57 protein-coding genes, 1 tRNA gene and 1 pseudogene (1 of these 59 cut by a window edge) are annotated in these 56,401 nt (G+C 62.3%); 28 read left to right on the top strand and 31 right to left on the bottom strand.

The features are described 5' to 3' along the window. Positions 1-223: 223 nt before the first annotated feature. Positions 224-1,684, bottom strand: coding sequence for a cysteine--tRNA ligase (gene cysS, locus LB543_RS08015; protein ID WP_224613692.1), 1,461 nt, complete (start codon positions 1,682-1,684; stop codon positions 224-226). Positions 1,685-2,099: 415 nt separating this feature from the next. Between cysS and LB543_RS08020 the strand changes: the two genes are divergently transcribed. Beyond that, positions 2,100-2,255, top strand: coding sequence for a hypothetical protein (locus LB543_RS08020; protein ID WP_224613693.1), 156 nt, complete (start codon positions 2,100-2,102; stop codon positions 2,253-2,255). Positions 2,256-2,332: 77 nt separating this feature from the next. Here the strand turns inward: LB543_RS08020 and LB543_RS08025 are convergent, their stop codons facing one another. Next, positions 2,333-3,094, bottom strand: coding sequence for an SOS response-associated peptidase (locus tag LB543_RS08025; protein ID WP_224613694.1), 762 nt, complete (start codon positions 3,092-3,094; stop codon positions 2,333-2,335). Between the two features lie 119 nt (positions 3,095-3,213). Between LB543_RS08025 and LB543_RS08030 the strand changes: the two genes are divergently transcribed. From LB543_RS08030 to LB543_RS08045, 4 genes are all read left to right on the top strand, one after another. Further along, positions 3,214-3,636, top strand: a complete 423-nt coding sequence (locus LB543_RS08030; protein ID WP_224613695.1) for an NUDIX hydrolase — start codon at positions 3,214-3,216, stop codon at positions 3,634-3,636. A 111-nt stretch (positions 3,637-3,747) separates the two neighbouring features. Next, complete coding sequence (locus tag LB543_RS08035; RefSeq protein ID WP_140759298.1) at positions 3,748-4,125, top strand: TIGR02301 family protein; 378 nt, start codon at positions 3,748-3,750, stop codon at positions 4,123-4,125. A 352-nt stretch (positions 4,126-4,477) separates the two neighbouring features. Beyond that, on the top strand, positions 4,478-4,735 hold the full coding sequence (locus LB543_RS08040) for a hypothetical protein (protein WP_140759296.1): 258 nt from the start codon (positions 4,478-4,480) through the stop codon (positions 4,733-4,735). Positions 4,736-4,804: 69 nt separating this feature from the next. Then, positions 4,805-5,593, top strand: a complete 789-nt coding sequence (locus LB543_RS08045) for an alanine and proline-rich secreted protein Apa (protein ID WP_224613696.1) — start codon at positions 4,805-4,807, stop codon at positions 5,591-5,593. 54 nt (positions 5,594-5,647) lie between these two features. Here the strand turns inward: LB543_RS08045 and LB543_RS08050 are convergent, their stop codons facing one another. From LB543_RS08050 to LB543_RS08060, 3 genes are all read right to left on the bottom strand, one after another. Further along, positions 5,648-6,385, bottom strand: coding sequence for a nucleotidyl transferase AbiEii/AbiGii toxin family protein (locus tag LB543_RS08050; protein ID WP_224613697.1), 738 nt, complete (start codon positions 6,383-6,385; stop codon positions 5,648-5,650). 61 nt (positions 6,386-6,446) lie between these two features. Beyond that, complete coding sequence (locus LB543_RS08055) at positions 6,447-6,674, bottom strand: hypothetical protein (protein WP_140759292.1); 228 nt, start codon at positions 6,672-6,674, stop codon at positions 6,447-6,449. 63 nt (positions 6,675-6,737) lie between these two features. Next, the gene (locus LB543_RS08060; protein ID WP_224613698.1) at positions 6,738-8,063 is read right to left on the bottom strand and encodes a dihydroorotase; all 1,326 of its coding nucleotides are present in this window, start codon (positions 8,061-8,063) and stop codon (positions 6,738-6,740) included. 81 nt (positions 8,064-8,144) lie between these two features. On the opposite strand from LB543_RS08060, the gene LB543_RS08065 reads away from it, so the two are divergent. Genes LB543_RS08065 through LB543_RS08075 form a run of 3 tightly spaced genes read left to right on the top strand, consistent with a single transcriptional unit; the run spans position 8,145 to position 11,841 of the window. Beyond that, positions 8,145-9,005: a YgfZ/GcvT domain-containing protein gene (locus LB543_RS08065; RefSeq protein WP_224613699.1), complete on the top strand. Its 861-nt coding sequence runs from the start codon at positions 8,145-8,147 to the stop codon at positions 9,003-9,005. Next, complete coding sequence (locus LB543_RS08070) at positions 9,005-9,655, top strand: HD family hydrolase (protein WP_224590536.1); 651 nt, start codon at positions 9,005-9,007, stop codon at positions 9,653-9,655. Before LB543_RS08065 ends, LB543_RS08070 begins: the two co-directional genes overlap by 1 nt. A gap of 50 nt (positions 9,656-9,705) precedes the next feature. Next, positions 9,706-11,841, top strand: coding sequence for a putative bifunctional diguanylate cyclase/phosphodiesterase (locus LB543_RS08075; RefSeq protein ID WP_224613700.1), 2,136 nt, complete (start codon positions 9,706-9,708; stop codon positions 11,839-11,841). Between the two features lie 16 nt (positions 11,842-11,857). On the opposite strand, the gene LB543_RS08080 is transcribed toward LB543_RS08075, so the two are convergent. Next, positions 11,858-12,748 (bottom strand): fatty acid desaturase family protein, encoded by an 891-nt coding sequence (locus LB543_RS08080; protein WP_224613701.1) that lies wholly within the window; start codon positions 12,746-12,748, stop codon positions 11,858-11,860. A 113-nt stretch (positions 12,749-12,861) separates the two neighbouring features. Here LB543_RS08080 and LB543_RS08085 point away from each other — a divergent pair, with 113 nt between their 5' ends. Next, positions 12,862-13,779: a LysR substrate-binding domain-containing protein gene (locus LB543_RS08085; protein ID WP_224613702.1), complete on the top strand. Its 918-nt coding sequence runs from the start codon at positions 12,862-12,864 to the stop codon at positions 13,777-13,779. A gap of 16 nt (positions 13,780-13,795) precedes the next feature. On the opposite strand, the gene LB543_RS08090 is transcribed toward LB543_RS08085, so the two are convergent. From LB543_RS08090 to LB543_RS08130, 9 genes and pseudogenes are all read right to left on the bottom strand, one after another. Then, positions 13,796-14,068 (bottom strand): DUF3303 domain-containing protein, encoded by a 273-nt coding sequence (locus LB543_RS08090; protein ID WP_224613703.1) that lies wholly within the window; start codon positions 14,066-14,068, stop codon positions 13,796-13,798. A 17-nt stretch (positions 14,069-14,085) separates the two neighbouring features. Next, a complete protein-coding gene (locus LB543_RS08095) occupies positions 14,086-15,549 on the bottom strand; it encodes a RimK family protein (RefSeq protein ID WP_140810212.1) in 1,464 nt (487 codons plus the stop codon). Beyond that, the gene (locus tag LB543_RS08100) at positions 15,549-16,646 is read right to left on the bottom strand and encodes a peptidase C39 family protein (RefSeq protein ID WP_140810241.1); all 1,098 of its coding nucleotides are present in this window, start codon (positions 16,644-16,646) and stop codon (positions 15,549-15,551) included. The genes LB543_RS08095 and LB543_RS08100 overlap by 1 nt, the downstream gene beginning before the upstream one ends. Positions 16,647-16,853: 207 nt before the next feature. After that, on the bottom strand, positions 16,854-17,645 hold the full coding sequence (locus LB543_RS08105; protein ID WP_224613704.1) for an anti-sigma factor family protein: 792 nt from the start codon (positions 17,643-17,645) through the stop codon (positions 16,854-16,856). After that, on the bottom strand, positions 17,642-18,160 hold the full coding sequence (locus tag LB543_RS08110; protein WP_224613705.1) for an RNA polymerase sigma factor: 519 nt from the start codon (positions 18,158-18,160) through the stop codon (positions 17,642-17,644). The genes LB543_RS08105 and LB543_RS08110 overlap by 4 nt, the downstream gene beginning before the upstream one ends. A gap of 174 nt (positions 18,161-18,334) precedes the next feature. Continuing rightward, positions 18,335-21,068 (bottom strand): annotated as a pseudogene (locus tag LB543_RS08115) (DUF2339 domain-containing protein). Positions 21,069-21,150: 82 nt separating this feature from the next. Then, entirely contained in the window at positions 21,151-21,669 is a 519-nt protein-coding gene (locus LB543_RS08120) for a PaaI family thioesterase (RefSeq protein WP_224613707.1), read from the bottom strand. Continuing rightward, positions 21,666-22,442, bottom strand: a complete 777-nt coding sequence (recO, locus tag LB543_RS08125; protein ID WP_224590545.1) for a DNA repair protein RecO — start codon at positions 22,440-22,442, stop codon at positions 21,666-21,668. The genes LB543_RS08120 and recO overlap by 4 nt, the downstream gene beginning before the upstream one ends. A 134-nt stretch (positions 22,443-22,576) precedes the next feature. Next, positions 22,577-23,746 carry a porin gene (locus LB543_RS08130; protein WP_224613708.1) on the bottom strand — a complete coding sequence of 390 codons (1,170 nt, stop codon included), beginning with the start codon at positions 23,744-23,746 and terminating at the stop codon, positions 22,577-22,579. Positions 23,747-24,687: 941 nt separating this feature from the next. Here LB543_RS08130 and LB543_RS08135 point away from each other — a divergent pair. Continuing rightward, complete coding sequence (locus LB543_RS08135) at positions 24,688-25,482, top strand: hypothetical protein (protein WP_224613709.1); 795 nt, start codon at positions 24,688-24,690, stop codon at positions 25,480-25,482. A gap of 42 nt (positions 25,483-25,524) precedes the next feature. On the opposite strand, the gene era is transcribed toward LB543_RS08135, so the two are convergent. The 9 genes from era to rpoZ form a co-directional block, all read right to left on the bottom strand. After that, positions 25,525-26,445 (bottom strand): GTPase Era, encoded by a 921-nt coding sequence (gene era / locus LB543_RS08140; protein WP_224613710.1) that lies wholly within the window; start codon positions 26,443-26,445, stop codon positions 25,525-25,527. Continuing rightward, a complete protein-coding gene (gene rnc, locus LB543_RS08145) occupies positions 26,442-27,167 on the bottom strand; it encodes a ribonuclease III (protein WP_224613711.1) in 726 nt (241 codons plus the stop codon). Before rnc ends, era begins: the two co-directional genes overlap by 4 nt. Before the next feature lie 4 nt (positions 27,168-27,171). Then, a complete protein-coding gene (lepB, locus tag LB543_RS08150) occupies positions 27,172-27,921 on the bottom strand; it encodes a signal peptidase I (protein ID WP_027144187.1) in 750 nt (249 codons plus the stop codon). 78 nt (positions 27,922-27,999) lie between these two features. Continuing rightward, positions 28,000-28,413, bottom strand: a complete 414-nt coding sequence (gene acpS, locus LB543_RS08155) for a holo-ACP synthase (RefSeq protein ID WP_224613712.1) — start codon at positions 28,411-28,413, stop codon at positions 28,000-28,002. Beyond that, positions 28,410-29,009: a DUF2062 domain-containing protein gene (locus LB543_RS08160; protein ID WP_224613713.1), complete on the bottom strand. Its 600-nt coding sequence runs from the start codon at positions 29,007-29,009 to the stop codon at positions 28,410-28,412. Before LB543_RS08160 ends, acpS begins: the two co-directional genes overlap by 4 nt. Positions 29,010-29,263: 254 nt before the next feature. Then, positions 29,264-29,644 (bottom strand): VOC family protein, encoded by a 381-nt coding sequence (locus LB543_RS08165; protein WP_224590550.1) that lies wholly within the window; start codon positions 29,642-29,644, stop codon positions 29,264-29,266. A gap of 13 nt (positions 29,645-29,657) precedes the next feature. Next, entirely contained in the window at positions 29,658-30,236 is a 579-nt protein-coding gene (pyrE, locus tag LB543_RS08170) for an orotate phosphoribosyltransferase (RefSeq protein WP_140759252.1), read from the bottom strand. Between the two features lie 24 nt (positions 30,237-30,260). Next, positions 30,261-32,489 (bottom strand): RelA/SpoT family protein, encoded by a 2,229-nt coding sequence (locus LB543_RS08175; RefSeq protein WP_140759250.1) that lies wholly within the window; start codon positions 32,487-32,489, stop codon positions 30,261-30,263. Between the two features lie 229 nt (positions 32,490-32,718). Further along, positions 32,719-33,120: a DNA-directed RNA polymerase subunit omega gene (gene rpoZ, locus LB543_RS08180; protein ID WP_224613714.1), complete on the bottom strand. Its 402-nt coding sequence runs from the start codon at positions 33,118-33,120 to the stop codon at positions 32,719-32,721. A 283-nt stretch (positions 33,121-33,403) separates the two neighbouring features. On the opposite strand from rpoZ, the gene LB543_RS08185 reads away from it, so the two are divergent. Then, positions 33,404-33,985: an NYN domain-containing protein gene (locus LB543_RS08185; protein ID WP_027144193.1), complete on the top strand. Its 582-nt coding sequence runs from the start codon at positions 33,404-33,406 to the stop codon at positions 33,983-33,985. Between the two features lie 11 nt (positions 33,986-33,996). Further along, positions 33,997-34,653, top strand: coding sequence for a uracil-DNA glycosylase (locus LB543_RS08190; protein ID WP_224613715.1), 657 nt, complete (start codon positions 33,997-33,999; stop codon positions 34,651-34,653). Between the two features lie 33 nt (positions 34,654-34,686). Here LB543_RS08190 and LB543_RS08195 read toward each other — a convergent pair whose 3' ends face one another. Further along, entirely contained in the window at positions 34,687-35,160 is a 474-nt protein-coding gene (locus LB543_RS08195; protein WP_140759246.1) for an Lrp/AsnC family transcriptional regulator, read from the bottom strand. Between the two features lie 146 nt (positions 35,161-35,306). Here LB543_RS08195 and LB543_RS08200 point away from each other — a divergent pair, with 146 nt between their 5' ends. Further along, positions 35,307-36,230, top strand: a complete 924-nt coding sequence (locus tag LB543_RS08200) for a DMT family transporter (protein WP_224613716.1) — start codon at positions 35,307-35,309, stop codon at positions 36,228-36,230. Between the two features lie 63 nt (positions 36,231-36,293). Here LB543_RS08200 and LB543_RS08205 read toward each other — a convergent pair whose 3' ends face one another. From LB543_RS08205 to dapA, 3 genes are all read right to left on the bottom strand, one after another. Further along, positions 36,294-37,004 (bottom strand): GH25 family lysozyme, encoded by a 711-nt coding sequence (locus LB543_RS08205; RefSeq protein WP_224613717.1) that lies wholly within the window; start codon positions 37,002-37,004, stop codon positions 36,294-36,296. Positions 37,005-37,079: 75 nt separating this feature from the next. Continuing rightward, positions 37,080-37,559: an SsrA-binding protein SmpB gene (gene smpB / locus LB543_RS08210; RefSeq protein WP_027144197.1), complete on the bottom strand. Its 480-nt coding sequence runs from the start codon at positions 37,557-37,559 to the stop codon at positions 37,080-37,082. A 247-nt stretch (positions 37,560-37,806) separates the two neighbouring features. Next, a complete protein-coding gene (gene dapA / locus LB543_RS08215; RefSeq protein ID WP_140759348.1) occupies positions 37,807-38,688 on the bottom strand; it encodes a 4-hydroxy-tetrahydrodipicolinate synthase in 882 nt (293 codons plus the stop codon). Positions 38,689-38,978: 290 nt separating this feature from the next. Between dapA and LB543_RS08220 the strand changes: the two genes are divergently transcribed. Together LB543_RS08220 and LB543_RS08225 are read left to right on the top strand one after the other, a co-directional pair. Beyond that, on the top strand, positions 38,979-41,009 hold the full coding sequence (locus LB543_RS08220) for a lytic transglycosylase domain-containing protein (protein WP_224613718.1): 2,031 nt from the start codon (positions 38,979-38,981) through the stop codon (positions 41,007-41,009). Positions 41,010-41,109: 100 nt separating this feature from the next. Next, positions 41,110-42,009, top strand: coding sequence for an alpha/beta fold hydrolase (locus LB543_RS08225; protein WP_224613719.1), 900 nt, complete (start codon positions 41,110-41,112; stop codon positions 42,007-42,009). A 116-nt stretch (positions 42,010-42,125) separates the two neighbouring features. Here LB543_RS08225 and LB543_RS08230 read toward each other — a convergent pair. Continuing rightward, a tRNA-Ser gene (locus tag LB543_RS08230) sits at positions 42,126-42,216 on the bottom strand. A gap of 445 nt (positions 42,217-42,661) precedes the next feature. On the opposite strand from LB543_RS08230, the gene LB543_RS08235 reads away from it, so the two are divergent. The 8 genes from LB543_RS08235 (at position 42,662) to LB543_RS08270 (ending at position 50,875) form a co-directional block, all read left to right on the top strand. Continuing rightward, positions 42,662-43,774 (top strand): pyridoxal phosphate-dependent aminotransferase, encoded by a 1,113-nt coding sequence (locus LB543_RS08235; protein ID WP_224613720.1) that lies wholly within the window; start codon positions 42,662-42,664, stop codon positions 43,772-43,774. Between the two features lie 295 nt (positions 43,775-44,069). Next, the gene (locus tag LB543_RS08240; RefSeq protein WP_224590557.1) at positions 44,070-44,354 is read left to right on the top strand and encodes an acylphosphatase; all 285 of its coding nucleotides are present in this window, start codon (positions 44,070-44,072) and stop codon (positions 44,352-44,354) included. 66 nt (positions 44,355-44,420) lie between these two features. Then, the gene (locus tag LB543_RS08245) at positions 44,421-45,071 is read left to right on the top strand and encodes a TetR/AcrR family transcriptional regulator (RefSeq protein WP_224613721.1); all 651 of its coding nucleotides are present in this window, start codon (positions 44,421-44,423) and stop codon (positions 45,069-45,071) included. Continuing rightward, complete coding sequence (locus LB543_RS08250) at positions 45,040-46,203, top strand: isovaleryl-CoA dehydrogenase (protein ID WP_224613722.1); 1,164 nt, start codon at positions 45,040-45,042, stop codon at positions 46,201-46,203. The genes LB543_RS08245 and LB543_RS08250 overlap by 32 nt, the downstream gene beginning before the upstream one ends. A gap of 2 nt (positions 46,204-46,205) precedes the next feature. Then, positions 46,206-47,813, top strand: coding sequence for a carboxyl transferase domain-containing protein (locus tag LB543_RS08255; protein WP_224613723.1), 1,608 nt, complete (start codon positions 46,206-46,208; stop codon positions 47,811-47,813). A 1-nt stretch (position 47,814) separates the two neighbouring features. Further along, the gene (locus LB543_RS08260; protein ID WP_224613724.1) at positions 47,815-48,345 is read left to right on the top strand and encodes an O-acetyl-ADP-ribose deacetylase; all 531 of its coding nucleotides are present in this window, start codon (positions 47,815-47,817) and stop codon (positions 48,343-48,345) included. 120 nt (positions 48,346-48,465) lie between these two features. Next, on the top strand, positions 48,466-48,840 hold the full coding sequence (locus LB543_RS08265) for a hypothetical protein (RefSeq protein WP_224590562.1): 375 nt from the start codon (positions 48,466-48,468) through the stop codon (positions 48,838-48,840). Positions 48,841-48,889: 49 nt separating this feature from the next. Next, positions 48,890-50,875, top strand: coding sequence for an acetyl/propionyl/methylcrotonyl-CoA carboxylase subunit alpha (locus LB543_RS08270; protein WP_224613725.1), 1,986 nt, complete (start codon positions 48,890-48,892; stop codon positions 50,873-50,875). 85 nt (positions 50,876-50,960) lie between these two features. Here LB543_RS08270 and LB543_RS08275 read toward each other — a convergent pair whose 3' ends face one another. Both LB543_RS08275 and LB543_RS08280 read right to left on the bottom strand, forming a co-directional pair. Beyond that, positions 50,961-52,082: a branched-chain amino acid ABC transporter substrate-binding protein gene (locus LB543_RS08275; protein WP_140810184.1), complete on the bottom strand. Its 1,122-nt coding sequence runs from the start codon at positions 52,080-52,082 to the stop codon at positions 50,961-50,963. Positions 52,083-52,512: 430 nt separating this feature from the next. Beyond that, positions 52,513-52,779 (bottom strand): sel1 repeat family protein, encoded by a 267-nt coding sequence (locus tag LB543_RS08280; RefSeq protein WP_010915070.1) that lies wholly within the window; start codon positions 52,777-52,779, stop codon positions 52,513-52,515. Positions 52,780-53,218: 439 nt separating this feature from the next. Between LB543_RS08280 and LB543_RS08285 the strand changes: the two genes are divergently transcribed. The 5 genes from LB543_RS08285 to LB543_RS08305 all read left to right on the top strand — a co-directional run. Next, a complete protein-coding gene (locus LB543_RS08285; RefSeq protein WP_224613726.1) occupies positions 53,219-53,560 on the top strand; it encodes a DUF2147 domain-containing protein in 342 nt (113 codons plus the stop codon). A gap of 212 nt (positions 53,561-53,772) precedes the next feature. Then, positions 53,773-53,928, top strand: a complete 156-nt coding sequence (locus LB543_RS08290; protein WP_181178630.1) for a hypothetical protein — start codon at positions 53,773-53,775, stop codon at positions 53,926-53,928. Between the two features lie 34 nt (positions 53,929-53,962). After that, positions 53,963-54,157 carry a hypothetical protein gene (locus LB543_RS08295; protein ID WP_140759215.1) on the top strand — a complete coding sequence of 65 codons (195 nt, stop codon included), beginning with the start codon at positions 53,963-53,965 and terminating at the stop codon, positions 54,155-54,157. Between the two features lie 117 nt (positions 54,158-54,274). After that, a complete protein-coding gene (locus LB543_RS08300; RefSeq protein WP_224590567.1) occupies positions 54,275-55,735 on the top strand; it encodes an AMP nucleosidase in 1,461 nt (486 codons plus the stop codon). Between the two features lie 147 nt (positions 55,736-55,882). Then, positions 55,883-56,401: the 5' portion of an endonuclease/exonuclease/phosphatase family protein gene (locus tag LB543_RS08305; RefSeq protein ID WP_224613786.1), read on the top strand. The gene runs 492 nt beyond the window's last position; only the first 519 of its 1,011 coding nucleotides appear in the window; its start codon is at positions 55,883-55,885; the stop codon falls past the right edge of the window.

The raw sequence follows: 56,401 nt of genomic DNA on the forward strand, positions 1-56,401 counted from the left end.
GGCGGACACTGGATAATGCGTCACGGCAGTTCGCCCCCCTCTGCCCTGCCGGGCATCTCCCCCTCAAGGGGGGAGATCGGCAGCTTCATCGATAGCGCCGAACCTTCAACCTCGACGATTGGCGGAAGCTGCAGTGGCATCCAATCTCCCCCCTTGAGGGGGAGATGTCCGGCAGGACAGAGGGGGGCGCCTCGCGAAGACCTCTCCATTCCCGCCATCATCCTCACCGCTTGATCTCCCACGTCGTCACACGCTCGCCGGTGACCGGGTCCTTGCCGTCCTTCAACTGTACACCTTGCGCCAGAAGTTCATCGCGGATGCGGTCGGCCTCGGCCCAGTTCTTGGCGGCGATGAACTGTAAGCGCCTGGCGATGGCTGCAGCAATCGCGGCCTCGTCGACCTTGGCCGCGCCCACGTCGAAACCGAGGAATGCGAGCGAGGTTTTCAAGGAAGCCGCAGCGCCATTCTCGCCAGCGCCGCCGCTGCCATCAAAGTCGGTCGCCTCGCCGGCAAGCTGGGTGATCTGCTGGAAGGCCGCGTAGGTCGCGAGATCATCCGACAGCGCCTCCACGACCTCCGCCGGCAACTGACTTCCCGCCGCCGGCGCCAGGTCCGCCGCGCGTTTCCATTTGCGCAGCGTGTTCTCCGCCTCCTCCAGCTTGCGCACGGAAAAGTCGATCGGCTCGCGGTAATGCGTCATCAGCATCGCCAGCCGCAGCACATCGCCGGGCCATTTGCGACCGCCAAAAGTGTCGGTCGCCAGCAATTCGTGGATCGAATAGAAATTGCCGAGGCTCTTCGACATCTTCTGGCCCTCGACCTGCAGGAAGCCGTTGTGCATCCAGACATTGGCCATGACCGACGTGCCGTGGGCGCAGCGCGACTGGGCGATCTCGTTCTCATGGTGCGGGAAGATCAGGTCGAGGCCGCCGCCATGGATGTCGAAGACCTCGCCGAGATAGGCAGCCGACATGGCCGAGCATTCGATATGCCAGCCGGGCCGGCCCCTGCCCCATGGACTTTGCCAGCCGGGCTCCTCGGGCGATGACAGTTTCCACAGCACGAAATCGCCTGGATTCTTCTTGTGCGCGTCGACGGCGATGCGGGCACCGGCCTGCTGCTCGTCGAGATTGCGTTTCGACAATTGCCCATAGTCCGGCATCGACGCGGTGTCGAACAGAACTTCGCCTGCCGCGACATAGGCATGGCCGCGTCCGATCAGGCTTTGAATCAAGGTGATCATGTCGGCCTTGCCGTCGGCGCGGGGTTCGACGAATTCGGTCGCGCGCGGCTCGACCGTCGGCTCCAGGCAGCCAAGCGTGGCGACATCCGTATGGAACTGGTCGGCCGTTTTTTCGGTCACCCGCCGGATCGCTTCGTTGAGCGACAGTGTGCCGGCTGATATCTCGCCGCCGAAATCACGCAGCGCGCGCGCGTTGATCTTGTCGTCGACATCGGTGATGTTGCGCACATAGGTGACGTGCGTCTCGCCATAGAGATGGCGCAGCAGACGGAACAGCACGTCGAAGACGATCACCGGCCTGGCGTTGCCGATATGGGCGAAGTCGTAGACGGTGGGGCCGCAGACATACATGCGCACATTTCGCGAATCGATCGGCACGAAGTCCTCTTTCGTGCGCGTCAGCGTGTTGTAGAGGCGCAGGCCCTGTGATGCGTCAGACATTCCATGCTTCCCGTTCAGAACTTCTTGTCTGGATGGAGCCGGTCCAGCGCCGAGGCGCAAATCAGGCTCCAGCCTGCTGGCCGGGGCGTTTGTCCAATCTGGGGAAGATGAGGCGAAAACGTCCGGACCAGCGCGAGGCTAGCCAATAATGCAAATGCCACAAATGGCGAAAGACGTTTTCATGCGCGGCTTTATCGCCTTGACCAGTGTTGCCGTCAAGTCGCTGATCCCGGGAAAAACATCGCGAGTGCCGGCAAACGTATCGCCCGATCACACGGAATCAGCCAATGAAACATTTTATTAAACATGTCGGCACAGTCATGAAACATTCGCCGGCTAGATCACCAAGCGTCACGATTTGGTCTGATTCAGCAACCAGATCGCATACACGAAAACGTTACCTGGGAAGAGAAACATGCCTCGAAGCAAGCAGGAAGCCAACCGCGCCAAGCATCCGGCGCTGGCCAACCACTATCGTGCCATCGGACCGGCAGCCATTGTCGCCGCCCTTCTTCACACAGCGAAGAAGAAGAAGCCGGCGCAGAAGATCGTATCGCCCCGCGCCGCCTGAAGCGGCGCTCCAGCCGACGCAATCGCCGGCACTGAGGGCGCGAACAGGCGCCCTGGACATGAAGACCACGGGCTTCGCTAGAACAGCGTCAGTTGACTATTGTCCGCGCTGGGCTTCTGGCGCCTGACTTTCTCGGGTTCCGGCCCGATCTCGCCCCTCTCCTGAATTTCGGGTCCGGTGTTGGCGACCTTGTTGACGAGGTCGGAGACAGGAATCGCCTCGAAGAAATCGCGCTGTGCCGGCCGCAGTAGGTCGGCGACATCGCGCGGTTCGCGCGTGCGGCAATCCAGCCAGCGGGCAAAGTCGGAGATATCGATCACCACCGGCATCCGGTCATGGATATGGGCGATATCGGCGTTGGCGTTGACGGTCAGGATGGCGCCGGTATCCATCTCCGATCCGCCCGGCTCGGCATAGGTTTCGATCAGGCCGGCAAAGGCGACCAGCCCGCCATGCCTGGGGCGGATCCAATAGGGCTGCCCCTTCTTGCCTCCGGTCTGCCGCCACTCGTAAAAGCCGGATGCCGGCACCAGCGCGCGGCGGTGGCGCATGGCGGCCTTGAACGAGGCCTTTTCGATCGCACCTTCGGAGCGCGCGTTGAACAGCAGTGGAAACTCCCTGGTGTCCTTGACCCAGGCGGGAAGTAGGCCCCAGCGCACCAGCATCGGCTGCCGGTCCGGCAGGTTGGAGCGGGGCGCGCGGGGGGCGCCGGCGATCGCCATCAACACAGGCTGCGTCGGCGCGATATTGTAACGCGCCGGAAATTCCTCCAACTCGGCAAGGCCCAGAAAGGCAGCGGTCTGGCCCGGCGTGGCGGTCAAGGCAAAGCGTCCGCACATGATGGAGCCTTTCGAATGGTTCGGCTTCGAAAGTGGCTATGGAATGGGGGGCGCGCAACCGGTAATGCTTCCTTCTACCGGGCGATCCACAACAGACCGGTCCTCGAATGAGCCTGATCATGAACGAAGCGCGCAAGACACTCCCCGCCGTCTCGGTCGCCGTCGTGCGGGGGGACAGCGTGCTCCTCGTGAAACGGGCAAAGCCGCCTTCGCAAGGGCTCTACGCCTTTCCCGGCGGCAAGGTCGAAGGCGACGAGACACTGGAGGACGCGGCACAGCGTGAACTGATGGAAGAGACCGGCTTGCGCGCCACCGGCTTTCGCCCGCTCCGGGAAATCCACATCGACGGCAGGGACGACAGCCACCCGGTCGATTATCTCCTCACGGTCTTCGGCGCCGCCTATGCCGGTGGCGAGGCCGTGGCCAGCGACGACGCCGAGACAGCGGCCTTCTATACACTCAAAGAGATGACCCTGTTGCCGCTTGCCGGCTCGGTGTTGGCGGTCGCCGAGGAACTCCTCGGTCACATTCAAACACGCTGACGCCGCACTCAAAAATCGCCTTGCAGGCGACAAATTGTTTCGCCACAAGGCTCATGTTGTCTCGCCAGCCACGACTTGGGCCGTTCGGCAGGCCAAAACGGCTTTGGGCTTATGAACCGTCCGTCGATACTCCTCGCCATTTGCCTTGCCGTCAGCGCGGCCGTCCCGGTACGGCCCGCGTTCAGTGCCGAGTCGCCGTTCGAGCCGGGGCTGATGCGGTTGGCGGAGGTTCTGGGATCGCTGCATTTCCTGCGCAATTTGTGCGGGGAGAAGGGCGACCGGTGGCGGGGCGAGATGGAAAAACTGCTCGATTCGGAAAATCCCGATCCAGAACGCCGCGCCCGCTTCATCGCCAGCTTCAATCGCGGCTACCGCTCCTTCGGCGGCACCTACAGCCGGTGTACCGCTTCGGCCACCGAAGCCATCAGCCGTTATATGAAGGAAGGTGAGACGCTGTCGCGCGACATCGCTTCGCGCTATGGCAACTGAGCATCCATCAAGAGATATAGGCCAGTAGCCAGGGGATCATCCATATATCCGGCTTGTGCCTGTCTATATCTTGGTGCAATCCTGATGTTGCACTTCTGCAACAGCATTAATCAAACGTTACCACGCGAATGCAGAATTAACTCAAACTGAAGGTTTTCGCCCCGCAGGCCGGCCTAATCGGCTAAGTTTGATCCGGGTTGAAAAGCAGCTTCGCCGAACACAGTTGGCCCCTGTAAAAGACGATCAAAAAAATGTCGTATTTACAGATACTTACTTGAAGTTGCCTATGAATGGAACAGATCAAGCCTGATCCACACTGATGGGTTGCCGCTTGAAAGGGTGGACATCGCTTATGGAACATGCTGCCAACGATATCGACGCGCTGGTCAGGGAAGAGAAGCGCCTGACGGCGGTTGAGAGCCACAGCGAAGCCTGGGCGGAAGGCCTTTCGGCCGGCATCGAGCCCGAGATCATTGCCGAGGCGGCGCTCGAAACGGCATTCGGCGAAATGCTGCGCGCCAATGGCGAGACCTCGGCCCTTGCCCTGCTGGACCGTATGCGTGAAAAGGTGATTGGTGGCGCCTTCGAACCCGATCGGCTGCGGCACTGAACCAATATCAGGTTCTTTGACGATTGGATGCCGACCGGGCACCATGCCCGGAGCAGGGAGATACGGGCAGTGAATTTTCCGATGTCGGGCAGGTCGAAGGGCCTCGTCCTCTACATCCGCCTCGCCGCTTGCTGTGGTGCGATTGCCTTGGTGACGTGCCTGGCCAGCAGCCCTGCCCATGCGCTGAGCGAGATCAAAAACGAAGAACTCCCCTCCCCGGTTACACCGGCAACGGATGGCGACAGTTCGACGCCCGGAAGCACGGTTCCCATGCCTGCCCCGGTGGGAACGGCGCCTTCGAGCAGCCAGCCGGCCGCCCCGGACGCCGCGGAGCCGGACAGCCCATCGGATGGCGGCAGCAACAGGCCGCGCGTCGATCCCGAGGCGCCCCTGCCGGAAGTCGTCTACGACCTCGGCAAGCTGCCCGAGCCCGTGCGGCGCATGCACGACCTGATCATCGAAGGCTGCAAGAGCGGCGACATCGAGAAGCTCAGGCCCTTGATCGGCAAGGGCGACAGTATGACCCAGTTGTCGTTGGCCGACATCGATGGCGACGCCATCGCCTTCCTCAAGGGGCTTTCGGGCGACCCTGACGGCCAGGAGATCCTGGCCATTCTGGAAGAGGTGCTCAGCGCCGGCTACGTCCATGTCGATGCGGGCACGCCGCAGGAACTCTATGTCTGGCCGTATTTCTTCGCGCTGCCGCTCGACAAGCTCGACGCCAAGCAGCGGGTCGAGCTGTTCAAGATCGTCACCGCCGGCGATCTCGACGACATGAAGCAGTTCGGGGCCTACATCTTCTACCGCGTCGGCATCACGCCTGCCGGGCAATGGACCTTCTTCGTCGCCGGCGATTGAAGCTGCCGCCTGCTTGCTTGCGGCAGGATGCGAGCAGCATCGTGGACAATGTTGCTATTTGAGCGCGCTGGCGGGTTCTGCAATGATGTCTGCATCCGGCCAAATGCGAATGCTTTCGTTCCGAAGAACCGAAATGGCCCCGCTAGCCTTATCAGCCTCCATCTGCAGAATCTCGGCTGCGTAACTCAGCTCTACCGTATCCCGAAGCTTGTTGACCACCCACACAACCTTGTGCCGGACATCCTGTCCATATGCAGCCTGGGCCTTCGCTACGGCGTCGCTCGGGATCTCCCGATAGGCGCTGACCAACATTCCAAGGTCAATAGCATCGCGATAGCCGACAGCGCGGTCTTGGCATCGGTCGGCATTCGCCAATAACTTCTCGGCGAACATGTCCGAGGGGATCAAAGAAGGTACGTTTAGATCGTCATCGAAACGACCTTGCAATGGGATGCGGGCTTCACGAACGATCTCAAACTTGATCAATTGCCCCCTCAACCGCACCACGGTCCTCAGGCCATACTGATCAATCCGAAAATCTCGAACAGCTTCGACTGGTTCAGGAAAGAATGCCCTTACCCCACGTTCGACCGCCGACGTTCGCAATTGGCGATAGCCGTCGGCATCCGCGCACAGAAAATCGACATCCAACGACCGCCGATACTCGCCCAATTTCAACACAATCGCCGTCCCGCCACCGAACCAGCATTGGGTTGCCGTCAGGAAGTCACGGTCCATAAGCGCGAGGGCTTCCGAGATAATCATGTGCTCGGGCTTCCTGAATTTCTTCATGACTTTCGCTCGCACTGTGTCCGGTTGATGTTGCAGATGCGACACGAAGATAGGAAGAGATTTAGCCGGTGGTCAGAAGGATGCCGTGACCGAATTCGCTGGCAAGATTCTGGATAAGCAGCTTTTCGCGCGCCGTAAGCCGTGTTTGATCGACAAAGCGCCAATTGCGCTCGTACAACGCAAATGCTTCGTTGGCCGGGATCAGTCGTGCGACATCGCGATTCCACAAGAGCGCTTGCAGCTCTGGAAACTCGGCGGGGTCAATCATAGGCTCGAGTTGTGCCTTCATGGTGCTCTGAACATAGTGCAGAGCGCTTAAAAATCAAAGACGTGACGCGTCGGCAATGGCCGTCTAACCGGGTAACGCCTCGGAAAACTCCACCGCCCTGCCCTGGCCGGGTGTGGCGATCTCGCCCTCCCACATGACGCGCGTGCCGCGAATGACGGCGCCGATCGGCCACCCGGTCACCTGCTTGCCGTCATAAGGGGTCCAGCCGGCTTTCGAGCCGGCCTGCGCGTTGGTGATGGTTTCGCGCCGCTTCATGTCGACAATGGTGAAGTCGGCATCATACCCGGCGGCGATGCGGCCTTTCCTCGCCATGCCGAAGATGCGCTGCGGGCCATGGCTGGAGAGATCGACGAAACGCTGCAGGGTCAGCCGGCCGGCATTGACGTGGTCGAGCATGATCGGCACCAGCGTCTGCACGCCGGTCATGCCCGAGGGCGAAGCCGGATAGGACTTTGCCTTCTCGGCCAATGTGTGCGGTGCGTGGTCGGAGCCGAGCACGTCGACAACGCCCTGCGCAATGCCGTGCCAGACGCCGTCGCGATGGCGCTTGTCCCGCACCGGCGGGTTCATCTGGATCAGCGTACCGAGCCGCGCATAGTCGTCGGCGCTCAGCGTCAGATGGTGCGGCGTAGCCTCGCAAGTCGCGACGTCCTTATGATGCTCGAGGAACAGGATCTCCTCGGCGGTCGAGATGTGCAGGACATGGATGCGGGCGCGAACGTCGCGCGCGATGCGGACCAGCCGTTCGGTGCAGCGCAAGGCGGCGATCTCGTCACGCCAGATCGGATGCGATGACGGGTCGCCCTCGATGCGCTCGCCCAGGCGCTCGCGCAGCCGGAACTCGTCCTCCGAATGAAAAGCGGCGCGGCGGCGCGTGTTTCGCAGGATCGAGGCGACACCTTCATCGTCCTCGACCAGCAGGTCGCCGGTGGACGATCCCATGAAGACCTTTATTCCCGCAGCCCCCGGTAAGCGCTCGAGGTCGCCGACGTCCCTGGCGTTGTCGCGGGTGCCGCCAACCCAGAAAGCGAAATCGCAATGCATGCGGCCGCTGCCGCGCCGGACCTTGTCGGCAAGCGCTGCCTCGCTGGTGGTTAGCGGGTTGGTGTTGGGCATCTCGAAGACGGCGGTGACACCGCCGAGCACGGCAGCCCGCGATCCCGTTTCCAGATCTTCCTTGTGCTCCAGTCCCGGCTCGCGGAAATGCACCTGGCTGTCGACGACACCGGGCAGGATATGCAGGCCCCGGCAGTCGATCGTCTCGCCAGCCGAGGCCTGGCGTAGATCGCCGATCAAGGCGATGCGCCCGCCCTTCACGCCGATATCGCGCAGCCCCTCGCCGTCATGATTGACCACTGTGCCGCCTGTCAGGATGAGGTCGTAGGTCATGGTGATGCTCTCTTGCGGGGGGAGTGTCAGCGGCTTACGTAATGGCCAACCGTATTGCAAGATCAGGCTTTTATCCGCCCCATGTCCTTTGCCCCACTGAAAGACCGCGCGCTCATCTCCGTCTCCGGCCCGGATGCCGAACACTTTCTGCAAAACATCCTCACCACCGATCTCGATACGCTTGGCAATGGTGAGGCAAAGCCGGGCGCGCTGTTGACGCCGCAAGGCAAGATCCTGTTCGACTTCCTGATCTCACGGGCAGGAGAAAACGCCTTCAGCATCGAATGCCGTGCCGACGTTTTAGATGATTTCATTCGCCGGCTGATGCTCTACAAACTTCGCGCCAAGGTCGAGATTGCCAAGTCGGAACAAACGCTCGTCACTGTCGCGTGGGGAAAGGAATCAATCGCTTCAGAAAGTGATTCAACCGCGGTCGCCGACAGGCGCTTTGGCGACGAAGGCGTCACACGCGTCTATGCCGGTACCGGGGATACCGGCGACATCGCCGCGTGGCAGGCCTTCCGCATCGCCCGCGGCATTGCCGAGAGCGGTACCGATTATGCACTCGGCGATGCGTTTCCGCATGACGTGCTGCTCGACGAGATGGGCGGTGTCGGCTTCAAGAAGGGCTGCTATGTCGGCCAGGAGGTCGTGTCGCGCATGCACCATCGGGGCACGGCCCGGCGGCGCGTGCTGATTGTCGAGGCCAGGCTTCCCCTGCCCGCCGTCGGCACCGAACTGACTGTCGAGGGGCGGTCGGTCGGCACGCTCGGCTCGAGTGCCGGCACATCAGGGCTTGCCATTGCCCGCATCGACAGGGTCAAGACGGCGTTGGACGTCGGCCAACCGATCCTGGCGGGCGATGTGCCGGTAACGCTCACCATCCCCGCCTGGGCCAAATTCAGTTTCCCGCAGGAAACCGCCGGCGCGGAGGAAGCCTGATGGCGGCGGACCGCGCCGGTGCGCCGCCACGCGCCTGGCAGCGCATGCTGTCCGGCCGCCGGCTCGACCTGCTCGATCCCTCGCCGCTCGACATCGAGATTTCGGACATCGCACATGGGCTCGCCCGCGTCGCGCGCTGGAACGGCCAGACCAGCGGTGAGCACGCTTTTTCGGTGGCCCAGCATTCACTGCTGGTCGAGGCGCTGTTCAACGAGCTGGTGCCGCAGGCTTCGGCCGACGACCAATTGGCGGCGCTGCTGCACGATGCGCCCGAATATGTCATCGGCGACATGATCTCGCCATTCAAATCGGTGATGGGCGGCAGCTACAAGGACTGCGAATTGCGCCTGCAACGCGCCATCCATCTGCGTTTCTCGCTGCCTCCCGAACCGGCCGCCTTACTGCGCAAGGAGATCAAACGCGCCGACCAGATCGCCGCCTATTTCGAGGCAACGCTGCTCGCCGGGTTTTCGACCGCCGAGGCGACCGAATTCTTCGGCCGCCCGCGCGGTTTTTCCGCTGAGCGCTTCGACTTCGCGCCACGCTCGGTAACCTGGGCACAGACCGCGTTCCTGAAGCGGTTTTCGGCGATCGAGACATCAAGACATCACGTTGCGACATCCGCGCTAGGCCAGAAAACGCTAAATTAACCGAAAGCGTCAACAGTGTGGTGTTCGATCAAGCACCGCAGGGGCGCCTCATGCCCGTCGTAAAGGATGGTTCGATCGTCCCGGAACGGGTGGCCGGAGACATGGAGGGGTCGCGCCGCATGCAAGATGAGCTGCGCGAGCAGAACGAACGCTTTTCAGCCGCTGTCGAAAACATGTCGCATGGCCTGTGCATGTTCGACGCCGATGAACGCATGATCATCTGCAACAGCAACTACATCGACATCTTCCACCTCGACGCCAAGGTGGTGCTGCCAGGCATCCGCTTCATCGACATCCTGCGGCACAGCGTCGAGCTCGGCGTCGCCTCGCAAAGCGCCGACGAACTCTATGCGATCCGCAAGCCCTATATCGACCAGGCGAAGCCTTCGACCTACGAAGAAATCCTGTCGGACGGCCGTATCATCCTTATCTCGCACCGGCCGCTGGCTTCGGGCGGCTGGGTCTCGATCTACGAGGATATCACCGAACAGCGGCGCGCCGAGCAGGACCTCAAGGAGCAGCATCGCCGCTTCGACGCAGCGCTCGCCAACATGTCGCAAGGCCTGCTGATGTACGACGCCGACGGCAAGATGATCGTGCGCAACGGGCGCTTTCTGGAATTGTACAACGTCACGGCGGCCGACTTCCCGCTTGGAACGACGCATCGCGACGCGCTCGAGCGACTGCTGGAACTCGGCATCTACACGAAGATCGACGTCGACAGCGAAGTCGCCAAGACCGAAGCCTGCCGGCGGGCGGGAAAAATGCATTCGACGTATCGCCATCTTGCCGACGGCAGGACGTTTCTGGTGATGCGCCAGCCGATGAGTGGCGGCGGTTGGGTGGCGACGTTCGACGACGTCACGGAACGCCGTCTGGCCGAAGAGCGCATGACCCATCTTGCGCATCACGACATGCTGACCGGACTGCCCAACCGATCGATGTTCCGCGAGCGGCTCGACCTTGCGCTGGAGGATGTGGCCGCTACGCCGCTCGCGATCTTCTCGCTCGACCTCGACCGTTTCAAGGCGGTCAACGACACCTGGGGACACCCCGCCGGTGACTGGCTGTTGAAGAGTGTGGCCGAAAGACTGCAGCGTTGCCTGCGCAATGATGCAGATATGGTCGCCCGCTTCGGCGGTGATGAGTTCGTCGTCATCCAATCCAACTCGGTGGGCATTGCCGATGCCGAGAAACTGGCGAAACGCATCGTCGAGGCAATCGCAAAACCGTTTCGCGACAAGGGCCGGGACATGCATGTCGGCGTCAGCCTGGGCATCGCCGTTTTCCCCGCCGATGGCCGCGACGCCGACACGCTGCTGAAGAACGCCGATACGGCGCTCTATCGGGCAAAGAACGATGGGCGAAACCTCTATCGCTTCTTCGAACCTGGAATGGACGCCCTGGTGCAGGCCCGCCGGGCGCTTGAAGTCGACCTGGAGGCGGCGCTGCCACGCCAGGAATTCGATCTCGATTTCCAGCCCATCATGAACATCGCCTCGGGCGAGATCATCGGCGCGGAGGCCTTGATGCGCTGGCATTCACCAGCGCGCGGCGGGGTGGAGCCGGATCAATTCATCCCGGTCGCCGAAGAGACCGGACTGATCGTGCCGCTTGGCGAGTGGGCGCTGAGGAAAGCCTGCGCGGTGGCGGCTAGCTGGCCGCCGGGTTTGCGCATTGCGGTCAATGTCTCGGCGGTGCAGCTCAAAAGCAGAGGGTTTGCCCGCATCGTTATCTCGGCTCTGGCCTTTTCCGGCGTGCCGGCCGGACAGCTCGAACTGGAAATCACCGAAACCGTGCTGATGGACGAGAGCAAAGCCGTGCTGAAAACGCTGCGCCAGCTGCGTGAGCTCGGCATCCGCATCGCGCTGGACGATTTCGGCACCGGCTACTCCTCGCTGGGCTACCTCAGGCGTTTTCCGGTCGACAAGATCAAGATCGACCGATCATTCATTCACGACATGGGCAATCGCGACACGGCGGCGATCGTTCGCACCATCATCGGTCTCGGCACCGAGCTTGGCATCGTCGTCACGGCCGAGGGCGTCGAAACCGGGAGGCAACTCGACATGCTGCGCGCCCATGGTTGTGTCGAGGCGCAAGGCTATCTGATCGGCGTGCCGTCGAAGGCGGCCGACATCCAGCGTCTGTTGCAATCACGCGCGCGGCGCAGCCAGACCGGCTGACGGCATCGGGACAAGCTCAGCTCAGTGTTTCCAGGTATTTCTCGTGGAAGCTGACGTAGCCGGGCTCGACCACGTTCAGATGCCGCTCGATCAGCGCGTGAAACCGCGGCAATTGGTGAAACGGCACGCCGGGATAGGCATGATGCTCGGCATGGAACGGCATGTTCCAGGCCAGCCTGCGCACCGCCCAGTTGGTCAGCGTCGTCCTGGTGTTTTCCAGCATGTTGGCGACGAATGGACAGCGGCCGTGCTCGGCCAGCAGATAGAGGCGCAGGAACGGCTGCCCGAGCAGAGCGGGAATGATCCAGACATAGAGCAGCACCGTCGCCTTGAACCAGACGGCAAGCGCGAGGACCACGATATAGAACCCGATCATCGCACGTGCCTCGGCACGCACCTTGGGCAGGCCCTTTGGCGGCACATAACCGTCGCGGCAGCTTCCACGCGCATTGGTGTACAGCGTCTTGAAATGCCCCCACCACACCGGCAGGCCCGAGACGTGGACAATGTATTGCCACAAGGTCTCCGGTTTCGGGAAGGCGAGCTCGGGATCGTTTTCCGGATCTTGCGTATATCGGTGGTGAGCGAAATGGAAGTAGCGGAACCAGTCGGCCGGCAGCGCGATCGCCAGGCTGCATAGCCGCGCCACGCCATCGTTCAGCCGCTGTGTTTCAAAAGCCGTGCGGTGAACCGTCTCGTGCAACAGCGTGAACAGGAACACGATCAGGATGCCTTGGGGCAGCATCAGCAATGGCCAGAACGGCGCCCTCGCCGCGATCAACGATCCAATGATGACAATCGCACCCAAATGAGCGCCGAGCTGGAACAGGCCCGCGACATCGGATTTGGCCGTCAGCCGATTGCGCTCTTCCGGTGTCAGTGACGCGATGATGTCGCGATGGTCCACTAGGCTTCGATCCAGGCTGGAGATTGACGACGACCATTCTAGTTGGCGAAAAAGCTTTCCAAAAACGACGATTCCTGCGATTTGGATAAGGCAAGCTTATCTATCGGGCGGCCATGGTCACATCTCCATCCCTGAAAGGGCTTCAAGCTTTCGAGGCTGCGGCACGTACCGGCAGCTTTGCCGCGGCGGCGGAAGAGCTTTCGGTCTCGGCCGCCGCCGTCAGCCAGCTTATCCGCACCTTGGAGGAGCAGATGGGCCGCAAGCTGTTTCAGCGGGTCAACCGGCGCGTTGTCCTCACCGAGGCCGGTGCGGAAATGCTGCCGCGGCTGACAGTGGCCTTCCAGGAGATCGGCAGCGTCTCGCGCGAACTGGACGGCGATGCATTCCGCCCGCGCCTGGTGGTCTCGGTGCCGCCATCCATGGCCATGGGCTGGCTTTCGCAGCGTCTGGCTGGCTTCGTCGCAAGCCAAGGCGCCGCCGACATATCGCTGCGGGGCGATGACGACCCGGTGCCGTTCGACCGCGAGCTGATCGACATCAGGCTCTCCTACGGCCCGCACTATCGCGAGCATCCGACCGAGGACATTGCCAGGGATGCGGTCTACCCCGTATGCGCGCCAAAGCTTGCCGGCATGGCCAACGCGGGCGGCGAGCCGCTCGCCGGGCCGCCGCTCATCCACACGGATTGGGGACCGACCGGCGCATCGTTTCCGTCCTGGCGCAACTGGTTCGAGGCGACGGGTGCCCAACCTGGTCGAGCGGTGCGGCGCGGCCTGTCGGCCAATTCGTCGCGCGCGGCCCTCGACCTCGCCATTTCGGGGCTGGGCGTGGCACTGGCGCAAGGGATCTACTGTGCCGAGGCGGTGGAGGATGGCCGGCTGGTCCGGCCCGCCGCGAGCGCGATAGCATTGCGCCAGCCCTATTGCCTGACCATCCCGGAGCGGAGCGCAAGGCGCGATGTCGTGGCCGCGTTCCGCGATTGGCTGATCGACGAATGCCAGCGCGCCGTCGGCTCGCGGGCGCTGCGCTGAACGGGAGGGGCGATGATCAGAGGTGCCCGCTCAAGGCCGCCACCATGTCCTTGTTGGGCGCCACGGGCACGATCTCGAATTCGACCAGGTCGGACCATTCGATGACCCAGCGCTGCAGCAGCGTGACGTCATCGGCCTCCACCAGCAGGAAACAGCGGCTCATATCGGCCGCGATCCAGCTATGGTGCACGACAAGCTCCTCCGGCTTCAGGCGGCCACGGTCGCGGAACCGGCGATAGATTTCCTTGCGGTCGCAGCCGGTGAAATCCTCGATGACGATGAACAGCATCTTTTGCCTCGGTTGAATTACCGTCCCGGCCTGTCGAGTCGCTCCAGGAACCACTGCGTCAACCGCACCCAGACCTCGTCCTTCTCGCCGGAATCCTCCCAGCCGTGGTCGAGATTGGGATTGTCGTTGACCTCGATGACGAAGACACCGTCCTTCGTCTCCTTGAGGTCGACGCCATAGAGGCCGTCGCCGATACAGCGCGCCGCCTTCACCGCCGTTTCGACGACATGAGGCGGTGTCTCCTTCAGCGTGAAGGTCTTGATGCCGCCCTGGTCGGGCTTGCCATTGGCCTTGTGGTTGACGATCTGCCAGTGCTTCTTGGCCATCAGATAGTGCACGGCAAACAGCGGCTGGCCACCGAGCACGCCGACACGCCAGTCATATTCGGTCGGGATGAATTTCTGCGCGATCAGAAGATCGGAATCCTCTAGCCATTCGGTGGCAAGCGTCTTCAGCTCCTCGAAATTGGCGCATTTCTTGACACCACGCGAGAATGACGAATCCGGGATCTTCAACACCAGGGGAAAACCCAGCGTCTGCGCCGCGAGTTCGAGATCAGAGGGGCCGGCGATCATCACCGTCGGCGGCACCGGCACCTTGTTGTAGGCCATCAGTTCGTTGAGATAGACCTTGTTGGTGCAGCGGATCATCGACAGCGGGTCGTCGATGACAGGCATGCCTTCCTGCTGGGCGCGGCGGGCGAAACGATAGGTGTGATTGGAAATCGAGGTGGTCTCGCGGATGAACAGCGCATCGTAATTTGCGAGCTTGGCGAGATCTTTCCTGGTGATGGGCTCGATTTCGACCCCCATCTTCTCGGCGATCTTTGCCCAGTAGCGCAGCGACGATATCTCCGACGGCGGCAATTCCTCATGCGGATCGACCAGCGTGGCGAAGGTGTAGCGCGCCGGGGTGCGGCCCTTGGTGTCGCGCCACTCGCGATTGGTGTAAGTCTCCAGGCACTGGATGAAGCTTTTTTCCTCGTCCTCGGTCATGCGCGCCAGCGGGTGGAGGCCGATCTTGCGGATCGAAGCCCATTCGGCGCTGTCCTTGAGGTGGACCTCGAGCGCCGGCGCGCGGAACCAGTCGAACAACAGCTTTGCGAAACGGTCCCAGACCTTGGATGGGCCGATGCCGAAGAAGATGCAGACCTTCGCCGGGAATACGCCGCCGAGATCCTTGCGGCATTTGTTGAGCGCCAGTTCCAGTTCCGGCAACGCATGCTCGTAGAGCTTGCGTTCCGACAGGTCGATCATCGTCTCGACGGTCGGGATGACCTTGTGGCCGCGCGAACCTGCCAGCAGCGACGCATAATAGCCGCGGCTCTGGTAGCCGTAATTGTTCGACAGGTTGATGACCTTCGGCCGCTGGCCGCGAAACAGCGAGGGATGCGCGAGATAGTCACGATTGGTGATGATCTTGTGCGGTGTCGCCACCTGGTCGAGATCGCTCTGCCTGCCGGTAAGAATGACCCAGGTCATTATCTCTTTCCCAAAGTGATGGCGGCACGCAGTCCGTCGCGGCCGAACTGCGCCATGTTCATGAAGATGCCGTAAGGCACGGGAATGTTGGCGGCATCAAGGATGGTTTCCTGCCTTTCATCCTCGACCCACGGATCGTGGATCAGAATATGATCGCCATCATCGCCGATGGCCAGCACCCAGTGCGGCACCTTCTTGCCAAACATCAGGAAGCCGCTGATCAGCACCAGCACCAGTTTGCCCGCGGCGAGAGCCGCCCTGATATCGTCGATGGTGAACGAACGGTAGTTCACCGGGATGCCGTAAAGTTCCGCGCGGCGGCGAAAGTCGACCTGTGCCAATTCCATGATCCGGCGCTTGTCCTCGCTACGCACCGATTGCAGGAACAATGCGCCGTAGAAGGAAACGTAGATCTCCGCCGCAAGCCCGCTTTCGTATCCCGAAACGGCCAGACCGAATGGCTCGCAACCTCCCGGCCCAGACATCATGAAGACGGTCGTCGCCTCGCGCCAGAGTCGGATTTCCATCACCGGATCGGGCACGAAGCCGCCATCGAAATTGGCCATGGCCATCATCAGGCAGCACGGACCGCAGGTGAACTCGCAGGTCTGCTGATAGAATGGCACCCTGGTGGCGACCGGTAGGTCGCCGCGCAAGGTTTTTTCGTAACGCAGCGCCGTCGCGCCGTCCTCGTAGTACCCCGGCTCGCGGCCGATCTTGCGGTAGCCGGCCTGCTCGTAGATACCGATGGCACGGCCATTGTCCTCACGCACTTCGAGACGCAGCATCATGCGGTCGTGTTCGAAGGCCGCCTCTTCGGCCGCGGACAGTAATTGGCGTCCCATGCCGAGTCCGCCGAAAAACGGGCCGACGGCTATGGAATAGAGCCGTGCCACCCCACTGCCCTTGCGAAACAGCACGATTGCATAACCGCCGACGCGGCCATCGATTTCGGCGACCAGCGTCTCGGCGGTCTCGCGCTCGATGAACAGTCGGAAGGAACGACGGGAAATGCGGTCGCTCGAGAACACAGCTTTCTCGATGGCGGCGAGGTCATCGACGTCGGACGCACGGGCCTTGCGGATCTCGGCAGGCATGCGGCTTGAGAAAACCTCGATTGCGTTGCGGAAACGGCCCCGGTCAAAAGCGTCGCGAACACCGGCCGAAGCGCCGGTATTCATCAAGCGCTATCGCTCCTTGATTAGGGCCGAATTGTGACAGTTTCCGCCTCGGCAGGGAAGCTGGCAAGCTTTGAACGGAATCGCTGTTTTCAAGCCAGCCGGCCGCGCAAGATCGCAACCGGCTCAGCTGGCGAGACCGGCCAGAAGCTGGCCATATGCACTCTTGGCCACGACCGCCAATTGCTCGCGCGGCAGCGAACCGACGACGGCACAGCCATAGCCCTTGTCCAGCCAGTAGACGGCCTGCGGACCGTCCTGCGCCGAAGCGTAGGTGCCCTTGGCATTCTCGGTCGATTCCGCCGTCACGAAGAGGGATATGCGCTCGCCCTTGTCATCTTCGTAGAGCAGCATTGCCGCCTTGCTTTCACCGGCCGGCAGCAACCGGCCACCGACCAGCTGGAAGCCGTTCGCACTCAAGTCCGGCGCCACCAGCTTCAAGCCGATCTGGTTGGACAGCCAGGTCTGCAGATGATCCTTGTCGCTGGCCGGCACTTCCACCGCATGCCGCTTCTCGGCGGCATAGATGACATGGGCGGCGATCGCCTGTTCAGCGAGTTGATCCTTCGCCTGATCCTCCTGCCCGAGGCCGTCGATGCCGGCAAAGTAGCCGCCAAATCCGCCCGTAGCCAAAAGCACGGCCGCGGCGGCGGCAAGCCACCAGCGCGAGCGTGGCACCGCAACCTTAACAGGCGCTTCGCCGAGCACCACCTTGCGCAAACGCGCAGGAACCGGCTCATCCAGCACGCCGGCAAAGGCTGAGCGCAATGCCTCCCGGTCGGCCGTGAAGCGGGCGCTCCTGGCCTTCATCTCGGGATTGGAGTCGAGCCAGGCATCGTAGGCGGCACCTTCATCTGCCGGCAGTTCGCCGTCCAGCGCCATGTGGATGTCCCGTTCGGAAAAATCTCGGCGGATCATTTCTCGACGATCCTTATGGCACGGCGGCGCGCTGTGTCGTCCAGCAACCCACGCAGTTCCTCACGTCCTCGCGCGATTCGCGACATCAGCGTGCCCGCAGGCACACCCAGAATGTTGGCGGCCTCGGCATAGGAAAAGCCCTCGATGGCAACCATGACCAGCGCTGCGCGGCGATCGGGGCTGATCGCCTGCAATGCGTCGATGATCTCGCGCGAAGCGATGCCCTCCAGCTGTTCGGGCGGCTGGGCAACCGCCTCGCCCGCCTCCAGCGGCAGCATCGCCGCTTCGCCGCGGCGGTTCACCTTGCGCATCTGGTCGATGAACAAATGATGCATGATCGTAAACAGCCACCTCCGAGGGCTTTCTCCTATCTGCCAGTTGTCGAGCCGCAACAGCGCACGCTCGAGGCAGTCCTGAACGAGATCGTCGGCAGCATCGCGGTCGCGCAAAAGCGAGCGTGCGTAGCGGCGCAGGCGCGGTATCTCGCCAAGGATTGCTGCCTTCTTTTCGTTCATGACCGCTGGTTCTGAGGTCGCCCTTGTTGATCTCGATTGAACGCGCCTTCCCGGCACGGCGCAAGCGGCCAGCGCGAAGCGGTCCACCGCTCCGGTCACCCAAGCAAAGAGATAACGCCGGCGGGTGCCGGTTTATTCCCGACCCGACAAAGAAAACCAATGATTCGCAGGCGACTATCCCTTTTCCTTCGCCGCCCGCGTCAAGAGCCGCTGGTAAAACAGACCAATGCCGATCAGCACCGCGCCCAGACCGATGAAGGACAGCGCCCTGAGCACACCCTCCAGTTCCGACATGTCGAAGAGGAAGACTTTCAGGATGGCAACCGCGATCAGCCCGGCCGAAGCAATGCGCAGCACCTGCGATTTCAGCCAGACGCCAGCCGTGAGCAGCACCACGCCGATCACCAGCCAGAGTGCCGAATAGGTGTAGGTCTCCAACTGGCCAAGGCCGCTCCACAAGCCGATGAACTCGCCCTTGAACAGACGCCTCACCGAGAGCGTGGCATAGCCGAAGGCAAGCAGCGCCGCCACCAGAGCCAGCATGGCCGAATACCATTTCGGCCGCTTGCCCCTGCTATAGAGCGCCAGGCCGCCGGCGGCGGCGGCCGGCAGGAGATAGGCCAGGAACAAAAGATTGAAGACCGGAATCCGACCGGTCGATTCGTCGGTGAACAACGGATTGAGCACCAGGAAATGCTGGACGGCGACGAAGGCGACCGAGACCACGCCCACCGCCATCGAACCATAGCGCAGCACCGAGCTTGGCGAGCGCCTGTCGATGGCGATCAGGATGGCGCCGGCACCGATGGCGATCAGCGTGTAGATCGCCTGCTCGGCGAGCGTTGGCGCATCGCTGTTGATGACGCCGCCGTGCATGGCGTGGCGCACCAGCATGGCGAGCGTCAGCAGCGCAAACAGTGCCGCCGCGGCTTCCATGGCGAGGCGCGGTCGGCCATCGGTGGTGCGGGCGAGTTGCCAGGCCGCGAAGCCGAAGCCGAGCGCCGGCACACCATAGCCCGGCAGCAACCAGTTGAAGACCGGTGTTGTCGACAGGAACCCGGCCCCCACGATCGTCGGGTCGAAGGCGACGCGGCCAAGCACCGCGATGACGGCGGCGACTGAAATCCAGCCGAGCACAGGATAAGAGCGCCAGCGCGTGGCGAGCGCCGACACGATTGCCGCTGCACCGAGCAGGATGGTGGTCCAGCCGGAATCAAAAGCCATGTGCAGCATCAGGAGACCCGCGACTGCCGCGCCGGCCAAAACAAACGACACTGCCACGCCGCCCTTGAGCGGCGGTTCCTCAGCCCGCGCGATCCACTCGCCACCGGCGGCGAAACCCACGACCAGCAGGGCCGCGACGGCGGCATATGCAAAGTCACGGTCGAGATTGCCGAAGGTGAGCCAGAGCGCCAGCAGGATGACCAGAGGCACGATGACGCCCCATGCGGCCCACGAGGCTGCTCGGATCTGCGCCGAGGCGGCGAACGTTCGCGCGGCCCAGAGACCGGCGGCAATGAAGACAAGGCCGAGGCCAATGCCGAGGCGCAAGCTCAGCGCGTTAGCAGTGACCAAAGGCACCCCATCAACACCCAAAGCGCCGCTCGAAAAATCGGAACCGATAGAGGTCGGCGGGATGATGCCGAGATAGATCACCACCGTCGCCAGTCCGGCGGCATAAAGCAGTGGCAGCGCCAGCGGGCGGTAGAGCGCCACTGCTACCATCGCCATAAGCAGCACCGCGCCCGGCAAGGCGTCACCGGCAGCTGCGAAGACCGGGTCAACCGAGAGGCCCAGCGCCGAGAAGGCGACGAACAGTCCAGGCACGATGGACGGCCAGTCAAAGATTCTTGCTGGTCCGGTCTCGCCGCCACGACTGCTCAGCCAGACAAAAGCCAGCACGGCCAGCGTCACAGTGTCGATGAACAGGATCGCGGAGAGGTTCGCGCCCGGTGCGTCGGTCATGTAGAGGATGGTCCAGATGCCAGTGCCGAAAAAGGCGGCCGCCATCAGCGCTTTCCAGTCGCGCATGCGGGCGATGACGCCGGTGGCGGCGAGCACGATGGCGAGATAGCCGAACAACGCCCAGGGATTGGGCGCCTGCGAAGCGATCAGCAGCGGCGTCACCATGGCGCCGACGAGACCGATGCCAGCCAGCGCCTGGCCGTGGACGAGAGCGGCGGCGATGGTCGCAATGCCGATCGCACCGAGCAGCGTGAAGGCAAGCGCCGGACCGATGAAGCCGTAAACGCCATGGGCGGCATAGACGGTGCCGAACAGGATGAAGGCACCGGCCGCGGTCAGGATCGCCGGAATATAGGCGCCGGCAACACCTTGCACCGGCACCCTGAAGCCGGTGCGGCGAATGAACTCGCCGCCGGCGACCAGAACCAACCCGAGCACCGCCGCCATGGTGAGCCGCACGCCGGGGCCGAAAATGCCGGCCTCGATGGTGTAGCGGATCAGGAACAAGCCGCCCAGAGCCAGCGCAATGCCGCCGACCCAGACCGCCCAACGCGTGCCGAGCGCGGTTTCGACGTCGGACTGGCCAGCGGCTTTGGCGGCCGCGGCCGGTGCGGCCTCTGGCGTCTTCGGTGTTGCCTCGGGTGTGCTCCAAGGACCGGGCACTCTCTCCGTAGCCGGGATTTCCGCCTCCGTGGCCTGTACCAGCGCGGGCTCGCTTGATTGCTGCCGGGGCGATATCGGCCGCGGGCACGGCTGCCGGAGCCGTGTCGGCCTTGCCCTCGGCCGCTTCCGATGGCCTGGCCGCGGGCGGCACCGCGCCCGAAAGCACGAGACTGCGCAGCGCGCCAAGTTCGCGCTCGATCAGGCCGATGCGGCTCTGCTGGCGCGAAATGATGACGAACAAGGCGATGATGGCGACAAGGCCGATCAGGCTTTCAAACATGGCGGTTCCCCCAAACCAGGCCAGTTTTCACTGACGTTTCGTCTCACTGACACTCAAATACGGCGGCCAGACGGCTGAAAACTCAACGTGCCGCCAGATTGGCGGCTGGAAATATCGAACATGTCTCGGTGCCGAAAGCCAGCAGTTTGCCGCCGGCGTCCTTCAGCGTTGCTTCCGAAACGGCAAGCGTGCGGCCCTTGTGGACCACCTTGCCTTCGCAGACGACCTCGCCGGTCCTGGGCGTGATCGGCCGCGTGAGGTTCACCTTGAACTCCGCCGTCGTGTAGCCCTCGCCCTTGTCGAGCAACGTCTGCACGGCGCAAGCCAAGGCCGAATCGAGCAGCGTCGCCGCCCAGCCGCCATGAACGCCACCCAGCGGGTTGAGGTGGCGTTCGTTCGGTACGCCGCGAAATACGGCGCGACCTTCCGATACTTCGGTCAACGCGAAGCTGAGCTGGAAGGAGATCGGCGGTGCCGGATATTTGCCGTCGATGATTCGCTGCAGCAATTCGAGGCCGGTGTATTTCAGGATGTCGGCATGGGGAATGGTGCCAAGGCCGAGCGGCGAGACCCGGCCCGGATAGAGTTCGACTTCGCTCATCTGATGATTTCTCTGGCCGCGTTCTCTCCGGCGATGGGCTTGTGCGCTGCGTGGTGTTTGCGCAGCGCTGCAAGAAAGCCGGCGCGCGCGTCGGGCTGATCGATGCCGCGCGGCTCGTAGACATGGCGAGCGAAGAAGAAACCGGTCAAGCGGAAGGCGTCCGCGATCGCCGCCTGATTCGCACGCATGCCGGAGCCGCGCTCCAGAAATGCGGGCAATACCAGCATCTTGTCGTGCCATGGCGCCCCGGCTTCACGCGACACCGCGCGTCCCGATTTCGGCGAGACATAGGCAAGATCCTGTTTGGTGCCGGTGGCGGCGCATTGACTGAGATCGAGGCCAAAGCCGAGTTCATCGAGGATCAGAAGCTCGAAACGCGCCACCAACTCGCCGGCGGCGTCGGCATCGTCCAGGTGGACGATCATCACCGAAAGCGCCTCGTAGAGGCCGCCATGGGCATCACGCTCGGGCAGCAGGCGCAGGTGCGCCGCCATCGTCTGAAGACCGTAGACGGCGATGGCACTGTCCATCAGCCGGGCGGCATTCATTTCGATCGCTTCGGCCTGGAAGGTACCCAGATGCTCGTCGAGGCGCGCACGCCACAAGAGATCGACGCGATTGCCGGGCTGGAGAACGGGCTGCTGCTTGCGGGAGCGGCCGCCGCGCACGAGGCCAAGATGCCGGCCATGGGCACGTGTCATCACCTCGAGAATGGCGCTGGTTTCGCCATGCTTGCGGGTGCCGAGAATGATTCCCTCGTCGCGCCATTCCATATCAGGAGCTTTTCACCGATCGGGTGGCGAAATCAAGATGAGGCCTAGGTGCCTGGCAAAACAGCACCTTACCGGCAAACAAAAAACCGCCCGCAGCAATACGCTGCGGGCGGCTGGTGAGGTCGGTCTATGCCTTAGAACGAGCGCTGGAAGCGGAGAATGCCGCCGACGCTGCTCTTCTTGTTGGCCTTGGTCCAGTTGTTGAAGTCGACGTCGTCGAATTTGCCTGCATTGAGGTAATCGACTTCCGCCGTGACCACAAAGCCGGGCACAACGGTATAGGCGATGTTGGCGGCGATGCCGAGGTTCTTCCAATCGTCATAGGAGACCTGGGCGTTGAACGAAGTCTTGGCGTTGAACTTGTAGGTACCGCCGCCCCAGACTGCCCAGTTGCCGCCCCACTGCTTGTAGAAGCCGCGGCCTTTGGCATTGATGAAGTTGGTCGGATCGGTGAGGTTGTCATCGGTGCCATAGCCGCCCATGACGAACAGCGACAGTTCCTTGGTGACGTTGACGTCCAGACGAACCTTGCCGGCCACTTCCTCATAATTGCTGTCATAGGCGACAACGCCGGTGATCGCGCCCCAGTCGGCCTTGTACTTCAAGCCGCCGACGACATGGGGGACGTAGCTGTCGATAGTGCCGGTTTTGCCAGCACCTTCTTCGAGCGAGACCAGCCCGGAGAAGCCGTTGCCCGCGTCGAAGTAGTATTGAACGACATTGCTCTCCTGTCCGCCATAGGGCACCAGCGTGTCCTGGATGACGCTACCGGCATAGCCGATGAACGTATCGAAGGCCGTGTCGTCCTTGCCGACGCGCAGACCGCCGAGCTGAATCCAGGCGAAACGCAGTGAGAGCGACTTGTTACGGCCCTGCCAATCGTCCGCATTGGAGGCGCCCTGATCAAGGTAGTCCCCGGAGCTGTTGCCGTAGTTGAAGCGAGTCTCGGTGTAGGTCTTCAGGGTACCGAGTTCGGTCTCCTGACCGGTCCAGGTCTTCAGCGTGAAGCGGGTGTTCTTATAGTACGTCGAATGTGTCGTGCCGGCGTCCTGGTGATCCGGAACGTGGTTGACACCATCGAGCGAGCCGGCATCGCCGACGCCGATGTCATAACGGACATAGCCGCCGATGCGCAGGCAGGTTTCGGTGCCCGGGATGTAGAAGTAGCCGGCGCCATAGACGTCGCAGATCTTGACGTATTCGGCCGGTTCCGGTTCGGCGACGACGACCGCGTCCGCGGCGCGAGCGCCGGACACCGCGATCAGTGCCGCGGCTGAGCCGAGAAGGAGGCTCTTGATGTTCATTTTCTGACCTCTCCAGTCAAGTTAATAAGATGGCTTCTGAATTGTGGCTGGCGGATATGTTTTCCCGCCTCACCCCCACAATGAAAACGGGCTCGCACCGCGTCCCCTTTTCGCGGCGAACATACCCACCAACCTTCCGCCTTCAATGACAATTCCACGAATATGCCGGATTTACGCCACAGATTAAATCAGTGTTGCACAAATAACACTAACCGTGTCAGACCGATTTTCGGACTGGCACAAATGGCACATCGTCATTTTTATGTAATAATTTCACGTATATTTTATAATAAGCTCTACTTTGCCATCATATTATATTGTTTTCAAATCGACAACGTTACGTCGTCTAACAAATATCGAATAACCTACTTATTAAAACATCAGATCATCAAGTCAAACCTGGCCAATTTCTCGTGCATTCAGCCGACGATAGAGGGCCATGCGAAGGGCTGCCGGCGGCAGCGGCTTTTTTGATCCATCAGCGCCGTCCGATGACGGCGCCAAGTGTTTCGCCTCACGCCTGACGTTCGTGACCGATCACCGCATCGATCACTCGCCACGATTCTTCGATCTCGGCCGGGGCGACGTCTATGTGGCCGGCGGCTGTGATGAGTGCCTTCCACAGCGCCCAGCCACGCCCGCGCACCCAGGTCGCTTCATCTGCCGCGAGGCAGGCGCGAGCCTTCGGGCGCGACCGGACTAACTGGCAGGTGCCGCCAGCACGGGAATTGCGCGTCGATCAGCCGGCGCGCGAGACCGGTATCAATATTTGCTCTACCAACCATCGGTCCCGATCAAAAAACATAACTGCGTCCCAGAAGCGATGACGACGCGAGCGGAAGCCCTTGGTTATTCGAAATTTTAACTAAAACTGTGAGATCGAACAGAAATACTCAAACGGCATACCAAGCTGCATGCTGTATGCAGAAAGATGAAGCAATTTGCATCCACTCGTTTTCATCTTCGTTCTCGTCCCATTCGGCGCAATGTGGCTATTTTTGTTCGGGTCGCTGATTTATGCGGTCGTCCTGATCCAGTCACAGAGAAGGGGCGGCCGTTGGATCGCTTTCATTGTCCTTGTGCTCATGCTGATCATCGTCTTCAGACCTGAGTGGGATGACGTTCTCCGAGGCATTCGCTCGTATCAAATTGCATCATTGCAAACCGACAGTCCTACGTCGGCCCCACCCTATCATCTCACGGTATTCGATGCTCCGTCGGATGAGTCGGCCCTACTTGCGCTTGCGGAATCGGGGCTGTTCGACGTCACAATCTCAGCCCAGATGAACCCAACGAGATTCAGCCAAAAGATCGTGGTCGAAGAGTCGGACAAATGCATGACGCGCCGCACAAGCTTTGTCCAGTTTACCGCGGCAACCGGTTTTAAGCGTTGTGGCCGCCTCATCTCTGCGTCTGGCGCGCTCCCGCCCGAGCATCTGGTCTTGTGGGCTGATCCAGCTCCGCTTTTGCAACGATCGCGATGGGCTGATCGGCAAAGAGCCCTCCAACTGTCCGAGCAAACGCAATTCGGCACGCGCTTGCTCGCCTATTGCGAAACGAATTCGCCTCTGCGGCGAACACTCTTTGACCGTCTAGTGATCGCGTTTCGCCGTACGATGAGCGATTGCCGGAATCCGGCAACTCAAGATATCTACCGTATCCCTCATCCAGACCTCGTCACCTTTGTTTTGAAAGGCGTGGGGATCAAGCCCGCCGATATCGCAATAGGCAAGTAACTCGTTGCTCACCGATGCTCTGACGACAGAAGCCTCCGTGCGTCAGCTGGGAAACTCCAGCCCCATCTCGCGGTAGCGCTCGGGGTCATCGCCCCAGTTCTCGCGCACTTTCACGAACAGGAACAGGTGCACCTTCTGCTCCAATATGCCTGATATTTCCATCCGCGCGGCCTGCCCGATGGCGCGGATGGTCTCGCCCTTGTGGCCGAGCACGATCTTTTTCTGGCTGTCGCGCTCGACATAGATGGTCTGGTCGATGCGCACCGAGCCGTCCGGTTTCTCTTCCCATTTCTCGGTTTCGATATGCGAGGAATAGGGAAGCTCCTGATGCAGCCGGAGATAAAGCTTCTCGCGGGTGATCTCGGCCGCGAGCTGGCGCATCGGCAGGTCGGAAATCTGGTCTTCCGGATAATACCACGGGCCGGCCGGCAGCGCCTGCGCCAGATAATCGAGCAGGTCCTTGCAGCCGGAGCCGGTCAACGCGGAGACCATGAAGGTGCGCTGGAACGGCACTTTCTCGTTCGCCGCCGCGGACAGAGCAAGCAACGCTTCCGGCTTGACGCGGTCGACCTTGTTGAGGATCAGCGCCATCGGCTGGCGCACATCCTTCAGCCGTTCGAGGATGGCATCGGCGTCGCCCCTGATGCCGCGTTCGGCGTCGATCAGCAGCAAAACGATATCGGCGTCCTTGGCGCCACCCCAGGCGGTGGTCACCATTGCCGTGTCCAGCCGCCGCTTGGGCTTGAAGATGCCCGGTGTGTCGACAAAGACGATCTGCGCGTTGTCGTGGGTGGCGATGCCGCGCACGATGGCGCGTGTCGTCTGCACCTTATGGGTGACGATCGAGACCTTGGCGCCGACCAGTTGGTTGACCAGCGTCGACTTGCCGGCATTGGGCGCGCCGATCAGCGCGACGAAGCCGGAATGCGTGACAGGAGCCGCTGCGGTGTCTTCGGCGGTCATGCCGCATTCCCTTCATGAACCCAGACGCCCTCGCGAAGCAGAAGGGCAGCAGCGGCGGCCTGTTCGGCCTCGCGCTTGGAGCGGCCGCTGCCGGTCGCCGGCTGAAACGCGCCGACCTTGACGGTGACGGTAAACAGCGGATCGTGATCGGGGCCTTCCCGGCCGTCGATCTGATAGGCTGGAACAGCACTCGCCGCCTGATGCGCCCATTCCTGCAATTCGGTCTTGGCGTCGCGGCGCGCGGCACCCGATGCCAGCGAACGCGGCTGCCAGTATTTGTGGATGAACGCGCGGGCTGCTTCCAAGCCACCGTCGAGATAAAGCACTGCGATCAGCGATTCCAATGCGTCGGCGCGCAGGTTGACGCGCTTGCGGCCATCGAGCCCGCGCACGTCCGACCCGGCACGGATCAGGTCCGGCAGCCCGATATGCTCGGCGATGTCAGACAGCGCCTCGGCATTGACCAACGCATTGAGCCGCAGCGACAACTCCCCTTCCGCGGCATCGGGAAAGGCAGCCAGCAGCATATCGGCGACAACAAGGCCAAGAACCCGGTCGCCGAGAAACTCGAACCGCTCATAATCGGCGCCGGCATTGGCGCCCCGCGCACTGGCATGGGTAAGCGCACGCTGCAGGCGCTGGCGGTCGGCAAAGGCATGACCCGTGAGTTCCGCAAGCGCTTCGGCGAGCGCATCGGCGGTCAACCTTTTTGGTGCCGCCATGACCCTAGTTGACGAAATGGAAGAGGCGCGAAGCGCGCATCAGCGACGGCCATTTCCAGATTTCGAGCGGGCTTGCCTTGCCGGCGATCGAGAAGAAGACAAGGTTGGCGCGACCGACAAGGTTCTCGGCCGGAACATAGCCGACGGTGAAGCGGCTGTCGGCGGAATTGTCCCTGTTGTCGCCCATCATGAAATAGTGGCCGGGGGGCACGTCGAATTCGCGCGTGTTGTCGCCGATCGAGTTCGGCGACAGGTCGAGCGTATCATAGCTGACGCCATCGGGCAGCGTCTCGCGATAGACATCGATCGGATAATCCTTTTCCGTGATGTCGGGATTGTCGATCTGGCCGGTCTTGACGCGCGGCACGCCGACGCCGTTGATGAAGACTTGGCCATCCTTCATCTGAATCTTGTCGCCGGGCAGGCCAATGACGCGCTTGATGTAGTCGACGGACGGATCCGGCGGGAACTTGAACACCACCACGTCGCCACGCTTGGGCTCGGAGCCCCAGATGCGGCCCGAGAAAATGTCCGGTCCAAAAGGCAGCGAATAGCGTGAATAGCCGTAGGACCACTTGGTGACGAACAGATAGTCGCCTTCCAGAAGCGTCGGCCGCATCGAGCCCGACGGGATCGAGAACGGCTGGAACAGCAGCGTGCGAATGACCAGGGCGAGCAAAAGCGCCTGGACGATGACGCTGACGGTTTCGCCAAGCCCGCCGGATTTCTTCTGGGATTTTTCAGCCACGCTCATGTCGTCCTCGATTGTGCGTTGGATGGTATAGAGTCTCGGCGCGCGCTGGGCAACGTCAATGCCGGTCGTCAGATGCAATCAATGTGGCGCTTCTTCGACCGGTAGCGCTTCTACGATCACAAAGGCTTGAGCGAGCGGGAAATCATCCGTGATGGTGAGGTGGATCACTGCCCGATGACCTTGAGGCAGGATCTTCTCCAGCCGCGCCAGCGCCCCGCCGGTCAGCGCCATCGTCGGCGCACCGCTGGGCAGGTTGACGACACCCATGTCGCGCCAGAAGACCCCTTGCGCCAGACCGGTGCCCAATGCCTTGGCGCAAGCCTCCTTGGCGGCAAAGCGCTTGGCGTAGGAAGCCGCGCGGGCGCGCCGGTTCTCCGAACGCGCCTGCTCCACCTCGGTGTAGATCCTCTGGATGAAGCGCTGGCCGTGGCGCTCAAGCGATTTCTCGATGCGTGTGATGTCGATCAGGTCGCTGCCGATGCCGATGATCATTGGGTGGCGGAACCGACGCTTCCGCCGGGATGAGGCGAATGCTCATGGCGTCTCGCGCGCTCGGCCAGCCGCTTGCGCCTCTGTTCGCGAAAGACATTCATGCCCCAGCGCGTGACGCCGTAGAACACCAGGCCGAACCCCAGCCCGAGCGGCACGGCGCCGATCAACATCGGCTCCAGGACTGGATGCCATAGTTTGGCGAAGGAAAGCGTGTGCATCATCTCGCCCAGATGCGCCGGCGGACCGTGCGACGGAAGGCGATCGTGCAGTATGAGCTTGCCGGTTTCCCAGGATGCGCCCCACAAGAGCGGAAAGGTCAGCGGATTGCCGAAAAATACGGCTCCGAGAGCCGCTGCCACCAGATTGCCGGCGATCACCCAACACAGAACGGCGGCAATGATGAAGTGGAAACCGACGGGGAAGAACGAAGCAAAGACACCCGCGGCGACGCCTGCCGCCACAGCGTGCGGGGTGGCCTTCAGCCGCAGAATGCGCTTGGAGAAATATTGAAGCGAGCGCGAAAACGAACGGCGCGGCCACAGATAGGTGCGCACCCGCTCGAAAAGACCATCAGGTTTGCGCCGACGAAAAAGCACTCTCTTCCTATTCCCGACAATTCACAGCTTACACGCCCGCTGTTTCCAGCCGGGCTTCGACCACCATATCTTGCGCTTTACGGTCGCCAGAAGGCAATCGCGACTTTGATATAGCCATCCGCAACCTCCACAACAACCGAGGTCCACCTGCACAGCGGCCATAATTTTTGGTAAGGTTCGTTTCTCCACACCGGACAATCGCGGCGAATTTGAGAAGTGGTTTCGGCTAATGGTCGCAGCCAAATAATCGATATCTACCGCAGGTACTGGCTGACTTCGACAAGGTTGCCATCCGGGTCTCGGAAATAGACCGACATCATCGGCCCCTGCGCGCCGATGCGGTCGACCGGCCCGAGTTCCAGCGTCACGTGGTTGGCTTCGAGGCCGGCAAGGAATTCATCGAGCGGCCGGTCGGTGATCAGGCAGAAGTCACTGGATCCTGGCGTCGGCGACTTCGCCTTCGGCTCGAAGGTGCGGCTGATCTCGTGGACATTGATCTTCTGATTGCCGAAGGCGAGTGCCGTCGGCCGGCCCGGCGTATCGACGCGTTCAAAACCCAGCACGCGTTGATAAAAGGCGCAGGTCGCCTCGAGCGACGCCACCGTCAGCACGAAATGATCGATGCCGACGATCAATGCGACCTCCTCGTCAGATGTTACGGCTGCCGGGCTTGACGGCCGGAATGGCGGCAAGCTCCGGCGGCAACCTGTCCGGCGGGTAGGCTGGAACCTCATATTCGGCAAGCGCGATCAGCGGCACGCCGACATGGGTCTTGCCGGCCGAACGGTCGATGATGCAGGCGGCTGCGACCACCTCCGCGCCAAGGTCGCGCAGGCAATCGATGGTTTCGCGGATCGACAATCCGGTGGTGACGATGTCCTCGACGATGACGACGCGGGCGCCTCGGTCGATCTCGAAGCGCCGCAAGCGGAACTCGCCCCCTTCCCGCTCCACCCAGATCGCCGGCACGCCAAGGTGGCGCGAGGTTTCGTAGGCCGGGATCAGCCCGCCGATCGCCGGCCCGACGACATAGTCGATCTTGCCTGGCACCGCGGCGCGGATCTTCTGCGCCAGCGCCTTGCACAGCCGCTCGGTCTTGTCGGCATGCATGAACACCCGTGCCTTCTGCAGGAAGATTGGACTGCGCAGGCCCGACGTCAGGATGAAATGCCCCTCCAGAACGGCGCCAGCCTCACGGAATATGCCCAGCACTTCGTCGGTGTTCATCTCGTCCCCCATGGTCGGCTATCGCTAGCCATTGACGCGCCGCGCATCGCTGACGCTCGAATTGTCCTTGAGCTGCGACAGCAGCCGGTTGAGATGCTTCAGGTCCCAGACTTCGAGATCGATCAGCATTTCGGTGAAATCGGGCGCGGTGCGCACCATCGACAGCGTATGGATGTTGGCGTCGTTGGAGGCAACGACCTGGGCGATATCGGCAAGCGAGCCCGGCGCGTTGATGGCGGTGACCGAGACCCGCGCGGGAAACCGTTCCTTAGTGCGTTCGTCGATGTCCCAACGCACGTCGATCCAGCGCTCCGGCTGGTCGTCGAAAGCCTGCAGCGCCGGCGACTGGATCGGATAGATAGTGATGCCTGTACCCGGCTGGACGATGCCGACGATACGGTCGCCAGGCACGGCCCCTTCCGGCGCGAAGCGCACCGGCAGGTCGCCGCGCACGCCGCGGATCGGCACGGCGCCGGCGCCTGGCTGGTCCTTGTCCTTGCGCGCGGCCCGGCCCGGAATCTGGAACAGCATGCCGGCGGCGTTGCGGATCTTCGACCAGCCCTCCTCGCGCTGCTTGGGAGCCGCGGGGGTGACGCGCTCGTCCTTGTAGTCGGGGAAGACCGCCTTCATGACATCGGTGGAAGCCAGTTCGCCACGACCGACGGAGGCCAGTACATCCTCGATGTCCTTGCGCGCCAACCGGTGTAGGACGGGCTTCAGGCTTTCCTTGGTGAAGGTCTTGCCGGCTCGTTCGAAGGCACGCTCCAGGATACGCGCGCCAAGGCCGGAATACTGCTTGCGGATCGCATTCTTGGTGGCGCGGCGGATGGCGGCGCGCGCCTTGCCGGTGACGACGACCGATTCCCACGCCGCTGGCGGCACCTGCGCCTTGGAGCGGATGATCTCGACCTCGTCGCCATTCTTCAGTTCCGTCATCAGCGGCATGATGCGGCCATTGACCTTGGCGCCGACGCAGGTGTCGCCGACATCGGTGTGGACGGCGTAGGCGAAATCGATCGGCGTGGCGCCGCGCGGCAGGGCAATCAGCATGCCCTTCGGCGTGAAGCAGAACACCTGGTCCTGGAACAGCTCCAGCTTGGTGTTCTCGAGGAAATCTTCCGGGTTGTCGCCTTCGGCCAGCTGCTCGATGGTGCGCCGCAGCCAGGCATAGGCATTGGTCTCCTTCGAGATCGCGTGCACGGCTCCATTCGTCTTGCCGCCAGTGTCCTTGTAGATCGAATGGGCGGCGACACCGTATTCGGCGATCTTGTTCATCTCGCGGGTGCGGATCTGCAACTCGACGCGCTGGCGCGAAGGGCCGACGATGGTGGTGTGGATCGAACGGTAGTCGTTCTGTTTCGGCGTCGAGATGTAATCCTTGAAACGGCCGGGCACCATCGACCAGGTGGTGTGGATTGCACCCAGCGCGCGATAGCAGTCCTCGACACTGTCGACGACGACGCGGAAGCCGAAAATGTCGGACAATTGCTCGAAGGACAGCGCCTTGGCCTCCATCTTGCGGAACACCGACCACGGCTTCTTCTGGCGGCTCTTCACACCGGCCTTGATGGCGTGTTTCTCGAACAGGCCCGAAAGAGCCTTCTCGATCTCGGACAACACATCCTTATTGCGCTCGAAGATTTCGGCGAGCCGAGCGGTAACGGCGCGATGGGCTTCCGGATTGATGAAGCGGAAGGCGATCTCCTCTAGTTCCTCGCGCATGCCCTGCATGCCCATGCGCCCGGCCAGCGGCGCGTAGATGTCCATCGTCTCCTCGGCGATGCGCAGGCGTTTGGCCTCCGGCATATGGTCGAGGGTGCGCATGTTGTGCAGCCGGTCGGCGAGCTTGACCAGGAGCACGCGGACATCTTCCGAGATCGCGAGCAGAAGCTTGCGCAGGTTTTCCGCCTGCTCCGCCTTCTTCGACACGAGATCGAGCTTCTTCAGCTTGGTCAGCCCTTCGACCAGCTTGCCCATTTCGGGTCCGAACAGCTCATCGATCTCGGCCCTGGTCGCCGTGGTGTCCTCGATGGTGTCATGCAGCAGGGCGACGGCGATCGTCGCCTCATCCATATGCATTTCGGTAAGGATGGCGGCAACTTCGAGCGGATGCGAGAAATAGGGATCGCCGGAAGCGCGCTTCTGGTGGCCATGCTTCTGCATGGCGTAGACATAGGCCTTGTTGAGCAATGCCTCGTTGACGTCAGGCTTGTAGCGCTGGACGCGCTCGACAAGCTCATACTGACGCATCATGGGCGGAATCTCTCGGCGATGAAATGAATCATGCGCCGCACTACCGTACGGCGCATGTCATAGATAGCCACGAAACCGCCGGGACGGAAGTGCCGGAAGATTGTTCCAGCCAATTCCAAAGGGCTTTTCAGAATTCGCTCAGCCGGGTCGGATAGCGTAGTTTTCGAGAGGCACCGGAACCGCAGAAAACTGCGCTAGGCGACCGGCTGAATAGAACTATCAAAAGCTCTTAGTAGTCGTCGCTCTTTTCCGGGGGAACCAGGCCCTCGATGCCGGCCAGCAGGTCTTCCTCGGTCATGCGATCGAAGGTGATGTTGTCCTCGGCGTCGTCGGTGTCGGCGGCGGTAACGGCACCGCCAGTCTGGTCGGCGATCACTTCGCCATCGGCTTCGGGCTCGTCGACCTCGACATGCTTCTGCAGCGAATGGATCAGATCTTCCTTGAGGTCGTCGGGCGACAGCGTCTCGTCGGCAATCTCGCGCAGCGCGATGACCGGGTTCTTGTCGTTGTCGCGCGGCACGGTGATCTGCGCGCCCTGGCTGATCTGACGGGCGCGGTGGCCGGCCAGAAGCACCAGCTCGAAGCGGTTGTCGACCTTGTCGATGCAATCTTCAACGGTTACGCGGGCCATGGATTGCCCCTTTCATGCCTGGATGTAATGGAAAACAGGCGCGGTCCATAACCCGAACGGCGCCAAAATACAAGCATCATGGCAATGCGGGCCCACAGGGCAGTCCGCGTCCACGGTTCGGCGCCACGATCACAATTGCTTGCAGTGCGCCACCTGCCCTTGGATTGCCACCAAACTGGCGTTATCTCGGTTGGTTCAAGGTCAGCCGGTTTATTATGAGCTGACCGCCAGTCGCTACCGCATTTCGTTTAGACGGCCGTTTATTTCGAAAAGGACTATTTCCATGTTCGATCCCCGCGAAAAAATCGCCCTGTTCATCGACGGAGCCAATCTCTACGCCACCTCGCGCGCGCTCGGGTTCGACATCGACTATCGCAAGCTTTTGGCGAGCTTCCACAAGCGTGGTTACCTGCTGCGCGCCTATTATTACACCGCGCTGGTCGAGGACCAGGAATACTCCTCGATCCGGCCGCTGATCGACTGGCTCGACTATAACGGCTTCAAGGTGGTGACCAAGCCGGCCAAGGAATTCACCGACTCGACCGGCCGCCGCAAGATCAAGGGCAATATGGACATCGAGCTGACCGTCGATGCGCTGGAACTCGCTGACGTCGTCGACCACTATGTCATATTCTCCGGAGACGGCGATTTCCGCACGCTGGTCGAGGCGCTGCAACGGCGTGGCCGCAAGGTGTCGATCGTCTCGACCATGGCCTCGCAGCCGCCGATGATCTCGGATGACCTGCGCCGCCAGGCCGACCATTTCATCGACCTGGCGACACTGAAGAACGAAGTCGGCCGCGATCCCTCCGAGCGGCCCGTACGGCGGCCCGAACCGGCTGAAGTCGACGAGGACGACTACTGAGGCCGGTCGACTTGACCGCCCTCTCCGCTTCCGAACCCAGCCGCGACTGCCCACTCTGCCCGCGGTTGCATGACTTCATCGCCGAATGGCGGCAGCGCGAGCCGTCCTGGTTCAACGCGCCGGTGCCGACCTTCCTGCCACCGGGCGGCGAAGATACCGTCCGGCTTCTGATCGTCGGCCTGGCGCCCGGCCTGCGCGGGGCCAACCGCACCGGGCGCCCGTTCACCGGCGACTATGCCGGCGACCTGCTCTATTCGACACTGATTGCCCACGGTTTTGCACGCGGCGAATTCAAGGCTCGGCCCGATGACGGGCTGGAGCTCGTCGGCACGGCGATCACCAATGCGGTGCGCTGCGTGCCGCCGGAGAACAAGCCGGTGGGTGCCGAGATCGCCACCTGCCGGACATTTTTGGTGCCGACGATCGCTCGCTTTCCCAACCTGCGCGCCGTGCTGGCGCTGGGATCGATCGCGCACCAGTCGACGGTGCGGGCACTGGGCGAGCGCGTCGGCACCTATCCGTTCAAACATGGTGGGCAAGTGCCGGCCGGCGGCATTACGCTGTTTTCGAGCTATCATTGCTCGCGCTACAACACCAATACCGGTGTGTTGACCGAAGACATGTTCGTCAGGGTGTTCAGCGAGATCGCGGCATTCCTGAAGAATTGAGGTATCGGACACCGTACGGTCTCCGATACCTGCTCACACTGGCAGCAGGGCATCCGGTTTCACGTCGCCGATGGACGCATAGGTATGTGTTTCCTTCACTCCCGGCAGCGGCAGGATGACGCGTTTGAGAAAGTCCTGATAGTCGGCCATCTCGGCAATGCGCGCCTTCACGAGATAGTCGAAGCCGCCGACGACCATGTGGCATTCCAGAACCTCGGGCGCCTTTGCGACCGCCTCGGCGAAGCGGTCAAAGATATGCGGGGCCGTGTGATCGAGCCGCACCTCGATGAAGACAAGCATGCCGCGGCCAATCTTTGCCGGATTGAGCACCGCCCTGATGGCGGTGATGAAGCCGTCGCGAAACAGGCGCTTCACGCGCTGGCTGGCGCCGGTCGGCGACAGGCCGACCCGCGTTGCCAGATCGAGCGTCGTGCGGCGTCCGTCTTCCTGCAGCAGCCGCAGAAGAGTACGGTCGACGGCGTCCAGGTCGCCTGATTCAGGATTCACGTTCAAGCCACCTCATTTGCGTGAATTACACTTCAGATCGCGAAAACCAGAGTATTTTGTCGCAGCCATTTCGGCAATAGGCTGCGCTTCATCGCAGAGCCAGAGCTGTCTCCGCCTGGCGACATGAATATGGCGGCAGAACTGACATGGCGGACGGACGAGACACGGGAAACACAAGACCGGCGGTGATCGCAGGTCTCGTCATGATCGCCATCTATGCCGCGCAGTTCGTGGCCGCCCGCTTCAGCCTCAGGGAGCATCTGACGGCCACCGACATGGCCGGCTTGCGCTTTGCCGGTGCCGGCGCGGTGTTCCTGCCGATCGTCTGGAGGCGCGGCCTGGCGACCATGACGGCGCTGGGCTGGCGGCGTGGATCGACATTGGCGGCGCTGGCCGGATTGCCCTATCCGATGATCATCAACTGGGGCTTGACCCATGCTCCCGCCGCCCATGCCGCGGCGCTCTGCCCCGCGTCGATCGTCTTCTTCTCGTTCCTGTTGTCGCTGTTCAGGGAAAGCGCGTCGCGCCGGCGGATCATTGGCATCGTCACGATCATCGCCGGCTTGTTGCTGTTCATAGCGCCGGCGCGCACCGGTGCCAATAATGTCCTGTTCGGGGATCTGCTGTTTATCGGATCGGGTGCGATGTTTTCCGCTTATGCCGTCCTTGTGCAGCGATGGCGCGTCGAACCGGTCACGGCGACCGCGAGCGTCGTGCTTTTGTCCTGCCTGCCGCTGCCACTTCTCTACCTCTTTGCACCAAGCGGCCTTCATGCGGCCGCAGGCGCCGAGATCGTCAGCCAGATCGTCATTCAAGGTTTTCTCGCGGGCGCTGCCGCAATGTTCCTCTACACTTACATTGTCGACCGATTGGGCTCGCAGACGGCATCGCTGTTCCTGCCGGGTGTGCCGATCGCCACCGTGATGGTCGGCATGATCGTGCTTGGCGAGACCCCGCTGGCGATCCAATGCGTGGCCATCGCCATCATGGCCGCCGGGATGGGTTATTCGGCGATGGGTCGACGCATCACCAGGGAAAATCTGGCTGTCCCGACATCAGCTGGATCGTGAATGGTTCAGCTGCATGGCACGGGCTTTTGAAGAACCGGACCGCCATCGGATCGGGGCTGTTCATCAAGATGGGGAGGCAAGCAGCGCCGCCAGCTTCTCCGGCCCGCCCTGCAAGACGTTCAGGTCGACATCCCCCTCGATGCCGACCACACGCCCCCGGTTGTGGTACTGCCAGTAGATCCAGTCACGGCGGTCCGGCTCCTTGAGCAGTGAGCGCAGCCAGAGTGGGCGAGCGGCGATTTGCCCGGCATAGGCCACCTCGGCTTCATCCGTCAGATAGACGATCGCCGGCTTGCCGAACGCCGCCTCGACGGGTCCGAGGAAAGCCTCGAGTTCGGCGTTTAGTTGCTCGGGTGACGGGCGCTGCGGACAGTTGCCGCCGAACTCGATGTCGACGACCGGCGGCAGCAATGGCTGATCGTGCGGCACCACCGAGATAAAATTCCTGGCCTGGTCGGCGCCCGGCCGGCAGAAGGTGAAGAAATGATAGGCGCCGACGGCGAGCCCGGCGGCGCGGGCCTCGCGCAGATTGCCGGCGAAAGCATCGTCGACATGGTCGCCGCCTTCAGTCGCCTTGATGACGGCGAAAGCCACATCATCGGCGGCAACACGGCGCCAGTCGATCTTGCCCTGATGATGGGAGACGTCGATGCCCCGGACCGGATATCTGCCGCGGTCGGGGGAGTAGGTGTGGAAATAGACCACGGCGCCCACCACAACGACACACGCCAGGGTAAGACTGGCCAAGCCCCAGAGAACAATCCTCTTCTTCAAGACCATCCCCCTGTTGGACTTGCCGATTGTTCGATCTTGAAGCCCGACTGTTGGCTCTATCAGGCTGTCACCTGATCACCCGCGTTCCTTGAGCAGCCGGCCCTTTTCGCGCGACCAGTCGCGTTGCTTCTCGGTCTCGCGCTTGTCGTGCAGTTTCTTGCCACGGCCAACGGCAAGCAGCAGCTTGGCGCGTCCTTGGTCGTTGAAATAGATTTTCAGCGGCACCAGCGTCATGCCTTCGCGGTCGACGCTCTGCGACAGTTTTGCCATCTCGCGCTTGTTGAGCAGCAGTTTGCGGCGCCGGCGCGGCTCGTGGTTGAAGCGATTGGCCTGCAGGTATTCCGGCAGATAGGAATTGATCAGCCAGATCTCGCCGCCTTCGACCGAGGCATAGCTGTCCTGGATGTTGGCCTGGCCCTGGCGCAGCGATTTCACCTCGGTGCCGGTCAGCACCAAGCCGGTCTCGATCGTATCGAGCACCTCATAGGAAAACCGCGCCTTGCGGTTTTCCGCAACGGTCTTGTTGTTGGGGTCGGCTTTTCTGACTTGGTTCATAACGTCCGGAATCCGTTTCGAAACTCGCTCCTGCGAGTCAGATGATGGTGCTACTAGAGCGCCGCGCGTTTTTTAACGCGCAAAGGACGCTCTAGAAATCCGACTTTGCGCATGTTCCTTTCCGAAAGCGAAGTGCTTTCGGAGCCATGCGCGGAACCGGAGCGGAGCGTACATATAGTACGCGAGCACCGGAAGCGCAGGTGGCGCCTTCAGATGGCCGCAGGAGTAGAGTTTCCAAACGGGCTCGTTAATTAATCAAGCCGGCGTGCTTCATGGCCGCATCGATCTTTTCGGCCGTGGACTGCTCGATGGTGACCAGAGGCGAGCGCAGCACGTTCTCGACCTTGCCCAGCTTCGACAGCGCGTATTTGGCGCCGGAGACGCCGGGCTCTATGAAGATTGCCTTGTGCAGCGGCAAGAGACGGTCCTGCAGCTCGAGCGCCTTGGCGCTGTCGCCGGAGAGCGTCGCTTCCTGGAATTCGGCGCACAGCCTTGGCGCGACGTTCGAGGTCACCGAAATGCAGCCGACGCCGCCATGCGCGTTGAAGCCGAGCGCGGAGGCATCCTCGCCGGAAAGCTGGATGAAATCCTTGCCGCAGGTCATGCGCTGCTCGGACACGCGCTCGACCTTGCCTGTCGCGTCCTTGACGCCGACGATGTTCTTGAAGTCGTGCGCCAGCCGGCCCATCGTTTCCGGCATCATGTCGATCACCGAGCGCGGCGGGATGTTGTAGATGATGATCGGCAACTTGGTCGCCCTGGCGACGGCGGCGAAATGCTCGTACAGGCCGCGCTGCGTCGGCTTGTTGTAGTAGGGCGTGACGACCAGGGCTGCATCGGCACCGGCCTTCTCGGCATATTGCACAAGCCCAACAGCTTCCTCGGTATTGTTGGAACCGGCGCCGGCAACCACGGGGGCGCGACCCTTGGCCACCTCGATGCAGACCTTGACGACATGGCGATGCTCGTCATGCGACAGCGTCGGCGACTCGCCGGTGGTGCCTACCGGGACGAGGCCCGTGGTGCCTTCGCCAAGCTGCCATTCGATGAACGCGCGAAAGGCTTTCTCGTCGAAACGCCCGCTCTTTTCGAACGGTGTCACGAGCGCGGTAAGCGAGCCTCTCAGCATGTCGTCCAACTCCTTGGGACTTCTTGGTTCATGCATGTCGTGGCCCCAAACCGGTATCCACTTTTGGGCGACATGCATCGGTGTTTTGTCGTGCGCGCCTTCTAACCGAAAGCGAAGCCGCGCACCATAGTCTCGACATTGTTGCGCGGCAAGCATTGCCATGGTGCCAGCAAACGTAATTCGAACGGCCTCGATAACCCTTTGTTTACGAGCCCTTCACGACCTAAGTTTAGGCTTCTAGGCTTCTTCGCCTGCTGGTAAAATGCTGGATTAAGGAGAGATACGAGATCATGCCGAGGGGTCGGCCCCATCTGTTCGCGCTTCTTGGCGCCATCGCCGCGCTGGTGCCCGGCGTGGCGATCAGCGGCAGCGTCGATGTGCGGGTCACCTCGGCCATTCCGATGCCTGGTGTAGAGGACAAGGCGCAACCGGCGCCCTCACCCGGCGTCACGCTCTTGAAAAGCGGTCTGGATGCGCTGGCGGCCGGCGATATTCCCGGCGCGCGCGGTGTGCGCGACGCGCTGCCCGCACAATCGCTCGACCAGCACATATTGGCCTGGGCGATCGCGCTCTACGGGGGCGACAAGGTGCCGAGCGGCGACATCGCAGCAGCCGCGAAGATGCTGCCCAACTGGCCGGGCACCGTTGCATTGCGCAAGCACAGCGAGCGCGCACTCTATCGCGAGAATCCGGCGGCGGACATGGTCGTCAAGGCATTCGGCGGCAGCCAGCCGCAGACATTCGAAGGCGTGATGGTTCTCGCGCGCGCCTATGTGTCATCCGGCAACGCCAAGGCGGCGCGATCGGTGCTGTCGCCGTTCTGGCGCACCGCGATCCTGGACGCCAAGGACGAGACGGCTCTGATAAAGGAGTTCGGCAGCCTCGTTCCCGCCGCCGATCACCGTTTTCGCATGGAGCGCATGTTCTATGCCGACCGGGTGAATTCCGCCTTGCGTGTCGCCGGCCTCGCCGGCGCCCAGCCGCTTGCCGACGCCTGGGCGGCGGCTGACAGAGGCGACAAGAACACGGCCAAACTGCTGAAGGCCGTGCCGGCGGCGCAGCGCTCGGCCGGCTATTTCTTCGCGCAGGCCGAATATCTGCGCAAGCAGAAGGATTTCGCGGGCGCCGCGGCTATTGTCATGAAAGCGCCGGCAGACCGTGAATCCCTGGTCGATCCCGACGCCTGGTGGGTCGAACGCCGGGTGCTGTCGCGCGAACTGGTCGACCAGGGCGATATGAAGACCGCCTACAAGATAGTCGTCACGCATGCCGCCGAAAGCGCGCCCAATGCGGCGGAAGCCGAGTTCCATGCCGGCTGGTACGCGCTGCGCGGCCTGAACGATCCCAAGCTCGCGGCGACGCATTTCGCGCGCATCGCCGACCTTGCCCAGGGGCCGGTGACCCTGTCGCGCGCCTATTACTGGCTCGGCCGCGCCGCGGAAGTCGGCGGCCCCGGCAATGCCAAGGATTATTTTGGACGTGCGGCGACCTACGGCACGACGTTTTACGGCCAGTTGGCCGCCGAACGCGTCGGCCGGCAGGCGCTCAACATCGTCTATCCCCAGCCGAGTGCGGCCGACCGGCAGAACTTTGCCGGCCGCGAGGCCGTCTCCGCCATCAAGCGCCTGCAGGAGGCAGGCTACGACCGTTATGCCGAAACGCTCTACCGCGACCTTGCCGGGCAGTTGAACAGCCCGGGTGAACTGGCGCTGCTCGCTGTCCTTGCCGAAAAGCAGGACAACCATTTCATGGCGCTGAAAATCGGCAAGATCGCCGGGGCGCGCGGCATCGATGTCGGCGCGCTGTCGCATCCGCTCGGCGTCATCCCCGATTCGGCCAATATTTCAGGTTCGGGCAAGGCGCTGGCCTATGCGATCGCCCGCCAGGAAAGCGAATTCAATATCGGCGCCGTATCCAGTGCCGGCGCACGCGGGCTGCTGCAGCTGATGCCGGGAACCGCCAAGCAATTGGCGAAGAAGGCCGGATTGCAGTTTTCGCAGACCAGGCTGACAACCGACGCCGGCTACAATGCAACGCTTGGTTCGGCGTTCCTCGGCGAACAGCTCGATCGCTTCAACGGCTCGTACGTATTGACCTTCGCGGGCTATAATGCCGGCCCGACCCGGGCCAGCCAGTGGGTGGCGAAATACGGCGACCCGCGCGGCAAGGACATCGATGCGGTGGTGGACTGGATCGAGCGGATTCCCTACACGGAAACAAGAAGTTACGTGCAGCGCGTGATGGAGAATTACGAGGTCTACAAGATGCGTATTTCGGGCAGGTACGACATCATTGGCGATCTCGTGAACGGGCGCAGCTGAGGCACTCTTTCCTCCTCCCCTTGTGGATAAGGGAAGAGTGTTTGACGATCTCCACCCTCGCCTGTAGCAGTCGGTCACTTAAACAAGGACTGGCACTCAGATGGCGAGCGACGGCGGATTCTCCGACTTCTTCTATGCCGCGCCAGATGGGCTGAGACTTCACGCGTGCGTCTATGGCGAAGCGAATTCCGCGCATTGGCCGGTCGTGAGCTTGCCTGGCTTGACGCGTAACGCGCGGGATTTTCACGAGCTTGCGCTCCATCTCTCGACGCGATCCGCCCTTGCGCGCAAGGTCGTCGCCTTCGACTACCGCGGACGCGGGCAGTCGGCCTACGATCCCGATGTCAGCCACTATAATGTCGGCATCGAAGCCGGCGACGTCCTTGCCGGGCTGGCCGCACTTGGCATCGAACAGGCGGCCTTCATCGGCACCTCGCGCGGCGGACTGATCATCCATGTGCTTGGCGCGATGCAGCCGGCGGTGCTGGAAGCCATCGTGCTCAACGACATCGGGCCAGTGATCGAGCCCGCGGGTCTCGCTCACATCCAGTCCTATCTCGAACGCACGCCGAAGCCCAAAACCCTCGCCGAGGCGGTGGATGCCCAGCGCAACGTTCATAGCCAGGATTTTCCAGCGCTTGCCGAGAGCGACTGGGAGCGGATGGTGCGCGCGATCTATCGCGAGACGAATCAAGGGCTGCTGCCCGATTTCGATTCGAAGCTGGTCGACACGGTTGCCGGTCTCGACTTGTCACAGCCATTGCCGGATCTGTGGCAGCAGTTCAATGCGTTGGCGACCATTCCACTGCTCGTCATACGCGGTGCCAATTCGAGGCTATTGTCGCCTGAAACGCTGGAGGAGATGCGAAAGCGTCATCCCAGCACCAGGACAATCACCGTTCCAGACCAGGGGCACGCCCCCTTCCTGGAGACCGGCAACCTGCCTACCGACATCGCCCTCTTTCTGGATCAAGCAGAGGCGCGGAAAAACCAGAGATAAGCCCAAGACCAACCGTCGGCCCACTTGGCTTTTGAGTTTTTCCGAGGCGCCTTCGGCGGCATCTTCTCCGCGTCGATGCCGCCCATTGTGAGCTAGCACAGCAGCGCGAAGCAGGATGGCGGAGAGGATGGGATTCGAACCCACGAGAAGCTTTTGACCTCTACTCCCTTAGCAGGGGAGCGCCTTCGACCACTCGGCCACCTCTCCGTTGAGCCGCTGGATAAAGAAAAGCGGCGGCACAATCAACAAGCCCGCATCATTAATATGGAAAAATAGGAGCGTATCGGATCGCGGCTTTGCGCGATGCGGCGTTTCTGCGGCAATTCCCTGGCTCGTGCCTCACGGCCTCGCCATGATTCCGTCTGCCGATACCGGGTTCTGCTGGAAATAAGCGGCTGCGGAGGGCAGCGCGTCGTCAGCTTGCGCCTGCGATGGCGGATTCGCTTTCGGTTGCGCGATTTTTGGCTGCGAGATTTTCGGCCCAGATGAAGTTTTAAGATGCTTGGACCAAGCGGGCGGCAATCGATTGCTCATCGTGTCCGGCTAGCAAAAAGAGGTGGCCGAATCCAGCATGACAAATTGCTGTCTGGGAGTAACTTGCACCGCCCCACCCGGCACGCTAGCAAGAAGGCCCTTTCAAGCGAGCTCCACCATGCCTCAGTACCCTGCCCTCTCACCACTCATCGCCGCGCTTCCGTCTACCGTGCCGTTTGTCGGCCCCGAAGCGCAGGAGCGTGAGCGCGGGCGCGCTTTCCGTGCCCGCATCGGCGCCAATGAGAGCAGCTTTGGCCCCTCGCCGCGCGTCATCGCCCGCATGGAGACTGTCGCGCGCGACCAGTGGATGTATTGCGATCCAGACAATTACGATTTGAAAGTCGCGGCCGCGGCGCGTCACAACGTGGCTGTCGAGAACGTCGTTGTCGGCGAAGGCATCGACGGCCTGCTCAGCCTGGTGGCGCGCATGTATGTGGCGCCAGGCGATGCGGTGGTCACCTCGCTCGGCGCCTATCCGACCTTCAATTTCCACATTGCCGGTGTCGGCGGCCGGCTGGTGACCGTCCCTTACGAGAACGACAGGGAAAGCCTGGACGGTCTGCTCGCGGCGGTCGTCAGGGAGAAGGCGCCGCTGGTCTATCTGTCCAACCCGGACAATCCGATGGGCAGTTGGTGGGAAGCCGACGAGGTCATCCGCTTCATGCAAGCCTTGCCGGAAACCACCATGCTCGTGCTCGACGAGGCCTATGGCGAATTGGGGCCGGCCTCGGCCCTGCCGCCGATCGATATCTCGCGGCCAAACGTCATCCGCATGCGAACCTTTTCGAAGGCCTACGGACTTGCCGGCATACGGTGCGGCTATGCGTTGGCCGAGACGCAGGTGATCAGCGACTTCGAGAAGATCCGCAACCATTACGGCGTCAGCCGCATGGCACAGATCGCCGGCGTCGAGGCGCTCGCCGACCAGACCTATCTCGAGACGGTGGTGGCCCGGGTGGCCGCCGGACGGCGGCGCATCACCGATATCGCCGAACAGAACGGGTTGAGGCCGCTCGCCTCGGCGACCAATTTCGTCACCATTGACTGCGGCCATGACGGCGCTTTCGCTCTGAAAGTGCTGCAGGGACTGTTGTCGCGCGACGTCTTCATCCGCAAGCCGATGGCGCCAGGGCTCGACCGCTGCATCCGCGTCAGTGTCGGTCTCGACCATGAACTGGATATCTTCGCCGAGGAATTGCCCGGCGCGTTGGCAGCGGCGCGCGGAAACTAGGGTAGTTCGCGGCGCTCGGGAGTCGTCGCTGCGCCGAGCAGATGCCTGACACGCGTCAGCACATCCGACAACTCCGCGGCTTGCCTGTCGTTCAGGCCCGCGGTCAGGCGCCCGAGATCACGATTAGTGGCGCGGAGAATTTGCGAAGGATTCTCCGACCGCGTAAGCCGCCGGTTCGAAATTGGATGAAATTATCCATCTTCCGCAGGAATCCCAAGCTTTTCGGGCTGGATAGCGCCTCAAGCCAATTGCCTTCGTTCGGTGCTGCGCCAGACTCTATGCAAGGGAGCGAGCCATGAGTGATCGGAAAAGGGCAGTGCAGGCGCGCATATACGGCACGGTCCAAGGTGTCGGCTATCGGATCTGGGCGCGAGGCGAAGCGACGAGGTACGGGCTGCTGGGCTGGGTGCGCAACGAACGAGACGGCTCGGTTACGGCATGGCTTACCGGCGCCGACGCAGCCATCGCGGCCATGATCGAACGGCTTCGGCAAGGCCCGCCCGGCGCGGCTGTCTCTCGGATCGATCTGGAGGAGCTGGAGACCTCGATCACGCCTGAAGATTTCAGGATCATAGCATAGGCAGGTCCCGCCTCCTCTTGAATTAATTGAACGTTCGTTTTATTATTGCCATCCAACGAGGCGACGATGGCACGAACCACAGGATCGGACGGCGAGCGAACCGAAGCGGCAGTCCGCGACGCGGCGGTCACCCTGATAGCGCGCCACGGCTATGAAGCGATGTCGATGCGCCAGCTGGCCGCCGAGGTCGGCGTGCAGGCAGCCGCGCTCTACCGCTATTTCCCGACCAAGGAAGACCTGCTGTTCACGCTGATGCGCGAGCATATGCAAGGGCTTCGCGAGGCCTGGGAGCAGACTAGGCCAGCCGGCGCGGATCCGGCGTGGCAGCTTGCCGCCTATGTGCGCAACCACATCGCCTTTCATATCGAACGCCGCCACGCCACGCATGTCTCGAACATGGAATTGCGCAGCCTGTCGCCCGACAGGCTGACACAGATCCTGCGCATGCGCACGGCTTACGAAAAGGAACTTCGTTCCATCCTGCGCGATGGCGCCGAGGCCAGAGTCTTTCACATCGAGGACACCGGCCTGACGGCCATGGCGCTGATCCAGATGATGACCGGCGTCATCGTCTGGTTCCGGCCAGGCGAGCGATTGTCGATCGCCGAGGTCACGGCGACATATCTCTCGATGACAATGCGCCTGGTCGGCGCGAACGTCGGCATTGGTACCGGGGAGGAACGGCATGTACACGAACACGCTCGGCTTCGGGCATGACGAGGATATCGAGGCGCTGCGCGACATGGTCCGGCGCTTTGCGCAGGAAAGGATCGCGCCGATCGCCGCAGACATCGATCGCGACAACGAATTCCCGGCGCATCTGTGGCCCGAACTCGGCGCGCTCGGCCTGCTCGGCATAACCGCCGATCCCGATTTCGGCGGCAGCGGCATGGGCTATCTCGCCCATGTGATCGCGGTCGAGGAGATTTCGCGCGCCTCGGCATCGGTCGGCCTCTCCTATGGCGCCCACTCCAATCTCTGCGTCAACCAGATCAACCGCTGGGCAACGCCGGCACAGAAGGAAAAATACCTGCCGCCGCTGTGTTCGGGCGAGCACGTCGGCGCGCTCGCCATGTCGGAGCCCGGCGCCGGCTCCGACGTGGTGTCGCTCAAGCTGCGCGCCGAAAAGCGCAATGACCGCTATGTGCTCAACGGCACCAAGATGTGGATCACCAACGGTCCGGACGCCGAAACGCTTGTCGTCTACGCCAAGACCGACCCGGAACGGGAATCGCGCGGCATCACCGCCTTCATCGTCGAAAAGGCGATGCCGGGGTTTTCGGTGGCGCAGAAACTCGACAAGCTCGGCATGCGGGGGTCCAACACCGGCGAACTGGTTTTCTGCGATGTCGAGGTGCCGTTCGACAATGTGCTGCACGAAGAAGGACGCGGCGTCGAGGTGCTGATGTCTGGGCTCGACTATGAGCGCGCCGTGCTTGCCGGCGGCCCGATCGGCCTGATGGCGGCATGCCTCGACGTGGCGATCCCCTATGTTCACGAGCGTAAGCAGTTCGGCCAGCCGATCGGGGAATTCCAGCTGGTACAAGGCAAGCTTGCCGACATGTATACGGCGATGAGCGCCGCGCGCGCCTACGTCTACGCCGTCGCCGCCGCCTGCGACCGCGGCCAGACCACCCGCAAGGATGCCGCCGGCTGCGTGCTGTTTGCCGCCGAGAGAGCGACACAGATGGCGCTCGACGCCATCCAGTTGCTTGGCGGCAACGGCTATATCAACGACTATCCGACCGGCCGGCTTTTGCGCGACGCCAAGCTCTACGAGATCGGCGCCGGAACCAGCGAAATCCGCCGCTGGCTGATTGGACGGGAAATCATGGCGGAGGGGGTGTGAGCATGGCCACGCTGCAAACCCAGATCTCGCCCTCCTCCGAAACCTTCCGCACCAATGCCGAGCGCATGCGGGCTCTGGTTGCCGACATCGCTGAAAAAGCCGCGGCCGTCGAGCGCGGCGGCTCAGATGAGGCACGTGAGCGCCATGTCGGTCGCGGCAAGCTGTTGCCGCGCGAACGCCTGACGCAATTGCTGGACACCGGCTCGCCCTTCCTCGAGATCGGCCAGTTCGCGGCGTGGTCCATGTATGGCGAGGAGATCTCGTCGGCCGGCCTGATCGCCGGCATCGGCCGCGTCGAGGGCACCGAGGTGATGGTCGTCGTCAACGACGCCACGGTGAAGGGCGGCACCTACTATCCGCTGACAGTGAAGAAGCATCTGCGCGCACAGGAGATCGCGCTGCAGAACAACCTGCCTTGCGTTTATCTGGTCGACAGCGGCGGCGCCAATCTGCCCAACCAGGACGAGGTCTTTCCCGACCGCGAGCATTTCGGCCGCATCTTCTACAACCAGGCCAATATGTCGGCTGCCGGCATTCCGCAGATCGCCTGCGTCATGGGTTCCTGCACCGCTGGCGGCGCCTATGTGCCGGCGATGTCGGACGAGACGATCATGGTGCGCAACCAGGCGACCATCTTCCTCGGCGGACCGCCGCTGGTGAAAGCGGCCACCGGCGAGGATGTCAGCGCCGAGGAGTTGGGCGGCGCGGATGTGCATACCAGGCTTTCCGGCGTCGCCGATCACTACGCGCTGGACGACGAACACGCGCTCGCCATTTGCCGGCGCATCATCAAGAATCTGAATCGGAACAAGGCTGTAAGCCTGAGCTTACAGAAATCGATTCCGCCGCTTCATCCTGCGGATGAGCTTTATGGCATCGTCCCGACCGATCTGCGCCAGCCCTATGACGCGCGCGAAGTCATCGCGCGCGTCGTCGACGGCTCCGAATTCGATGAGTTCAAGCAGAACTACGGCACGACGCTGATCACCGGCTTGGCCCACCTCCATGGCATGCCGGTGGGCATCATCGCGAACAATGGCGTGCTGTTTTCCGAGAGCGCGCTGAAGGGCGCGCACTTCATCGAATTGTGCTGTCAGCGCAAGATTCCGCTGGTTTTCCTGCAGAACATCACCGGCTTCATGGTCGGCAGGAAATACGAGGCGGGCGGCATCGCCAAGGACGGCGCCAAGCTGGTGATGGCGGTGGCGACCGCCAGGGTGCCGAAGGTGACCGTGATCATCGGCGGTTCGTTCGGCGCCGGCAACTACGGCATGTGCGGCCGCGCCTACTCGCCGCGCTTCCTGTGGATGTGGCCGAACGCCCGCATCTCGGTGATGGGCGGCGAGCAAGCGGCAACCGTGCTCGCGATGGTCAAGCGCGAAGGCATCGAGCGCAAGGGCGGGGAATGGAGCGCCGAGGAGGAGGCGAAATTCAAGAAGCCGATCCTGATGAAATACGAGCATGAAGGCCATCCGCTCTATTCATCGGCAAGGCTTTGGGATGACGGCATCATCGATCCGGCCAGGACACGCGAGGTGCTGGCGCTCAGCCTGTCGGCCGCGCTCAACGCCGAGATCGAGGAGACACGCTTCGGCGTGTTCCGGATGTAAGATGAGGAAGGCCCAAGGCAGAATCCAAGTCCACACAGGGGACATTACGAAGCTCGATGTCGACGCCATCGTCAATGCCGCCAACACTTCGCTTCTTGGTGGTGGTGGCGTCGATGGCGCCATCCATCGCGCGGCAGGCCGCGAGCTTGAGTTCGAATGCCGGATGCTGAATGGCTGCAGGGTCGGCGACGCCAAGATCACCAAGGGTTATAAACTACCCGCTCGACACATCATCCATACTGTCGGGCCCGTCTGGCAGGGCGGCGGCAAGGGCGAAGCCGAATTGCTGGCCTCCTGTTACCGGCGTTCGCTTGAACTAGCAGTCGCCAATGATTGCAGCTCGGTGGCATTCCCGGCCATCTCGACCGGAGTATACCGCTATCCGAAAGAGGACGCGGCCAAAGTCGCCGTCGAGGAGGTCAATGATTTCATCGGGCAGAACGCGCTTCCCGAAACCGTTATTTTCTGCTGCTTCGACGAAGCCATGGCGGAACTATACCGGGGTATTCTTGCAACATTGGGTGAAGATTGAATTTTATAGGCCAGACCATTCATTCGCTCACAAAATCGCGACCCTGCCCTGCCGGTCTGGCGGTACTGGAGAATATTCGCTATTGCTCATCCTGCACTTTGCAATGGGGATGGGGTAAAAATGAAACTGCAATTTTCGCGGAATGTGTCTACTCTACTACTTTCCGCATTGCTGCTAACCGCGGCGCATGGCGCGAGCACGGCCGGATCGCTGGCGGGAAGCGAGGGGGACAAGCGATTCCCGCCCTATTTGCCGCGGAACCCGAAGGATCCATGCACCAAGACCTACAAGGCCTATGTGGCGGCCAGCGGCCATTCGGCCTACGCCACCACGCCTTATGCCCGGATCATGTCATCATACATAATCTGCGGCGGGCACCTGAACGCGCCGTCACAAAAGGCGGCGGAAGAACTGGCCATGAAATCCTGCCTGGGCACGCGCGCGCACTACAAGGTAACCACGGGCGGCGCCTGCGAGATCGCCGCGTCCAAATAAGCGGGCGTCTGCCGGAATGGCGCCGCCCGACGCAAATCCGGGAGGCTCCATGTTCACGAAAATCCTGATCGCCAATCGGGGCGAGATCGCTTGCCGCGTCATCCGCACCGCCCGCAAGCTTGGCGTGCACACCGTCGCCGTCTATTCGGATGCCGATGCGAGATCCCTGCATGCCGAGATGGCCGACGAGGCGGTCCATATCGGTCCCTCGCCTGTCGGCGAGAGCTATCTGCGCGGCGACAGGATTGTCGCGGCGGCGCTGGGAACGGGCGCGCAAGCCATTCATCCCGGTTACGGATTCCTGTCGGAGAACCCCGATTTCGTCGACCAGGTGGTGGCGGCGGGCCTCATTTTCATCGGCCCGTCGGCGGCCTCGATCCGCGCCATGGGGCTGAAGGACGCTGCCAAGCGGTTGATGGAGAAGGCCGGCGTTCCGGTGGTTCCGGGCTATCATGGCGAGGCGCAGGAGATCGTGCTGCTTGCCTCAAAGGCCCGCGAGATCGGCTATCCCGTGCTGATCAAGGCGCGTGCCGGCGGCGGCGGCAAGGGCATGCGGCGCGTCGACCATCCCGATGATTTTTCCGAGGCGCTGTCCAGCGCCAGGCGCGAGGCCAAGGCCGCCTTCGGCGACGACCGCGTCCTGGTCGAGAAATATGTCGACAAGCCACGGCACATCGAGGTGCAGGTATTCGGCGACAATTTCGGAAATGCCGTGCATCTCTATGAGCGCGACTGCTCGGCGCAACGCCGCCACCAGAAGGTGATCGAGGAGGCCCCCGCCCCCGGCATGACGCCGGCTTTGCGCAAGGCAATGACGGAGGCGGCGGTAAAGGCCGCCAAGGCAATCAACTATTCCGGCGCCGGCACCATCGAATTCATCGTCGACGCCTCGCAAGGCCTCAAGCCCGACCGCTTCTGGTTCATGGAAATGAACACCCGCCTGCAGGTCGAGCATCCGGCTACAGAGATGGTCACCGGCACCGATCTGGTCGAGTGGCAATTGCGGGTCGCCAGCGGTGAAAAACTGCCGAAGACACAAAGCGAGATCGCGCTTGCCGGCCATGCTATCGAAGCGCGCATCTATGCCGAGGACGCGGCCAAGGGATTTCTGCCGGCAACGGGCACGCTGCACCACCTGAAATTTCCGGGTGTTGCCCCCGAAGGCGCTGCGATGCGCATCGAGACCGGCGTGCGGGCTGGCGATGTCATCTCGCCTCATTACGATCCCATGATCGCGAAGCTGGTCGTCCATGCCGGGGACAGAGGGGCGGCGCTGGAAGCGCTCCGCACAGCGCTCGCGCAAACCGAGATTGCCGGCTCCACCGTCAACACCGCTTTTCTTGCCGCTCTTGCCGCCGATCCGGATTTTGCAGCAGGCGACGTCGATACCGGCTTGATCGGGAGACACCAGGAAGCGCTGACGGCGATAGCGCCGCCGACCGGCGAAATCATCTCGGCCGCCGCCTTGGCGGCCTCGGGTGCCGGAGCATTGCCGTGGTCGGACGATCCGTGGTCGTCGCTTGCCGGCTATGCGCATTTTCAGGCCCTGGTGCGGCGCATGCGGCTGAAGTTCGGCGACGAGGCAATTCAGGCAAAGGTTTCAATGCGGCCGGACGGACGCTTTCAGGTGGCGCTCGATGCGCCTTACGACAGCATCAATTCGCATGACCTTCGCGCCGTTCCCCGCCTTGCCCGCTGGCCTGGCCACATCACGGTGTTCGAAGGCGCTGTCGGCTATACTTTCACCGTGCCGGATTCCCTGGCGAGGAGCGATGATGCGGCTGCCGCCTCCGGCAGCCTGCGCGCGCCGATGCCGGGTCTCGTCAAGCTTGTGCGCGTGGCGAAAGGCGACGCTGTGATCAAAGGGCAAATTCTGCTGATCCTCGAGGCGATGAAGATGGAGCACACCATCGCCGCCCCGCATGACGGGGTGATTGCCGAGATCGCCGGGGAAGGGTCACAGGTCAACGACGGCACGGTGCTGGTGCGGTTCGTCGAGGAACAGGGCGCATCGACCACCGCAACCGGCCGATAGATAGAAGGAGCGCATCGCGAGCCGCAAACAGAAATGCCCGGGACGAACCCGGCCATTTCCTTAGATTATCTGATCGCCAGAGCGGTTACTGCGCGATCGGTGCGTATTTGCCGTTGTGCCACTGGTTGATGTCGTAGCTGGCATTCTTGAGGTCGCCCTTCTCGTCGAAGGTGACGTCGCCGACAACGGTGCTGATCGGCGTGCCGTTCTTCAACGCTTCGGCAACCTTGGCCGGATCGTCGCTGCCGGCACGCTTGATTCCTTCGGCGAAAGCCTGGACCACGGCGTAGGAGAACAGCGTGAAGCCTTCCGGCACGAAGCCGCCGGCCTTGATCTTCTCGACGGCGGCCTTGGCTTCCGGCTTTGCCTGCGGATCCGACGGGAACACGAACATGGTGCCCTCGCCGGCCGGGCCGGCAACCTGCCAGAATTCCGGCGAGGCGATCGAATCCGGCATGATCAGCTGGAACTTCAGGTTCTGCTCCGCCGCCTGACGCAGGATCAGGCCGGCCTCAGGATGGTAGCCACCGAAATAGACGACATCGGCCTTGAGGTCCTTCAGCTTGGTGACAAGCGCCGAATAGTCCTTCTCGCCGGGGTTGATGGCATCATAGTAGACTTCCTTGAGGCCGCCAGCGTTCATGGTCGCCCTGACGGCGTCCGCCACGCCCTGACCGTAGGCGCTCTTGTCGTGCAGGATCACGACATTCTTGCCGGCGTACTTCTTGGCGATCCACGGACCGATGAAGGCGCCCTGCGCGTCGTCACGCGTATAAAGACGCATGATCGTCGACCAGCCGTTCTTGGCCGCCGCATCGGTCAGCACCGGGTTGGAGGACGCCGGGCTCATCATCAGCGCGCCGGCTTCGGCATAGACCGCCGAGGCCGGAATGCTCGAACCCGAGCAGGCATGGCCATCGATGAACTTGACGCCGTTGGCAACGATGCGGTTGGCGACCGACACGGCCTGCTTGGGATCGCACTGGTCGTCCTCGATGTCGAGCTTGATCATCGAGCCGTTGACGCCGCCCGCGGCGTTGATGGCATCGGCCGCGGCCTGTGCGCCTTGCTTGAACTGATCGCCGATGGTCGCGAGTTGTCCGGTCATCGGGCCGACCACCGAGACGGTGATGTCGTCGGCGAATGCGACCGGCGCGCTCATCATCAGGCCGAAAATGGCCGCGCTCAAAATCCTCAGTTTTTTCATGACAATGGAACTCCTCCACTCACGCGCGGCCGCCCCGGCCGCGCTTCTTCCAGAGAGGCGGGACAATTTCATCCTTCATCGGGCCTGTCTAGGCGCATTGACGCCGCTCGATTGGGCCTGCGCGGCCTCATCCACGCAAAAAGCCACGCCAGCCTTGTTTCGGCTGGTCGTGGCTTTTTTGCCTGTCAGGCTGTTTCCCCGGCGCCCCCGCGCTGTGAACCCAACCCACCTTCCCTGTCTTCCTGTTGGCCATGATCTTGCCGAAGCCCCGATCCACTTCGGGATCATGGTCCGTCGCGCGGCTTGGACCTGCCGGCCTGCCGCATTCTTTTCATTGTTGGCCTGTGGCCTGGCTGTCTGCGCAGCCTTATCCCTGTTGGCCCGACCGTCTTTTAGCGGCCTTGGCCGGAGCGTCCCCGCCTGACGGAACTCAGTGCATGGTCATCCATTCGCGAGCTTCGCGCAGGGCCTTGGCGATCTCGACCTTCGACATGGCCGCCGAGAGTTCCGAGCGCAACTCCGCGGCGCGGGCCGAACCCTTGATGGCGGCGATGTTGAACCATTTGTGGGCGGCAACGACGTCGGTCTCGCAATCGCGACCGGTCGCATACATCATGCCCAGTTCGAAAAGAATGTCGGCCTGGGCAGTTGCCCCCATGGCGCCGAAGCCTGCTTCAAGCATTTCAAAACGTGCCATTTTAGTCCCCTGTCTGGCTCCCGAGAGCTGCCTCCGTTTGTCTTGTCCGGGCCGCTCTTTCGATGCTTTCGAGAATGCCGCGCAGGCTTGAATCCGTCGTTAAATGGCGTGCTTAATTTGAGGAAAACAAAGCTAAAACAAGAGGTAAACGCGGAAATTCGTTAAGGATACGAAGCCAGCAATTCGGCTGGTTTTCGTCAAATTTGACGAAAATTTTCGGGGCCGCAATCAACACTCCGCTAACCACGGGAAACAAACGCGACACGCCGGTCGTTTTTCATTCCCGCGCCGACCAGGCGAATTCAGGCGCATTCAAAATGCCGAAGTCTTCCGTTGCGGCACCGCTTTTGTTTTGACGGAAGCTGGATTAGCTTACGTTTGCGTAAGCGGCAGACCGGCGAGGCGGAGCATCCGGCCGGCTATCCAAAGGGAGGAAGACATGTTTCGAAAAGTGAGCCTGGCCCTGGCGGCCACTTTGATGCTGGGCGGCGCAGCATGGGCCGATCCGATCGAGGGCAACTGGAAAACGCAGGCGGGCGACACCGCGGCCATTTCAGGCGGCGGTTCATTTTCCATCACGCTCAAGTCCGGTAAATATGTCGGCAAGACCATCGGCTCGCTCACGGCGGCCGGCGATAACAAATATACCGGCAACATCACCGATCCGGCAAACGACAAGACCTATTCCGGCAAGGCGACATTATCGGGTGCCTCGCTCAAGATGAGCGGTTGCGTGCTCGGCGGACTGATCTGCAAGAGCCAGATCTGGCACAAGCTCTGATCGTCAATCTCCTTGTGATCTCAAAACGGGGCCTGGCGGGCCCCGTTTTCGTTTTATCGAGGCGCAGGCAGTGGCGCTCGATCGGCATTCGGGTAGCCGGCAAGCCAGCCAATATCCCGTCAATCAATTTGAACCGCAGATGAACGCTGGCATCAGGGCCGGTTCAGAGGCGTCAGCGCATTCTCCGGCGTGTTGAAGGAGACACGGACCCAATGCTTGCTCGCCGCTTCACCATCGTCTGCCTGCTGATGAGCCTGTTTGGAATGTTCTTCGCCATCCTCGTCGCCGAAGCGGGCCGTTCCCCCCGCTCGTGGGACGAAGCCACCAGAATGTGCCGCCTCGCCTGCCCGACCAACCTTCGCCACTGAAACAGAGAACCTCGAAAAGAAAAGCACAGACATCATGAACCGCATCGCCGCCAATCTCTCCAGGATCCTCCGGCTGCTGCCGCGGGCGGCGCTTATCCTGATGCTCCTGGCCGCTCCGGTCCTGGCAGTGCCGATGATGCGCGCCGATGCCGGCTCGACGATCGAGGCGCCGGCGCTCAGAAAGTCCGGCGTCGGGTTCGTGCTGCTGGTCAGCCTGCAGCGCGGATAAAGAAAAAATGGCGCTTTGAGCGCCTTCGGCGGCGAGCCCCCTCCCAACCGCCCGTCCAAGTCTCTATATTGAGCCATGGAAAAGCGAATCTACCCCCAAGCCATCGAATCGGTTGTCATGCCCGAGCCTTTTGGCCGGCAAAGCTTCGACAACGCCAAAAAGGCCGTTGCCGCGCTCGAGGTGCTCTACGACCGCAACACCAAGTTCCTGCGCGACTCCTTTGCGGCACTTGCCGCGGGCGGCGACAGCAGCAAACGTTACCGGGCCTTCTATCCTCAGATCGGCGTCACCACGAGTTCGTTCACCCAGGTCGACTCGCGCCAGGCCTATGGCCACATGCCGACACCAGGTCATTTCGCTACCACGGTCACCCAGCCGATCCTGTTCGAAGCCTATCTCACCGAGCAACTTCGGCTGATCATGCGCAATCACGGCGTGTCGGTGACGGTCTCTGAATCGACCACGCCGATCCCGCTGCATTTTGCTTTCCTGGAAGGCACCTATGTCGACGGCGCCGCTGCCGAACGTATCGAGCGGCCGATCCGCGACCTGTTCGACGTGCCGGACCTCGACGGCACCGACGACCAGATCGCCAACGGTACGTTCGAGGCCGCCTTCGGCGAACCCCGACCGCTGGCGCCGTTCACGGCGCAGCGCATCGATTATTCACTGCACCGCATGACGCATTACACCGCAACCAGCCCGCAGCATTTCCAGAACTTCGTGTTGTTCACCAACTATCAGTTCTACATCGACGAGTTCGTCGCCCGCGCCCGCGACCTGATGGAAAAAGGTGGTGACGGCTACGCGGAATTTGTCGAACCTGGCAACGTTATCACCCGGGCCGGGCAGCGCGCGCCCAGCGAGGGCGTAGCGCCACAGCGCCTGCCGCAGATGCCGGCCTATCATCTGAAGAAGCCGAACCATGGCGGCATCACCATGGTCAATATCGGCGTGGGTCCTTCCAACGCCAAGACCATCACCGACCATATCGCGGTGCTTCGGCCGCATGCCTGGGTGATGCTTGGTCACTGCGCCGGCCTGCGCAACACCCAGGCGCTGGGTGACTATGTGCTGGCGCATGCCTATGTGCGCGAGGACCATGTGCTGGACGACGATCTGCCGGTCTGGGTGCCGATTCCGCCGCTGGCCGAGATCCAGGTTGCGCTGCAGGAAGCGGTCGCCGAGGTCACCGGCCTGTCGGGCTATGATTTGAAGCGCATCATGCGCACCGGCACCGTCGCCACTATCGACAACCGCAACTGGGAACTGCGCGACCAGCGCGGACCGGTGCAGCGCCTGTCGCAGTCGCGCGCGATCGCGCTCGATATGGAATCGGCGACGATCGCGGCCAATGGCTTCCGCTTTCGCGTCCCCTACGGCACGCTGCTGTGCGTTTCCGACAAGCCGCTGCATGGCGAACTGAAATTGCCTGGGATGGCGACCGAGTTCTACAAACGCCAGGTGGCGCAGCACCTGACCATCGGCATCAGGGCGATGGAGAAGCTGGCCGAGATGCCGATGGAGCGGCTGCATTCACGCAAGCTCCGGAGCTTTTCGGAGACAGCATTCCAGTAGGCGTCGTGCGAAGCCTCGGCGAGGCAATTCGTCGTCTTGCTCAGGCCGCAATTTGGCCGATAAGCAAATCGAACGGATCGACAGGTGGCATTCAGCGGACACGACCTCGCAGACACGACCTCAATGACAACAGGCGCGCGCTTGAACATGACGGCTGGGCTGGCATTCCTGGCGATGACGGCATTGTCGGCGGCTTTGTTGGCCGGGTTCTTCGGCGCGCTGCACCCCGCTTTCGATTCCTTCTCGCATTTCCGCATTCACCTCAGCGTGCTGATGGCGCTTTTGGCGCTGCCCCTGCTTGCGAGTTCCTACCGGCTGCAGGCGGCCGCGGCACTGCTCTTCGCCATCGGCTGCCTGGCCACGACGGCAAGCGCGTTGCCCAGGCCGTGGCCGCAGCCGGCGGTTGCCAAGCCCGCCGACCAGATCGTCTACAGCCTGCTGCAGATGAACCTGCGCTTCAATAACCCAACGCCGAAGAAAGTGCTGTCGCTGATCGGCCGCACCAATCCGGACGTGATCACGCTCGACGAAGTGTCGGCGATGTGGTCGACCGAGCTTGGCTACATCGCCAGCGCCTACCCCTATCGGATCCTCTGCCCCTACCCGAACGGCATGTTCGGCGTGGCGCTGCTGTCGCGCCGGCCGTTTGCCGCCAATACCGCGCCG

The sequence above is a fragment of the Mesorhizobium sp. ESP7-2 genome, assembly GCF_020164715.1.
GTDB lineage: Bacteria > Pseudomonadota > Alphaproteobacteria > Rhizobiales > Rhizobiaceae > Mesorhizobium.

Excerpts from the sequence above, each read along its gene's own strand:
- cysS (WP_224613692.1), bottom strand. The coding sequence starts at position 1,684 with ATGTCTGACGCATCACAGGGCCTGCGCCTCTACAACACGCTGACGCGC.
- LB543_RS08020 (WP_224613693.1), top strand. The coding sequence starts at position 2,100 with ATGCCTCGAAGCAAGCAGGAAGCCAACCGCGCCAAGCATCCGGCGCTG.
- LB543_RS08025 (WP_224613694.1), bottom strand. The coding sequence starts at position 3,094 with ATGTGCGGACGCTTTGCCTTGACCGCCACGCCGGGCCAGACCGCTGCC.
- LB543_RS08030 (WP_224613695.1), top strand. The coding sequence starts at position 3,214 with ATGAACGAAGCGCGCAAGACACTCCCCGCCGTCTCGGTCGCCGTCGTG.
- LB543_RS08035 (WP_140759298.1), top strand. The coding sequence starts at position 3,748 with ATGAACCGTCCGTCGATACTCCTCGCCATTTGCCTTGCCGTCAGCGCG.
- LB543_RS08040 (WP_140759296.1), top strand. The coding sequence starts at position 4,478 with ATGGAACATGCTGCCAACGATATCGACGCGCTGGTCAGGGAAGAGAAG.
- LB543_RS08050 (WP_224613697.1), bottom strand. The coding sequence starts at position 6,385 with ATGAAGAAATTCAGGAAGCCCGAGCACATGATTATCTCGGAAGCCCTC.
- LB543_RS08055 (WP_140759292.1), bottom strand. The coding sequence starts at position 6,674 with ATGAAGGCACAACTCGAGCCTATGATTGACCCCGCCGAGTTTCCAGAG.
- LB543_RS08060 (WP_224613698.1), bottom strand. The coding sequence starts at position 8,063 with ATGACCTACGACCTCATCCTGACAGGCGGCACAGTGGTCAATCATGAC.
- LB543_RS08065 (WP_224613699.1), top strand. The coding sequence starts at position 8,145 with ATGTCCTTTGCCCCACTGAAAGACCGCGCGCTCATCTCCGTCTCCGGC.
- LB543_RS08070 (WP_224590536.1), top strand. The coding sequence starts at position 9,005 with ATGGCGGCGGACCGCGCCGGTGCGCCGCCACGCGCCTGGCAGCGCATG.
- LB543_RS08075 (WP_224613700.1), top strand. The coding sequence starts at position 9,706 with ATGCCCGTCGTAAAGGATGGTTCGATCGTCCCGGAACGGGTGGCCGGA.
- LB543_RS08085 (WP_224613702.1), top strand. The coding sequence starts at position 12,862 with ATGGTCACATCTCCATCCCTGAAAGGGCTTCAAGCTTTCGAGGCTGCG.
- LB543_RS08090 (WP_224613703.1), bottom strand. The coding sequence starts at position 14,068 with ATGCTGTTCATCGTCATCGAGGATTTCACCGGCTGCGACCGCAAGGAA.
- LB543_RS08095 (WP_140810212.1), bottom strand. The coding sequence starts at position 15,549 with ATGACCTGGGTCATTCTTACCGGCAGGCAGAGCGATCTCGACCAGGTG.
- LB543_RS08100 (WP_140810241.1), bottom strand. The coding sequence starts at position 16,646 with ATGCCTGCCGAGATCCGCAAGGCCCGTGCGTCCGACGTCGATGACCTC.
- LB543_RS08105 (WP_224613704.1), bottom strand. The coding sequence starts at position 17,645 with ATGATCCGCCGAGATTTTTCCGAACGGGACATCCACATGGCGCTGGAC.
- LB543_RS08110 (WP_224613705.1), bottom strand. The coding sequence starts at position 18,160 with ATGAACGAAAAGAAGGCAGCAATCCTTGGCGAGATACCGCGCCTGCGC.
- LB543_RS08120 (WP_224613707.1), bottom strand. The coding sequence starts at position 21,669 with ATGAGCGAAGTCGAACTCTATCCGGGCCGGGTCTCGCCGCTCGGCCTT.
- recO (WP_224590545.1), bottom strand. The coding sequence starts at position 22,442 with ATGGAATGGCGCGACGAGGGAATCATTCTCGGCACCCGCAAGCATGGC.
- LB543_RS08130 (WP_224613708.1), bottom strand. The coding sequence starts at position 23,746 with ATGAACATCAAGAGCCTCCTTCTCGGCTCAGCCGCGGCACTGATCGCG.
- era (WP_224613710.1), bottom strand. The coding sequence starts at position 26,445 with ATGACCGCCGAAGACACCGCAGCGGCTCCTGTCACGCATTCCGGCTTC.
- rnc (WP_224613711.1), bottom strand. The coding sequence starts at position 27,167 with ATGGCGGCACCAAAAAGGTTGACCGCCGATGCGCTCGCCGAAGCGCTT.
- lepB (WP_027144187.1), bottom strand. The coding sequence starts at position 27,921 with ATGAGCGTGGCTGAAAAATCCCAGAAGAAATCCGGCGGGCTTGGCGAA.
- acpS (WP_224613712.1), bottom strand. The coding sequence starts at position 28,413 with ATGATCATCGGCATCGGCAGCGACCTGATCGACATCACACGCATCGAG.
- pyrE (WP_140759252.1), bottom strand. The coding sequence starts at position 30,236 with ATGAACACCGACGAAGTGCTGGGCATATTCCGTGAGGCTGGCGCCGTT.
- LB543_RS08175 (WP_140759250.1), bottom strand. The coding sequence starts at position 32,489 with ATGATGCGTCAGTATGAGCTTGTCGAGCGCGTCCAGCGCTACAAGCCT.
- rpoZ (WP_224613714.1), bottom strand. The coding sequence starts at position 33,120 with ATGGCCCGCGTAACCGTTGAAGATTGCATCGACAAGGTCGACAACCGC.
- LB543_RS08185 (WP_027144193.1), top strand. The coding sequence starts at position 33,404 with ATGTTCGATCCCCGCGAAAAAATCGCCCTGTTCATCGACGGAGCCAAT.
- LB543_RS08200 (WP_224613716.1), top strand. The coding sequence starts at position 35,307 with ATGGCGGACGGACGAGACACGGGAAACACAAGACCGGCGGTGATCGCA.
- smpB (WP_027144197.1), bottom strand. The coding sequence starts at position 37,559 with ATGAACCAAGTCAGAAAAGCCGACCCCAACAACAAGACCGTTGCGGAA.
- dapA (WP_140759348.1), bottom strand. The coding sequence starts at position 38,688 with ATGCTGAGAGGCTCGCTTACCGCGCTCGTGACACCGTTCGAAAAGAGC.
- LB543_RS08220 (WP_224613718.1), top strand. The coding sequence starts at position 38,979 with ATGCCGAGGGGTCGGCCCCATCTGTTCGCGCTTCTTGGCGCCATCGCC.
- LB543_RS08225 (WP_224613719.1), top strand. The coding sequence starts at position 41,110 with ATGGCGAGCGACGGCGGATTCTCCGACTTCTTCTATGCCGCGCCAGAT.
- LB543_RS08235 (WP_224613720.1), top strand. The coding sequence starts at position 42,662 with ATGCCTCAGTACCCTGCCCTCTCACCACTCATCGCCGCGCTTCCGTCT.
- LB543_RS08240 (WP_224590557.1), top strand. The coding sequence starts at position 44,070 with ATGAGTGATCGGAAAAGGGCAGTGCAGGCGCGCATATACGGCACGGTC.
- LB543_RS08245 (WP_224613721.1), top strand. The coding sequence starts at position 44,421 with ATGGCACGAACCACAGGATCGGACGGCGAGCGAACCGAAGCGGCAGTC.
- LB543_RS08250 (WP_224613722.1), top strand. The coding sequence starts at position 45,040 with ATGTACACGAACACGCTCGGCTTCGGGCATGACGAGGATATCGAGGCG.
- LB543_RS08255 (WP_224613723.1), top strand. The coding sequence starts at position 46,206 with ATGGCCACGCTGCAAACCCAGATCTCGCCCTCCTCCGAAACCTTCCGC.
- LB543_RS08260 (WP_224613724.1), top strand. The coding sequence starts at position 47,815 with ATGAGGAAGGCCCAAGGCAGAATCCAAGTCCACACAGGGGACATTACG.
- LB543_RS08265 (WP_224590562.1), top strand. The coding sequence starts at position 48,466 with ATGAAACTGCAATTTTCGCGGAATGTGTCTACTCTACTACTTTCCGCA.
- LB543_RS08270 (WP_224613725.1), top strand. The coding sequence starts at position 48,890 with ATGTTCACGAAAATCCTGATCGCCAATCGGGGCGAGATCGCTTGCCGC.
- LB543_RS08275 (WP_140810184.1), bottom strand. The coding sequence starts at position 52,082 with ATGAAAAAACTGAGGATTTTGAGCGCGGCCATTTTCGGCCTGATGATG.
- LB543_RS08280 (WP_010915070.1), bottom strand. The coding sequence starts at position 52,779 with ATGGCACGTTTTGAAATGCTTGAAGCAGGCTTCGGCGCCATGGGGGCA.
- LB543_RS08285 (WP_224613726.1), top strand. The coding sequence starts at position 53,219 with ATGTTTCGAAAAGTGAGCCTGGCCCTGGCGGCCACTTTGATGCTGGGC.
- LB543_RS08290 (WP_181178630.1), top strand. The coding sequence starts at position 53,773 with ATGCTTGCTCGCCGCTTCACCATCGTCTGCCTGCTGATGAGCCTGTTT.
- LB543_RS08295 (WP_140759215.1), top strand. The coding sequence starts at position 53,963 with ATGAACCGCATCGCCGCCAATCTCTCCAGGATCCTCCGGCTGCTGCCG.
- LB543_RS08300 (WP_224590567.1), top strand. The coding sequence starts at position 54,275 with ATGCCCGAGCCTTTTGGCCGGCAAAGCTTCGACAACGCCAAAAAGGCC.